The sequence below is a fragment of the Klebsiella sp. GN_Kp190 genome (assembly GCF_040061795.1).
GTDB classification, from domain to species: domain Bacteria; phylum Pseudomonadota; class Gammaproteobacteria; order Enterobacterales; family Enterobacteriaceae; genus Klebsiella; species Klebsiella michiganensis.
This window is the reverse complement of record NZ_JBEAFN010000013.1, coordinates 1-55001: the sequence shown is the minus strand read 5'-3', so window position 1 is coordinate 55001 and position 55001 is coordinate 1. Positions and strand designations below refer to the sequence as shown.

At 58.3% G+C, this 55001-nt stretch carries 59 protein-coding genes and 2 pseudogenes (1 of these 61 running past the window's edge); 37 read left to right on the top strand and 24 right to left on the bottom strand.

All coding sequences use genetic code 11. The annotated features are described in order from the left end of the window. A protein-coding gene (locus tag ABLU67_RS10920) for a zinc-binding alcohol dehydrogenase family protein (RefSeq protein ID WP_025106885.1) crosses the window boundary here: on the bottom strand, positions 1–654 show its 5' portion. It extends 369 nt beyond the left edge of the window; 654 of the gene's 1023 nt are visible here — the first part of the coding sequence; it begins with the start codon at positions 652–654; its stop codon lies beyond the left edge, outside the window. Positions 655–793: 139 nt separating this feature from the next. On the opposite strand from ABLU67_RS10920, the gene ABLU67_RS10915 reads away from it, so the two are divergent. Continuing rightward, the gene (locus tag ABLU67_RS10915) at positions 794–1708 is read left to right on the top strand and encodes a GntR family transcriptional regulator (protein ID WP_032747809.1); all 915 of its coding nucleotides are present in this window, start codon (positions 794–796) and stop codon (positions 1706–1708) included. A 179-nt stretch (positions 1709–1887) separates the two neighbouring features. Beyond that, complete coding sequence (locus ABLU67_RS10910; RefSeq protein ID WP_025106887.1) at positions 1888–3249, top strand: MFS transporter; 1362 nt, start codon at positions 1888–1890, stop codon at positions 3247–3249. 3 nt (positions 3250–3252) lie between these two features. Here the strand turns inward: ABLU67_RS10910 and ABLU67_RS10905 are convergent, their stop codons facing one another. After that, positions 3253–4089, bottom strand: coding sequence for a GNAT family N-acetyltransferase (locus ABLU67_RS10905; RefSeq protein ID WP_348852295.1), 837 nt, complete (start codon positions 4087–4089; stop codon positions 3253–3255). 32 nt (positions 4090–4121) lie between these two features. Between ABLU67_RS10905 and ABLU67_RS10900 the strand changes: the two genes are divergently transcribed. Continuing rightward, entirely contained in the window at positions 4122–4655 is a 534-nt protein-coding gene (locus ABLU67_RS10900; RefSeq protein ID WP_029946908.1) for a GNAT family N-acetyltransferase, read from the top strand. A 70-nt stretch (positions 4656–4725) separates the two neighbouring features. Next, positions 4726–5589: a MurR/RpiR family transcriptional regulator gene (locus ABLU67_RS10895; RefSeq protein ID WP_014227796.1), complete on the top strand. Its 864-nt coding sequence runs from the start codon at positions 4726–4728 to the stop codon at positions 5587–5589. Here the strand turns inward: ABLU67_RS10895 and ABLU67_RS10890 are convergent. The 5 genes from ABLU67_RS10890 to ABLU67_RS10870 all read right to left on the bottom strand — a co-directional run bounded on the left by ABLU67_RS10890 (position 5586) and on the right by ABLU67_RS10870 (position 10474). After that, positions 5586–6188: a 2-dehydro-3-deoxy-6-phosphogalactonate aldolase gene (locus ABLU67_RS10890; protein ID WP_032747798.1), complete on the bottom strand. Its 603-nt coding sequence runs from the start codon at positions 6186–6188 to the stop codon at positions 5586–5588. The two genes, ABLU67_RS10895 and ABLU67_RS10890, sit on opposite strands and share 4 nt — an antisense overlap. Next, positions 6175–7047, bottom strand: coding sequence for a 2-dehydro-3-deoxygalactonokinase (locus ABLU67_RS10885; RefSeq protein ID WP_128696661.1), 873 nt, complete (start codon positions 7045–7047; stop codon positions 6175–6177). Before ABLU67_RS10885 ends, ABLU67_RS10890 begins: the two co-directional genes overlap by 14 nt. Further along, positions 7044–8528: a sodium:solute symporter family protein gene (locus tag ABLU67_RS10880; RefSeq protein WP_128696660.1), complete on the bottom strand. Its 1485-nt coding sequence runs from the start codon at positions 8526–8528 to the stop codon at positions 7044–7046. The genes ABLU67_RS10885 and ABLU67_RS10880 overlap by 4 nt, the downstream gene beginning before the upstream one ends. 103 nt (positions 8529–8631) lie before the next feature. Beyond that, the gene (locus ABLU67_RS10875; protein WP_004098320.1) at positions 8632–9024 is read right to left on the bottom strand and encodes a RidA family protein; all 393 of its coding nucleotides are present in this window, start codon (positions 9022–9024) and stop codon (positions 8632–8634) included. A gap of 10 nt (positions 9025–9034) precedes the next feature. Further along, positions 9035–10474: a D-aminoacylase gene (locus ABLU67_RS10870; protein WP_057173121.1), complete on the bottom strand. Its 1440-nt coding sequence runs from the start codon at positions 10472–10474 to the stop codon at positions 9035–9037. Here ABLU67_RS10870 and ABLU67_RS10865 point away from each other — a divergent pair. Continuing rightward, positions 10452–10578: pseudogene (locus ABLU67_RS10865) on the top strand (hypothetical protein); the annotation flags it as partial. The gene ABLU67_RS10870 and the pseudogene ABLU67_RS10865 overlap by 23 nt on opposite strands. Before the next feature lie 97 nt (positions 10579–10675). Next, a complete protein-coding gene (locus tag ABLU67_RS10860; RefSeq protein WP_348852294.1) occupies positions 10676–11890 on the top strand; it encodes an amino acid deaminase in 1215 nt (404 codons plus the stop codon). A 121-nt stretch (positions 11891–12011) separates the two neighbouring features. Here the strand turns inward: ABLU67_RS10860 and hpaR are convergent, their stop codons facing one another. Then, complete coding sequence (gene hpaR / locus ABLU67_RS10855) at positions 12012–12449, bottom strand: homoprotocatechuate degradation operon regulator HpaR (protein ID WP_014227790.1); 438 nt, start codon at positions 12447–12449, stop codon at positions 12012–12014. 285 nt (positions 12450–12734) lie between these two features. Here hpaR and ABLU67_RS10850 point away from each other — a divergent pair, with 285 nt between their 5' ends. The 16 genes from ABLU67_RS10850 to ABLU67_RS10775 all read left to right on the top strand — a co-directional run bounded on the left by ABLU67_RS10850 (position 12735) and on the right by ABLU67_RS10775 (position 28268). Then, positions 12735–13367 (top strand): fumarylacetoacetate hydrolase family protein, encoded by a 633-nt coding sequence (locus ABLU67_RS10850; RefSeq protein WP_048262622.1) that lies wholly within the window; start codon positions 12735–12737, stop codon positions 13365–13367. Further along, complete coding sequence (locus ABLU67_RS10845) at positions 13364–14128, top strand: fumarylacetoacetate hydrolase family protein (RefSeq protein WP_046877829.1); 765 nt, start codon at positions 13364–13366, stop codon at positions 14126–14128. Before ABLU67_RS10850 ends, ABLU67_RS10845 begins: the two co-directional genes overlap by 4 nt. Continuing rightward, a complete protein-coding gene (hpaE, locus tag ABLU67_RS10840; RefSeq protein WP_014227787.1) occupies positions 14125–15591 on the top strand; it encodes a 5-carboxymethyl-2-hydroxymuconate semialdehyde dehydrogenase in 1467 nt (488 codons plus the stop codon). The genes ABLU67_RS10845 and hpaE overlap by 4 nt, the downstream gene beginning before the upstream one ends. Before the next feature lies 1 nt (position 15592). Continuing rightward, positions 15593–16450, top strand: coding sequence for a 3,4-dihydroxyphenylacetate 2,3-dioxygenase (hpaD, locus tag ABLU67_RS10835; RefSeq protein WP_128696658.1), 858 nt, complete (start codon positions 15593–15595; stop codon positions 16448–16450). A gap of 12 nt (positions 16451–16462) precedes the next feature. Beyond that, entirely contained in the window at positions 16463–16843 is a 381-nt protein-coding gene (locus ABLU67_RS10830; RefSeq protein ID WP_004098305.1) for a 5-carboxymethyl-2-hydroxymuconate Delta-isomerase, read from the top strand. 99 nt (positions 16844–16942) lie between these two features. Beyond that, the gene (gene hpaH, locus ABLU67_RS10825) at positions 16943–17746 is read left to right on the top strand and encodes a 2-oxo-hept-4-ene-1,7-dioate hydratase (protein ID WP_348852293.1); all 804 of its coding nucleotides are present in this window, start codon (positions 16943–16945) and stop codon (positions 17744–17746) included. A 10-nt stretch (positions 17747–17756) separates the two neighbouring features. Next, positions 17757–18548, top strand: coding sequence for a 4-hydroxy-2-oxoheptanedioate aldolase (gene hpaI, locus ABLU67_RS10820; RefSeq protein WP_004098302.1), 792 nt, complete (start codon positions 17757–17759; stop codon positions 18546–18548). A 43-nt stretch (positions 18549–18591) separates the two neighbouring features. Then, on the top strand, positions 18592–19968 hold the full coding sequence (gene hpaX, locus ABLU67_RS10815) for a 4-hydroxyphenylacetate permease (protein WP_014227785.1): 1377 nt from the start codon (positions 18592–18594) through the stop codon (positions 19966–19968). A 9-nt stretch (positions 19969–19977) separates the two neighbouring features. Beyond that, positions 19978–20868, top strand: a complete 891-nt coding sequence (hpaA, locus tag ABLU67_RS10810; RefSeq protein ID WP_009652862.1) for a 4-hydroxyphenylacetate catabolism regulatory protein HpaA — start codon at positions 19978–19980, stop codon at positions 20866–20868. A 363-nt stretch (positions 20869–21231) separates the two neighbouring features. Beyond that, on the top strand, positions 21232–22794 hold the full coding sequence (hpaB, locus tag ABLU67_RS10805) for a 4-hydroxyphenylacetate 3-monooxygenase, oxygenase component (RefSeq protein WP_049082901.1): 1563 nt from the start codon (positions 21232–21234) through the stop codon (positions 22792–22794). 19 nt (positions 22795–22813) lie between these two features. Further along, positions 22814–23326: a 4-hydroxyphenylacetate 3-monooxygenase reductase subunit gene (locus tag ABLU67_RS10800; RefSeq protein ID WP_047724590.1), complete on the top strand. Its 513-nt coding sequence runs from the start codon at positions 22814–22816 to the stop codon at positions 23324–23326. Positions 23327–23623: 297 nt separating this feature from the next. Next, positions 23624–25774, top strand: a complete 2151-nt coding sequence (btsT, locus tag ABLU67_RS10795) for a pyruvate/proton symporter BtsT (protein ID WP_064358761.1) — start codon at positions 23624–23626, stop codon at positions 25772–25774. Between the two features lie 109 nt (positions 25775–25883). Beyond that, positions 25884–26087, top strand: a complete 204-nt coding sequence (locus ABLU67_RS10790; RefSeq protein ID WP_004098292.1) for a YbdD/YjiX family protein — start codon at positions 25884–25886, stop codon at positions 26085–26087. Between the two features lie 11 nt (positions 26088–26098). Next, positions 26099–27055, top strand: a complete 957-nt coding sequence (gene yjiA / locus ABLU67_RS10785) for a GTPase (protein WP_014227783.1) — start codon at positions 26099–26101, stop codon at positions 27053–27055. Positions 27056–27402: 347 nt separating this feature from the next. Next, positions 27403–27948 carry a YfaZ family outer membrane protein gene (locus ABLU67_RS10780; RefSeq protein WP_004098290.1) on the top strand — a complete coding sequence of 182 codons (546 nt, stop codon included), beginning with the start codon at positions 27403–27405 and terminating at the stop codon, positions 27946–27948. Continuing rightward, positions 27948–28268 (top strand): hypothetical protein, encoded by a 321-nt coding sequence (locus ABLU67_RS10775; protein WP_047724594.1) that lies wholly within the window; start codon positions 27948–27950, stop codon positions 28266–28268. The genes ABLU67_RS10780 and ABLU67_RS10775 overlap by 1 nt, the downstream gene beginning before the upstream one ends. A 46-nt stretch (positions 28269–28314) precedes the next feature. Here ABLU67_RS10775 and ABLU67_RS10770 read toward each other — a convergent pair whose 3' ends face one another. Together ABLU67_RS10770 and ABLU67_RS10765 are read right to left on the bottom strand one after the other, a co-directional pair. Beyond that, positions 28315–29685 carry an NAD-dependent succinate-semialdehyde dehydrogenase gene (locus ABLU67_RS10770; protein WP_348852292.1) on the bottom strand — a complete coding sequence of 457 codons (1371 nt, stop codon included), beginning with the start codon at positions 29683–29685 and terminating at the stop codon, positions 28315–28317. Positions 29686–29863: 178 nt separating this feature from the next. Beyond that, the gene (locus ABLU67_RS10765) at positions 29864–30790 is read right to left on the bottom strand and encodes an Rpn family recombination-promoting nuclease/putative transposase (RefSeq protein WP_049082909.1); all 927 of its coding nucleotides are present in this window, start codon (positions 30788–30790) and stop codon (positions 29864–29866) included. A 208-nt stretch (positions 30791–30998) separates the two neighbouring features. Here ABLU67_RS10765 and ABLU67_RS10760 point away from each other — a divergent pair, with 208 nt between their 5' ends. Then, positions 30999–31814, top strand: a complete 816-nt coding sequence (locus tag ABLU67_RS10760; RefSeq protein ID WP_064358759.1) for an AraC family transcriptional regulator — start codon at positions 30999–31001, stop codon at positions 31812–31814. Between the two features lie 46 nt (positions 31815–31860). Beyond that, positions 31861–32502, top strand: coding sequence for a LysE family translocator (locus tag ABLU67_RS10755; protein ID WP_064358758.1), 642 nt, complete (start codon positions 31861–31863; stop codon positions 32500–32502). An 89-nt stretch (positions 32503–32591) separates the two neighbouring features. Here ABLU67_RS10755 and ABLU67_RS10750 read toward each other — a convergent pair whose 3' ends face one another. Beyond that, positions 32592–33026, bottom strand: a complete 435-nt coding sequence (locus ABLU67_RS10750; RefSeq protein WP_046877824.1) for a hypothetical protein — start codon at positions 33024–33026, stop codon at positions 32592–32594. Positions 33027–33326: 300 nt separating this feature from the next. Here ABLU67_RS10750 and ABLU67_RS10745 point away from each other — a divergent pair, with 300 nt between their 5' ends. Then, a complete protein-coding gene (locus ABLU67_RS10745) occupies positions 33327–34616 on the top strand; it encodes a DUF445 domain-containing protein (RefSeq protein ID WP_014227777.1) in 1290 nt (429 codons plus the stop codon). Between the two features lie 163 nt (positions 34617–34779). Continuing rightward, positions 34780–36021 carry a multidrug efflux MFS transporter MdtM gene (mdtM, locus tag ABLU67_RS10740; protein ID WP_025108166.1) on the top strand — a complete coding sequence of 414 codons (1242 nt, stop codon included), beginning with the start codon at positions 34780–34782 and terminating at the stop codon, positions 36019–36021. A 10-nt stretch (positions 36022–36031) separates the two neighbouring features. Here the strand turns inward: mdtM and ABLU67_RS10735 are convergent, their stop codons facing one another. Both ABLU67_RS10735 and ABLU67_RS10730 read right to left on the bottom strand, forming a co-directional pair. Beyond that, on the bottom strand, positions 36032–36658 hold the full coding sequence (locus tag ABLU67_RS10735; RefSeq protein WP_014227775.1) for a ParB/RepB/Spo0J family partition protein: 627 nt from the start codon (positions 36656–36658) through the stop codon (positions 36032–36034). Beyond that, positions 36658–37869: a DUF3440 domain-containing protein gene (locus tag ABLU67_RS10730; RefSeq protein WP_032693014.1), complete on the bottom strand. Its 1212-nt coding sequence runs from the start codon at positions 37867–37869 to the stop codon at positions 36658–36660. Before ABLU67_RS10730 ends, ABLU67_RS10735 begins: the two co-directional genes overlap by 1 nt. A gap of 374 nt (positions 37870–38243) precedes the next feature. On the opposite strand from ABLU67_RS10730, the gene ABLU67_RS10725 reads away from it, so the two are divergent. The 4 genes from ABLU67_RS10725 to ABLU67_RS10710 all read left to right on the top strand — a co-directional run bounded on the left by ABLU67_RS10725 (position 38244) and on the right by ABLU67_RS10710 (position 40744). Continuing rightward, positions 38244–38483 (top strand): DUF2164 domain-containing protein, encoded by a 240-nt coding sequence (locus ABLU67_RS10725; RefSeq protein ID WP_009652824.1) that lies wholly within the window; start codon positions 38244–38246, stop codon positions 38481–38483. A gap of 82 nt (positions 38484–38565) precedes the next feature. Then, a complete protein-coding gene (locus tag ABLU67_RS10720) occupies positions 38566–39717 on the top strand; it encodes a double-cubane-cluster-containing anaerobic reductase (protein ID WP_064358757.1) in 1152 nt (383 codons plus the stop codon). Positions 39718–39725: 8 nt separating this feature from the next. Further along, on the top strand, positions 39726–40493 hold the full coding sequence (yjiL, locus tag ABLU67_RS10715) for a putative 2-hydroxyacyl-CoA dehydratase activator YjiL (protein WP_014837323.1): 768 nt from the start codon (positions 39726–39728) through the stop codon (positions 40491–40493). Further along, positions 40490–40744, top strand: coding sequence for a DUF3343 domain-containing protein (locus ABLU67_RS10710; RefSeq protein WP_014227770.1), 255 nt, complete (start codon positions 40490–40492; stop codon positions 40742–40744). Before yjiL ends, ABLU67_RS10710 begins: the two co-directional genes overlap by 4 nt. A 59-nt stretch (positions 40745–40803) precedes the next feature. Here the strand turns inward: ABLU67_RS10710 and ABLU67_RS10705 are convergent, their stop codons facing one another. Genes ABLU67_RS10705 through ABLU67_RS10695 form a run of 3 tightly spaced genes read right to left on the bottom strand, consistent with a single transcriptional unit; the run spans position 40804 to position 43071 of the window. Beyond that, a complete protein-coding gene (locus tag ABLU67_RS10705) occupies positions 40804–41907 on the bottom strand; it encodes a M20 peptidase aminoacylase family protein (RefSeq protein ID WP_025108162.1) in 1104 nt (367 codons plus the stop codon). A gap of 20 nt (positions 41908–41927) precedes the next feature. After that, positions 41928–42395, bottom strand: a complete 468-nt coding sequence (locus tag ABLU67_RS10700; protein ID WP_004128539.1) for a YjiG family protein — start codon at positions 42393–42395, stop codon at positions 41928–41930. Continuing rightward, positions 42388–43071 carry a nucleoside recognition domain-containing protein gene (locus ABLU67_RS10695; protein ID WP_014227768.1) on the bottom strand — a complete coding sequence of 228 codons (684 nt, stop codon included), beginning with the start codon at positions 43069–43071 and terminating at the stop codon, positions 42388–42390. Before ABLU67_RS10695 ends, ABLU67_RS10700 begins: the two co-directional genes overlap by 8 nt. Positions 43072–43383: 312 nt before the next feature. Between ABLU67_RS10695 and ABLU67_RS10690 the strand changes: the two genes are divergently transcribed. Continuing rightward, the gene (locus tag ABLU67_RS10690; RefSeq protein ID WP_049102130.1) at positions 43384–44298 is read left to right on the top strand and encodes a LysR substrate-binding domain-containing protein; all 915 of its coding nucleotides are present in this window, start codon (positions 43384–43386) and stop codon (positions 44296–44298) included. 2 nt (positions 44299–44300) lie between these two features. Here ABLU67_RS10690 and ABLU67_RS10685 read toward each other — a convergent pair whose 3' ends face one another. From ABLU67_RS10685 to ABLU67_RS10670, 4 genes are all read right to left on the bottom strand, one after another. Then, positions 44301–45365, bottom strand: coding sequence for a DUF2955 domain-containing protein (locus tag ABLU67_RS10685; RefSeq protein WP_004098265.1), 1065 nt, complete (start codon positions 45363–45365; stop codon positions 44301–44303). Beyond that, entirely contained in the window at positions 45355–46422 is a 1068-nt protein-coding gene (locus ABLU67_RS10680) for an HlyD family secretion protein (RefSeq protein ID WP_032693019.1), read from the bottom strand. Before ABLU67_RS10680 ends, ABLU67_RS10685 begins: the two co-directional genes overlap by 11 nt. 6 nt (positions 46423–46428) lie before the next feature. Beyond that, positions 46429–46893, bottom strand: a complete 465-nt coding sequence (locus ABLU67_RS10675) for a MarR family transcriptional regulator (protein WP_014227766.1) — start codon at positions 46891–46893, stop codon at positions 46429–46431. A 390-nt stretch (positions 46894–47283) separates the two neighbouring features. Then, positions 47284–47448, bottom strand: a complete 165-nt coding sequence (locus ABLU67_RS10670) for a DUF1127 domain-containing protein (RefSeq protein WP_004098259.1) — start codon at positions 47446–47448, stop codon at positions 47284–47286. Positions 47449–47625: 177 nt separating this feature from the next. Here ABLU67_RS10670 and ABLU67_RS10665 point away from each other — a divergent pair, with 177 nt between their 5' ends. Beyond that, positions 47626–49050, top strand: a complete 1425-nt coding sequence (locus tag ABLU67_RS10665; protein ID WP_064358756.1) for a PLP-dependent aminotransferase family protein — start codon at positions 47626–47628, stop codon at positions 49048–49050. Positions 49051–49148: 98 nt separating this feature from the next. On the opposite strand, the gene ABLU67_RS10660 is transcribed toward ABLU67_RS10665, so the two are convergent. The 4 genes and pseudogenes from ABLU67_RS10660 to ABLU67_RS10645 all read right to left on the bottom strand — a co-directional run bounded on the left by ABLU67_RS10660 (position 49149) and on the right by ABLU67_RS10645 (position 51323). Further along, positions 49149–49451, bottom strand: coding sequence for a BrnA antitoxin family protein (locus ABLU67_RS10660; protein ID WP_014227757.1), 303 nt, complete (start codon positions 49449–49451; stop codon positions 49149–49151). Then, a pseudogene (locus ABLU67_RS10655) lies at positions 49438–49726 on the bottom strand (BrnT family toxin). The gene ABLU67_RS10660 and the pseudogene ABLU67_RS10655 overlap by 14 nt, the downstream one beginning before the upstream one ends. Before the next feature lie 251 nt (positions 49727–49977). After that, complete coding sequence (locus tag ABLU67_RS10650) at positions 49978–50421, bottom strand: FosA family fosfomycin resistance glutathione transferase (RefSeq protein ID WP_064358755.1); 444 nt, start codon at positions 50419–50421, stop codon at positions 49978–49980. Further along, the gene (locus ABLU67_RS10645; RefSeq protein ID WP_064358754.1) at positions 50415–51323 is read right to left on the bottom strand and encodes a LysR family transcriptional regulator; all 909 of its coding nucleotides are present in this window, start codon (positions 51321–51323) and stop codon (positions 50415–50417) included. The genes ABLU67_RS10650 and ABLU67_RS10645 overlap by 7 nt, the downstream gene beginning before the upstream one ends. An 87-nt stretch (positions 51324–51410) precedes the next feature. Between ABLU67_RS10645 and ABLU67_RS10640 the strand changes: the two genes are divergently transcribed. The 5 genes from ABLU67_RS10640 to ABLU67_RS10620 all read left to right on the top strand — a co-directional run. Further along, positions 51411–52193 (top strand): NAD(P)H-dependent oxidoreductase, encoded by a 783-nt coding sequence (locus ABLU67_RS10640; RefSeq protein WP_064358753.1) that lies wholly within the window; start codon positions 51411–51413, stop codon positions 52191–52193. A 147-nt stretch (positions 52194–52340) separates the two neighbouring features. Then, entirely contained in the window at positions 52341–52925 is a 585-nt protein-coding gene (locus tag ABLU67_RS10635) for a TetR/AcrR family transcriptional regulator (RefSeq protein WP_004098242.1), read from the top strand. Between the two features lie 145 nt (positions 52926–53070). Continuing rightward, entirely contained in the window at positions 53071–53871 is an 801-nt protein-coding gene (locus ABLU67_RS10630) for a winged helix-turn-helix domain-containing protein (protein WP_014227752.1), read from the top strand. After that, entirely contained in the window at positions 53868–54386 is a 519-nt protein-coding gene (locus ABLU67_RS10625) for a FidL-like protein (RefSeq protein ID WP_004098240.1), read from the top strand. Before ABLU67_RS10630 ends, ABLU67_RS10625 begins: the two co-directional genes overlap by 4 nt. Before the next feature lie 404 nt (positions 54387–54790). Further along, positions 54791–55001, top strand: a 211-nt coding sequence (locus tag ABLU67_RS10620; protein ID WP_319610931.1) for a BMC domain-containing protein, incomplete at its 3' end; no start/stop codon positions are given.

Here is a 55001-nt window from a genome sequence, read left to right as displayed (position 1 = left end):
GAACTGCGGGTCGGAAGGGTCGAGCGTGGCCAGACCAAGGTGCTGCGCCACGTGGTCGCGCCGCGCCGGGCTGGTATCCGCCACCACCACCTGCGCCCCGTCGGCTTTGGCGATCGCCGCCGCCCCGAGACCAATGGGGCCCGCGCCGACCACCAGCACCTGCTCTCCCGGCTGGATAGCGGCGCGACGCACCGCGTGGGCGCTGATAGCAAAAGGCTCAATCAGCGCCGCGGCTTCCGGCTCGACGTCATCCACCACCAGCAGATTTTTTACCGGCACGCAGAGGTACTCGCTAAACCCGCCGTCCCGATGTACGCCGATCACGGAAATTTTCTCGCAGCAGTTTGTCCGGCCGCTCAGGCAGGCCGGACACTGACCGCAGGCGACGTAGGGTATGACGGCAACCTGCTGTCCGCTTTTCAGATTAAGAATATTTTTACCCAGACCGATAATCTCACCGCATATTTCATGACCTAGTACGCGCGGATAGCTAAAAAAAGGTTGATTCCCTCCCCAGGCATGAATATCCGTACCACAAATCCCCACCGTTTTTATTTTAATAAGCACTTCATCATCGCCGGGAATGGGAATCTGGCGTTTTTCCCAGCGCAATATTTTGGGTTCCTGACACACTAATGTATTCATCGACGTCATAATAATTTCCTCCGTATTTGTTTGTTTAGATATCGATGAAAAACAGAGGTGAGAATAAATTCATTGCAAAAATTGTGAAATCTCACGCACAAAACTGTTTTAAATCCGGCTTTAATAGCTAAAAAAATGGAGATGCATAATGAGCCGCTCGCAAAACCTTCGTCACAACGTCATTAACCAGGTCATTAACGATATGGCGCGCGGCTTTCTTCCGTCGCCGCTGCCCTCACAAAGCGCGCTGGCGGAGATGTACAACATCAGCCGCACCACCGTGCGCCATATCCTCAGCCACCTGTGCGAGCGCGGCGTGCTGCGCCAGCGCGGTCAGGACTACCAGATCCTTCGCCAGCCGGAGATGCAGGACGGCTTCGATGGCTCCAGCGCCTCGCTGGCCGAACAGAACCGTCTCTTCGAGCAGGCGTTTTACACCATGATTAACCAGCGCCAGCTGCGCGCCGGAGAGATATTTTCCGAGCTACAGCTGGCGCGTGCTGCTGGCGTCAGCCCGGTCGTGGTCAGGGAGTTTTTGTTGAAATTCAGCCGCTACAACCTGATTGAAAGCGAAAAGCGCGGCCAGTGGAATATGAAGAAGTTTGAGCAATCCTGGGCCGAGCAGCTGTTCGAACTGCGGGAAATGCTGGAAACCCACGCGCTACAGCACTTCCTCAACCTCCCGGACAACGACGCCCGCTGGCTGCAGGCGAAAACCCTGCTTGAGCGCCATCGCGCCCTGCGTGACAGCATCGGCGACAGCTTTCGTATGTTTTCCCAGCTCGATCGCGACTTTCATTCTCTGCTCCTGTCCGCGGCTGAGAATATATTTTTTAATCAATCACTTGAGATTATTTCCGTGATTTTTCACTTTCACTATCAGTGGGATGAGAGCGACCTTAAACAGCGCAATATCATCGCCATTGATGAACATATGACTATCCTGAGCGCGCTCATCTGCCGCAGCGATCTGGACGCCAACCTGGCGCTGCGTAACCACCTGAACTCGGCGAAGCAATCAATGATTAACTCGCTCAGGCAGAGCGAATCCCTGGCTTATTAAGTACCGATTAAAAACAGAAAATGATAATCAGCAGCACAGATCTCAAAACATAAACCAGCGCCAGAAAAAAGGTTATTTATGCTGAAAACAAGTCGACTTACTTTACTGTGAAATAGGTGGGTGGGGTTTAAACCATTCGATGTCACTTGTCGTTCAAATAGAATAACCAGGAGTCAGGCGTGGAATCACGAAATATCACTATCGACCCGCAGACAACCTTTGATAAAGGAAAGGCGGAGACGATGACTGTTCCGTTAGATAATACGTTAACGCGTAGTACTCGCATTAAAAAAATTCAGACAACGGCAATGATCCTGTTATTTCTGGCGGCGGTGATTAATTACCTCGACAGAAGTTCATTGTCCGTCGCGAACTTAACGATTCGCGAGGAGCTGGGGCTCAGCGCCACCGAAATCGGGGCGCTGCTGTCCGTTTTCTCGCTGGCCTACGGCATCGCCCAGCTCCCCTGCGGGCCGCTGCTGGACCGTAAAGGTCCGCGCATCATGCTGGGGCTGGGGATGTTTTTCTGGTCGCTGTTTCAGGCGGTCTCGGGGATGGTACACAGCTTTACCCAGTTCGTGCTGGTGCGTATCGGCATGGGGATCGGCGAAGCGCCGATGAACCCCTGCGGCGTCAAGGTGATCAACGACTGGTTTAATATCAAAGAGCGCGGCCGCCCGATGGGCTTCTTTAACGCCGCCTCGACCATTGGCGTCGCGATCAGCCCGCCGATCCTTGCCGCCATGATGCTGATGATGGGCTGGCGCGGGATGTTTATCACCATCGGCGTGCTGGGGATCTTCGTCGCTATCGGCTGGTATATGCTCTATCGCAACCGGGAAGATATCTCTCTCACCGCCGACGAGCAGGCCTACCTTAACGCCGGAAGCGTCAACGTTCGCCGCGACCCGCTGAGCTTTTCCGAATGGCGCAGCCTGTTTAAAAACAAAACCATGTGGGGAATGATGCTGGGCTTCAGCGGCATCAACTATACCGCGTGGCTGTATCTGGCCTGGCTGCCGGGCTACCTGCAAACGGCGTATAGCCTCGATCTGAAAAGTACCGGTTTTATGGCCGCCATTCCGTTCCTGTTCGGCGCCGCCGGTATGCTTATCAACGGCTACGTCACCGACTGGCTGGTTAAAGGCGGCATGGCGCCGATCAAAAGCCGTAAAATTTGCATTATTGCCGGGATGTTCTGCTCCGCCGCGTTTACGTTAATTGTGCCGCAGGCCACTACCTCTATCGCTGCGGTGCTGTTAATCGGTATGGCGCTGTTCTGCATCCACTTTGCCGGCACCTCCTGCTGGGGGTTGATTCACGTCGCGGTGGCCTCGAGAATGACCGCGTCCGTCGGCAGCATCCAGAACTTCGCCAGCTTTATCTGCGCCTCCTTCGCGCCGGTGGTGACCGGGTTTATCGTCGATACCACCCACTCATTCCAGCTGGCGCTGATTATCTGCGGCTGCGTGACCGCCCTCGGCGCGCTGGCCTATATTTTCCTGGTTCGTCAGCCGATTAGCGACCCGCGTAACGGCTGAATCTCAACGCCCTGCTGGCGGCGGGGCGCTCAACGTTGCGCTCATTTCATACTGTTTTAATGCCATGGGCGTATAGCCGGCGGCGTGAAACAGCGGCGTAAAGCGCTCCGGGATGGTCACCGAGGTCCCGAGCCCCGGAAAGCGTTTGGCGAGCGCCATCAGCATTTCCCGTCCCAGCCCGCGCCCGCGGGCGGCGGGATCGACCCATAAAAACTGCAGCTGCGGCCTGCTGGTTAAGGTCGCCAGCACGGCGAAAGCCTGTTGATGTAGGCTCAGCGCCCGGCACGGCAGGGTGCTGAAGGTGAGCGGGTCCATCAGCCACGGCAGCTGGCCGTTAATCTCGGCGCCGGCCCTGCGCGTCAGCGCCAGCACGTCATACTCCTGCAATACGGATGACTCCTCGCTCGCGGCCTGCGCGCTCAGATAGCCGCACAGCCCGTGCCGCACCTCGAAGCCCAGCGATTGATACAGCGCCACCGCGGCGTGGTTGTCGCGGATAACCTCCAGCCATATCCGCCGTACGCCCTGCTCGCGCAGCGCGTCGATAAGCGGCGTCATCAGCCGGCGGCCAACGCCCTTTCCGCGATAGGCAGACCGCACCGCGAACGCCGCCAGCCTGGCTTCATCGCCGCGGCGGGCGACGACCGCCATCGCCGCGGGGACATCTCCATCCAGCCAGACGCAGGAATCCAGCAGGCTCAGCCCTTCGGCGCTAAAACGCTGGACAAAAACCTCTACCGATAGCGTGACGGGAACCAGGTAATCTTCGAAACAGTCGCAAAGGATCGTCGTCAGCTGCGCGACGCTGAACTGGGTGGCGGAAACGGCGGTAAGCTCCATACATTTCTCCCGGAGGCTGCTATGCTGAGGTGATGAAAACTAACACTATAACCGCCGCCGCGACGTTACGCCTGACTGAGGAGAGAGACATCCCTCTTCTGCCCGCCATTGAGCGCTCGGCGGCCCAGGCTTTTCGCCAGATCCCGGCGCTGGCCTGGCTGGCGGAAAGCGAAGTGATAAGCCCCGAGCGCCACCGGCTGTTTCTTGAAACTGACCATAGCCTGCTGGCCGTGGCCGATGACCAACCGATAGGCTTCCTGCTAAGCGAACCGCTGGACGATGCGCTGTTTATCGTGGAGATCGCCGTTCATCAGGCGTGGCAGGGACGAGGCGTTGGCCGCATGATGCTGGAGCAGGTCATTGAGACAGCCCGCCAGGCGGCGTATCCGGCGGTCACGCTCACCACCTTCCGCGACGTGCCGTGGAACGCGCCGTTTTACACGCGCCTGGGGTTTTCAATGTTAAGCGAGCTAAGGCTACCGGCAGGGCTGGCGGCGAAAAGGGAGCTGGAAACGGAACACGGCCTGCCGCCGGAAACGCGCTGCGCCATGCGCTTAGCGCTGTAGCCTCCGGCACTGATTTCAGCGGCGGAATATGGTACAAAGTACCATTCAAAACTTACCCGTTGATACCCGTATGTCCTGGTCAATCGATATCATTTCCTGCATTACCGATCGCTTTGTGGAACTCACGGCGACCGAAAAACGCATCGCGCAGTTTATTCTCGATGATGTCGCGGCGGCGGCGGAGCTGCCCATCGCGGAGATGGCGCGCCTGACCCACACCAGCCAGGCCTCGGTCACCCGCTTTGCCCGGGCGCTCGGCTGCAAAGACGTCCGCGAACTGAAGATGAAGCTCGCGCAATCCCTGGCGGTCGGGCAGCGATTTATCCTCGATGTTCCGGACCTTGAGGGCGTGCAGGGGATCTACGAGTCGATCATCGGCGTGCTGGAAACCAACCGCCGGGCGCTGGACATTGAAGCGCTGAAGCGCGCGGTGAGCTGGCTGAGCGACGCGCGGCAGATCCTGGCCCTCGGGATGGGCGGCGGCTCCACCATCTGCGCCCAGGAGATCCAGTACCGTCTGTTTCGCCTCGGCCTGCCGGTGGTCAGCCAGAACGACGGTCTGCTGGTGCGCATGATGAGCTCGGCGGTCACGCCAAAGGATGTGGTTATCGTGCTGTCCTTAGGCGGCTATACCCAGGAAATCATTGAAAGCGCGGCGATTGCCAGGCAGTACGGCGCAAAGGTCATTGCCATCACCCCCGCCGGAACGCCGCTGGCGGAGCAGGCGGATCTGGTGCTGCCGCTGCTGGTGCGCGAAAACGACTATATCTTCAAGCCCAGCACTTCACGCTATGCGATGCTGGCGATGGTTGACGTGCTGGCCACCGAACTGGCGATGGCCAACAAAACCCAGGCAAAAGGCAGGCTGCGCCGGATTAAGCTGGCGCTCGACAGCCATCGCGGCGGCGTCGACAGGCAGCCGCTGGGCGATTAACCGCTGCGGGCGGCGGCGATAAACCTCTCCGCCTGCTGACGGGTACGCTCCACGGCCTGCCCGGCGCGATACAGATCGCTTCCCAGACCGGCGCCGGCGCATCCCGCCTCGACCCAGCTCGCCAGATTCTCCGGCGTCACGCCGCCGACCGCCAGCACCGGCACCTCCGGCGGCAGCACCGCTTTCAGCGCCCGAATATAGTCCGGGCCGAAGGTGGAAGACGGGAAAATCTTCAGCCACTGCGCCCCGGCGTCCAGCGCGCTAAACGCCTCGGTCGCGGTAGCGCATCCTGCGCAGACCCGCATTCCGCGCGCCACCGCCCGGCGGATGGTCGCCGGCTGAGTATTCGGCGTCACGATAAGCTTCGCCCCGGCATCGGCCAGAAAATCGACCTGCTCCACCTTAAGCACCGTTCCCGCGCCAATCACCGCCTGCTCGCCGAAGCGCGCGGCCATCTGCGGAATGCTCTGCTGCCAGTCCGGTGAATTGAGCGGAATTTCGATATAGCGAAATCCCGCCTTTATCAGCGTCTCAATATGCTCCGCCGCCTCAGCGGGGCGAATACCGCGTAAAATCGCTACCAGTTTAATCTTGTCCATGCATTATCCTCGCCATGCCGCCCAGCAGCGCCTCATCGCCGTTACAGCTGTTAACCGTCATTCCGCGCGCCCTCATCGCCCGGCTGTAGCGGGCATTCAGCGCCGGGTCGCCAACCAGCGTGACGCCGGAGGTACGGTAACGCTGCCCGAGGGTCGCCACCTCCGCGCCAATCAGCAGCCCGGAGAGATAGTCGCTGACCGAGGTTGCCGCCAGCGCCCCGAGTACCCGGGCGGCTCTGGCAACAAACAGTTCGCTAATCAGCGACGGCTGCGCCAGCCCTTTTTCCAGCCCCTGTTCAAAGGCCGCCTCGTCCGCCTGCTGGGCCGGCAGCCCTTTGCCGATAAGCGATTGCGTCATCAGCAGATGGTGCAGTTCGCCGGTCATCGCCGTGGTAAAATGACGCACCATGCCGTCCGTCACCTGTACCCATTTGCAGTGGGTGCCCGGCAGCACGTAGCACTCCGCCGGCGCCAGCTCCATAGCCCCCAGCAGCTGCGTCTCTTCGCCGCGCATCACGTTGAACTCCCCGCCCTGGGCAATCTTGAGCCCGGGAATAATCCACACGCCTTCAGCCACGGCGCATCGCTGCTGCCCCGGCGCGTCGATCGCCGCCGGGCAGGCCACATACGGCACCGCTTGCCAGCCCGCATCGCTGCCGATCATCCCGGCCATCAGCACCGGCAGCATTTCGGCGCCGCGCCAGGGGGCCACATGCTCCGCGAATACGTCGGCGGGCGATCGTCCGTTCAGGCGGGTGATGCCCAGCGGCAGCTGCTTCGTCCCGACGCACTGGCCGTTGCGAATCAGCCAGCCGCGCAGCTGGGTAGAGCCCCAGTCGACGGCAATATAGTCCTTCATGGTGCTTCTCCCGAGGCCTGCACCGCCGTCTTCGCCGGGATCGCCTGCCCTTCCCGCTCTTGCGTAATCATTTCCAGCGCCTGCTGACGGCTGATTTTGCTGGCTGGCGTCATGACGGTGACAAAAATGGCGGAAACGAAGCTGCCGACGACCGACGGTATGCACGGATTGCCCCAGTAAGCCAGCCAGTCGGCTTTCATCAGAACCACAATCGACACCAGCATGCCGCTCAGCAGCGCGGTGAGCGCGCCCTGCCAGTTAAAGCGCAGCCAGAAGCGGCCCAGAATTGAACAGACGAACAGCCCGGACATCAGCATGGAGATCATTTTGGTGATATAGCTGATGATATCGTTCGAGGTCAGGGCGAAGATCATCGCCAGGCCGATAACGAACGCCAGCATCCAGCGGGAGAGCGTTATCGCCTTATGCGCCGGCGGCATTTTTCCGGTAACGAGGGTGTAGACATCGCGCATCATGATGGCCACGGCGGCTATCGCATCGGAGCTGGCCGAAGACATGGTGGCGGAAAGCCCGGCAATCAGCACCACCAGACCCAGTATCGCCGGCAGGAAGCTGGTGGCGAACAGGAAGGCGTAGTTGCTGTTCTCAAGATGGGGGTTCATGGTCCATGCCGCCATGCCGATAATCGCCGGCAGCACCGAGAAAAACAGATACAGCACGCCGGTATAGACAAACGAGCGGCGCACTGAAGAGACATCTTTCCCCGAATAAATACGCTGGCGATAGGAAGGGGTCGCCAGCACGCCGACGCCGATGACCATCGCCAGCGATAGCGCCGGAATGACGCCCAGCTTATCGACCGCGAACAGGCTCATCGCCCTGGGATCCATCGCCTGTACGATGGCATCCCATCCCCCGACGTGAACCACCGCCAGAATCGCCATCAGGATAAAGCCGAAAAAGAGAATTAATGCCTGAATGGTATCCGTCCATACCACCGCAGAATAACCGCCGATGATGACGTAAATCGCAAAGGCCAGGGCAATAATAATTTTGGCCACCGTCAGATTTATCCCCGTCGCCCAGGATAAATACATGCTGCCGCCAAGAATATGCGCCCCCAGCCAGCCAATCGAGGCAACAAATATCATTATGCCAACGATATTTTTAATTAAATGGCTGCCGCCCGTATAATAAGAGAGCTCTTCGCTCATGGTCATAAAGCGCAGTTTACGCACCGGGGCAAACAGCCAGGCCACCAGTAAAATACCGATGGCTCCGCCCACGCCGTAGAGCATTCCGGCCCAGCCGTTGCTGTAGCCGAAGCCTACGGCGCCCATGCTTGAACCGGTCCCCACCATGGTCGCCACGGTGGAGCCCAGCGTCAGGAACAGCGGTAAGGAACGGCCGCCGAGTAAAAAATCTTCACCGCTTTTTTGATTACGCGACACGTACCAGCCAAGCCAAATCATGGCCAACGCGTAAATAATAAAGCCGACTAAAAAGATATGACTATTCATTATTCACATCCTGCCAGTTGAGTATGTAAAAGGTAAAAGGCTACGAAGCGCTGAATGAATTCAGCGCTCAAAAATCCTGTTTATATTTCTGGTTAATAAATTTTTATACGCGAGCCGCGTTATAACAGGTCACATCTACTTCGACTTTACAATCCACCACCAGGTCTGCGACGCAGCAGATACGGGCGGGCGGGTTGTCGCCAAAGAACTCGCGGAACACTTTATTGAAAGACTGGAAATAGCGCGCATCGGTGAGGATCACCTTGACGTGCACCACGTCGGCCAGGGTGTAGCCCGCTTCGGTCATGATATCCACGCAGTTCTGAATCGCCAGACGCGCCTGGTCGACAATCCCGCCTTCCACCACTTCACCGTCCTTCATCGGCGTCTGGCCGGAAACGTACAGCCAGCCCCCCGCCTCCACCGCGCGCGCGAACGGCAGATGCTGCCCGCCGGTGCCGGTACCGCCTTCTACGCCATAACGTTTAATACTCATTTTGCACTCCTTAGTTCATTTGGCGGCGCAGGAAACGCCCCGCGCGCCCGATAATCTTTTTGTCGCTGCCGTAGCTCATCACGCCGTTGACCATCACCGCCTCGATCCCCTCCGCCGGTTGTTTCGGGTCGGAGAAGCTGGCGACATCGCGCACCGTCTGCGGATCGAACAGCACCAGATCGGCAAAGTAGCCCACTTTCACCAACCCACGATCCGCCAGCTGGAAACGCGCCGCCGACAGCCCGGTCATTTTGTGGATAGCGGTGGTCAGCGGAAACAGCCGTTCATCGCGGCTGTAGTGGCCCAGGACCCGCGGGAACGCGCCCCACAGCCGCGGATGCGGCATCGGGTCGTTCGGCAGACCGTCGGAGCCGATCATGGTCACCGGGTAACGCAGCACCCGCCGTACGTCCTGCTCGTCCATGTTGTAGTAGATGGCGCCTGCGGGCATCAGCCGCGCCGCCGCCTCGTGCAGGCTAACCTGCCAGCCGTCGGCAATCTGCCGCAGGGTTTTCCCGGCCTGCTCGGGCTGCGCTTCCGACCAGGTGATGACGATATCGAACTCATCGGTCACCTGCTTCATATCCAGCGTCGATGAGCTGGCGGAGTAGGGATAGCAGTCGCAGGCAATCTCCTGGCGCTGGCGCATCTCATCGAAGAAGGCCAGCGTCTCGCGGGTGCGGCCCCAGTTTTTCGCGCCGGCGCACTTATGATGCGAGACCACCACCGGCACGTTGCCGTGGCGGCCAATGCGGAACGCCTCGTCGAGCGCCTCCAGAATCGGCTCGAACTCAGAACGCAGGTGGGTGGTATAAATTCCCCCCTCCGCCGCCAGCTCCTCGGCCAGCGCCATCACCTCTTCGGTGGTGGACTGAAACGCGCTGGCGTAGGCCAGCCCGCTGCTCAGACCCAGTGCCCCCTGGCGCAGCGCGTCGCGCAGCTGCACCCGCATTCCGGCGATCTCGGTGTCCGTCGCCGGACGGAACAGATCGTCCATATGGTTATTGCGCAGCGCGGTATGGCCAATCAGCGTGCCGACGTTCAATGACGGCTTCGCCGCCTCCACCGCCTGGGCGTAAGCATCAACGGTGGGGTAAACAAAATGCTCCTGCTCGCCCAGCAGGTTCATCGGGTCAGGCACGCCGTCGCGCAGGGTCGCCGTCGCCGCGCTGATCCCGCAGTTGCCGACAATCACCGTCGTCACCCCCTGACTCAGCTTGGGCAAATAGGCTGGCATACGAATGACGTTGATGTCGTCATGGGTATGCACATCGATAAACCCGGGCGCCAGCACGCGCCCCTGCCCGTCAATCACCTGCTCCGCCGGCAGGTTCAGCGCCGGGGCCATATCTACAATCCGATCGCCCTTCACCGCCACGTCGCCGCGAAACTGCGGTCCGCCGCTGCCGTCAATGACCGTGACGTTTTTGAAAAGCCAGTTAACTTTCATCGCAATGACTCCCTTTCAACTCTGTCGACAAGTTAACCATTTACAAGGCGGAAAAACAGTGGAAAACTACGCAAAAACCAGATCAAATTGTGATACTTTTATTCACAAACAATAAAAATCACATATTAAATTTATATTTTTCAATTAATTAAAATTGATACTCAGCTTTATTCCGAGCATAAACCCTAAAAGGATAGTGTTATGAAATACCACTCCGATACGCTTATTCCGCACAAAGCCGCCGTGATGGCCGCTCCGGCAAATCTGCTGGCGGAGGAGGTCTGCCTCCCCGCCGCGCTGCTGAAAAAAACGGCGCTGGAAAATAACATCGCCTGGATGCAGCGCTACGCCGACGCGCGCGGCGTCTCGCTGGCGCCGCACGGTAAAACAACGATGACGCCGTGGATTTTTCAGGCCCAGCAGCGGGCGGGCGCATGGGGAATCGGCGTGGGCAGCGCCTGGCAGGCCAGCGCGGCGATGGCCAGCGGCGTTGAGCGCGTCCTGATGGTCAATCAGCTGGTCGGCAGGGCGAATATGCAGGCGGTATCGCGCCTGAAAGCGCATTACCGGGCGGCGGAGTTTATCTGCTGCATCGATAGCCTCGCCAACGCCCGCGCGCTGTCGGCCTTTTTCAGCGAACGGCGGCAAACGCTGGACGTGCTGATTGAGCTGGGCGTGGCCGGCGGGCGCTGCGGCTGCCGCAGCGTTGAGGATGCGCAGACCCTGGCGGAGGCCGTCGCGGACCTTCCGGGCCTTAAGCTGCGCGGACTTGAGCTGTATGAAGGGGTGTTGCACGGCGACGATCCGCAGCCGCAGGTGGAAGCTCTGCTGCGCCAGGCCGCCGATTTGGCCTGCCGGATGGCGCATCTGGTTGAGGGGGAGTTTGTGCTGACCGGCGCCGGTACCGTCTGGTATGACGTGGTGTGCAATATCTGGCTGGCGGCGAAGAAACCGGCGCGCTGCCGGATCGTTATCCGCCCCGGCTGCTATATCACCCACGATCGGGGGATCTACGATATCGCGCAGAAAGCGCTGGTGGCGCGCGATCCGATCGCCTGCGATCTGGGCGGTGATTTAACCTCGGCGCTGGAACTGATGGCGATGGTCCAGTCGGTGCCGGAAGCGGATCGTGCGGTGGTCAACTTCGGCAAACGCGACTGCGCCTTCGACGCCGGACTGCCGCAGCCGATCGCTCGCTATCGCAACGGCGAGCAGATCTCCGCGGCGGGGATCGAGAGCGTCGGGATCATGGATCAGCACTGTATGCTGCGCCTCGCGCCAGGCAGCGACGTGCAGGTCGGCGATATTCTGGTGTTCGGCACCTCGCATCCGTGCCTGACGTTTGATAAATGGAAAACCCTACTGCTGGTGGACGAGCAGTATAACGTGCTGGAAGAGCTCGATACCCTGTTCTGAGTGGCAGGGAACTCCCCGGATGGCGGCTGGCGCCTTATCCGGGCTACAGGATGGCACCGGCCCGTAGCCCCGGTAAGCACAGCGCGACCGGGGGAATATTTCTAGCTTCACGGAAGGAAAATTACGCTTCTTCCTCTCCACCCACCCCATTCCCCAGGGCGATAAACTCCTCCAGCAGCGCGGTAAGCTGACGCATTTTTTCGACGGTAAATTGGGCTTCTATCTGGCGATAGGCTTCTTCCACCTGGGCCTGGGCGCTTTCATACAGCTTCAGGCCCGCAGGCGTCAGCGAAACGTACAGCTTGCGCTGATCGTTAACCGGTTTTAAACGCAGCACCAGGCCGTCGCGCTCCATGCGGGTCAGAATACCGGTCAGGCTCGGACGTAAAATACAGGCGCGAAAGGCCAGATCGTGAAAATCCATCGACGGATTTTCGGCGAGGATGCGCACGATACGCCACTGCTGCTCGGTCAGATTGTGGCGTTTAACGATGGGCCGAAAGTGGGCCATCGCCGCTTCCCGCGCCTGCAGCAGCGCGATAGTTAACGAATCATGCATCACATACCTCTGAAATAAATCCCCAATCTGTTAATAAGTTAATAATTAGCGCTAATTCCTTCTGAAGGCAACCGGTTTCTGCCCCTGAAAAGTACCAGAAGGTACAAAAAAATTAATTATCTAATTGATTAACAACAAACAAAAAATATAACTGTAAATTTATTGTTAATCCGATCACAAAACATTCACTTCTGTTTGCCAAACCTTTCCGCAAAGCATAAAAGATGATCATTAACATATTAATGAATTAACTAACTTCCTAATTCCGTAGCAGAGGAGTGGTCAATGAAAGGTACCATCTTCGCCGTGGCGCTTAACCACCGCAGCCAGCTCGACGCCTGGCGCGAAGCGTTCCAGCAGGCCCCGTATAAAACCCCGCCGAAGACCGCGGTCTGGTTTATCAAACCGCGCAACACCGTTATCGGCGACGGCGAGAGCATTCCCTATCCGCAAGGCGAAACCGTGCAGAGCGGCGCCACCGTGGCGCTAATCGTCGGTAAAACCGCACGCAAAATCGCCGCGGAAGACGCCGCGGCTTATATCGCCGGGTACGCGCTGGCGAACGACGTCAGCCTGCCGGAAGAGAGCTTCTATCGTCCGGCCATCAAAGCCAAATGCCGCGACGGCTTCTGCCCGCTTGGCGCGCTCGCGCCGCTCAGCAACGTCGATAACCTGACCATCATCACCGAAATCAACGGTCGCGAGGCGGACAGCTGGAATACCGTCGATCTCCAGCGCTCCGCCGCCGAGCTGCTGAGCGCCCTGAGCGAATTCGCCACCCTCAATCCCGGCGATGCGATTCTGATCGGTACGCCCCACTCCCGCGTTACGCTGCGCCCCGGCGATCGCGTACGCATTCTCGCCGAGGGCTTCCCGGCGCTGGAAAACCCGGTGGTTGCTGAAGGAGAACTGGCATGAAACAGGCACGTATTGAGTGGCAGGGGCAACGGCACGATGTCCAGGTTGATGAACGCGGGCAGGTCCAGCTCGCCAACGGCAGGTTACTTCAGGAAGGCGAGTTTCGCTGGCTGCCGCCCGCCGACGGCACCCTGTTCGCGCTGGGCCTGAACTACGCCGATCACGCCAGCGAGCTGGCGTTTACGCCGCCAACCGAACCGCTGGTGTTTATCAAAGCGCCCAACACCTTTATCGGCCATAGGCAAGAGTCGGTGCGCCCGGATAACGTCGAGTACATGCACTACGAGGCTGAACTGGTGGTGGTGATCGGCAAAACCGCGCGTAAGGTCGCCGAAGCTGACGCCATGGCGTACGTAGCCGGGTACACCGTCTGCAACGACTACGCCATCCGCGACTACCTGGAAAACTACTATCGTCCCAACCTGCGGGTCAAAAGCCGCGACACCCTGACGCCGATAGGCCCGTGGATCGTCAGCAAAGAGGCGATCCCCGATCCGCACAACCTGGCGCTGTGCACCTGGGTCAACGGCGAACTGCGCCAGCAGGGCACCACCGCCGATCTGATCTTCAGCATTCCGTTCCTGATCGCTTACCTCAGCGAATTTATGACCCTGCAGCCGGGCGACATGATCGCCACCGGCACGCCGAAGGGGCTGTCGGACGTGGTGCCGGGCGATGAAGTGATCGTCGAAGTGGAAGGCGTCGGCCGCCTGGTCAACCACATCATTAGCCAGCAGGCATATGAGGAGAAGCTGTCATGAAAAAAATTAACCACTGGATCAACGGCAAAAACGTCGCCGCCGCGGAATATTTCCACACCACTAATCCGGCCACCGGCGAAGTGCTGGCGGAAGTCGCCTCCGGCGGCGCCGACGAGGTGAATCAGGCGGTGGCGGCGGCGAAAGAGGCGTTCCCGAAATGGGCCAATCTGCCGATGAAAGAGCGCGCGCGTCTGATGCGCAGGCTGGGGGATCTGATCGACCAGAACGTCCCGGAGATCGCCGCTATGGAGACCGCCGATACCGGCCTGCCGATCCACCAGACCAAAAACGTGCTGATCCCGCGCGCCTCGCACAACTTCGAATTCTTCGCCGAAGTGTGCCAGCAGATGAACGGCAAGACCTACCCGGTTGACGACAAGATGCTCAACTACACCCTCGTGCAGCCGGTCGGCGTCTGCGCGCTGGTGTCGCCGTGGAACGTGCCGTTTATGACCGCCACCTGGAAGGTGGCGCCGTGCCTGGCCTTGGGGAATACCGCGGTGCTGAAGATGTCCGAACTGTCGCCGCTAACCGCCGACCGTCTCGGCGAACTGGCGCTGGAGGCGGGTATTCCGCCGGGGGTGCTGAACGTGGTTCAGGGCTACGGCGCGACGGCGGGCGATGCGCTGGTCCGCCACCATGACGTACGCGCGGTCTCGTTCACCGGCGGTACCGCCACCGGGCGCAACATCATGAAAAACGCCGGGCTGAAAAAGTACTCCATGGAGCTGGGCGGCAAATCGCCGGTGCTGATTTTCGAAGACGCCGATATTGAGCGCGCCCTCGACGCCGCGCTGTTCACCATTTTCTCGATCAACGGCGAACGCTGCACCGCCGGCTCGCGCATCTTCATTCAGCAGAGCATCTACCCCGAGTTCATTAAACGCTTCGCCGAGCGGGCTAACCGCCTGCGCGTCGGCGACCCCACCGACCCGAATACCCAGGTGGGCGCGCTGATTAGCCAGCAGCACTGGGAGAAAGTCTCCGGCTATATCCGCCTCGGCATTGAAGAAGGGGCGACCCTGCTGGCCGGCGGCGCGGATAAACCCGCCGATCTGCCCGCCCATCTGAGAAACGGCAACTTCCTGCGGCCAACGGTGCTGGCGGACGTCGATAACCGCATGCGCGTGGCGCAGGAAGAGATTTTTGGCCCGGTAGCCTGTCTGCTGCCGTTTAAAGACGAGGCGGAAGGTCTGCGCCTGGCCAACGACGTGGAGTACGGCCTCGCCTCTTATATCTGGACCCAGGACGTCAGCAAGGTGCTGCGCCTGGCGCGCGGCATCGAAGCCGGAATGGTGTTCGTCAACACCCAGAACGTCCGCGACCTGCGTCAGCCGTTCGGCGGCGTGAAGGCCTCCGGTACCGGCCGCGAAGGCGGCGAATACAGCTTTGAAGTGTTCGCTGAAATGAAAAACGTCTGCATCTCGATGGGCGACCATCCGATCCCAAAATGGGGAGTCTGATATGGGAAAGTTAGCGTTAGCAGCAAAAATCACTCACGTACCGTCTATGTATCTCTCTGAACTGCCGGGTAAAAACCACGGCTGCCGCCAGGGAGCCATCGATGGGCATAAAGAAATCGGCAAGCGGTGCCGCGAGCTGGGCGTGGATACCATCATCGTCTTTGATACCCACTGGCTGGTTAACAGCGCCTACCACATCAACTGTGCCGACCATTTCCAGGGCGTCTACACCAGCAACGAGCTGCCGCATTTTATTCGCGACATGACCTATGACTACGACGGTAACCCGGCGCTCGGCCACCTGATCGCCGACGAAGCGGTCAAACTCGGGGTCCGCGCCAAAGCGCATAACATTCCAAGCCTGAAGCTGGAGTACGGCACCCTGGTACCGATGCGCTATATGAACAGCGATAAGCATTTCAAAGTGGTCTCTATCTCGGCGTTCTGTACCGTCCATGATTTTGCCGACAGCCGCAAGCTGGGCGAAGCCATTCTTAAGGCTATCGAGAAATATGACGGCACCGTGGCGGTCTTTGCCAGCGGCTCGCTGTCGCACCGTTTTATCGACGACCAGCGCGCCGAAGAGGGGATGAACAGCTATACCCGCGAGTTCGATCACCAGATGGACGAACGGGTCGTGAAGCTGTGGCGCGAAGGCAAATTCAAAGAGTTCTGCACCATGCTGCCGGAGTACGCCGACTACTGCTTCGGCGAAGGCAATATGCACGACACGGTGATGCTGCTGGGCCTGCTGGGCTGGGACAAATACGACGGCAAAGTAGAGTTTATTACCGAGCTGTTCGCCAGCTCCGGCACCGGTCAGGTCAACGCCGTCTTCCCGCTGCCGGAAACGGCGTAAGGAGCACGCAGAATGCCGCATTTTATCGCTGAATGTACCGACAACATCCGCGAGCAGGCTGATTTACCGGGCCTGTTCGGCAAAGTGAACGCCGCGCTGGCGGCCACCGGCATCTTCCCCATCGGCGGCATTCGCAGCCGCGCCATCTGGCTGGATACCTGGCAGATGGCCGACGGCCAGCACGATTACGCCTTTGTGCATATGACGCTGAAAATTGGCGCCGGACGCAGCCTGGAGAGCCGCCAGGACGTGGGCGATATGCTGTTCACGCTGATCAAAGCCCATTTCGCCGCGCTGATGGAGAGCCGCTATCTGGCGCTGTCGTTTGAGATTGATGAACTGCACCCGACGCTGAACTACAAGCAGAACAACGTGCACGCCTTGTTTAAATAGCGTGCGGCCGGTCAGGCCCTCTCCCGCCGGGAGAGGGCGAAACGACGCCGGCTTTTATTTCCGGCACAGCAGCACCGAATGACGTAACAGGAAGCAACTATGCTCGATAAACATACCCATACCCTGATCGCCCAGCGGCTAAACCAGGCGGAAAAACAGCGTGAACAGATCCGCGCTATTTCGCTGGATCACCCGACGATCACTATCGAAGATGCCTACGCGGTACAGCGCGAATGGGTAAATATGAAAATCGCCGAAGGCCGCGTGCTGAAAGGACATAAAATCGGCCTGACCTCAAAAGCAATGCAGGCCAGTTCGCAAATCAGCGAACCGGACTACGGCGCGCTGCTGGACGATATGTTTTTCCACGACGGCGGCGATATCCCTACCGACCGCTTTATCATCCCGCGTATCGAAGTGGAGCTGGCCTTCGTGCTGGCCAAACCGCTGCGCGGCCCCCACTGCACCCTGTTCGACGTCTACAACGCCACCGACTACGTGATCCCGGCGCTGGAGCTGATTGACGCCCGCTGCCACAACATCGACCCGGAAACCCAGCGCCCGCGCAAAGTCTTCGACACCATCTCCGATAACGCCGCCAACGCCGGGGTGATCCTCGGCGGCCGCCCGATTAAACCCGACGAGCTGGATCTGCGCTGGATCGCCGCCCTGCTCTATCGCAACGGCGTGATTGAAGAGACCGGCGTCGCCGCGGGGGTGCTGAATCACCCGGCCAACGGCGTGGCCTGGCTGGCGAACAAGCTGGCGCCGTACGACGTCCAGCTGGAAGCCGGGCAGATTATTCTCGGCGGCTCCTTTACCCGTCCGGTACCGGCGCGCAAGGGCGACACCTTCCACGTCGACTACGGCAACATGGGCGCGATTAGCTGCCGCTTTGTCTAGGAGAAACATGATGCATAACGCCTTTAAAGACGCCTTAAAAGCGGGTCGTCCGCAGATTGGCCTGTGGCTGGGGCTGACCAGCAGCTACAGCGCCGAGCTGCTGGCCGGGGCCGGGTTCGACTGGCTGCTGATCGACGGCGAGCACGCGCCAAACAGCGTGCAGACGATACTGACCCAGCTACAGGCGATCGCCCCCTACCCCAGCCAGCCGGTGGTGCGGCCGTCGTGGAACGACCCGGTGCAGATTAAACAGCTGCTGGATATCGGCGCGCAAACCCTGCTGGTGCCGATGGTGCAGAACGCCGACGAAGCGCGGCTGGCGGTGAAAGCCACCCGCTACCCGCCCGCAGGCATTCGCGGCGTCGGCAGCGCGCTGGCCCGCGCCTCGCGCTGGAACCGCGTCCCGGATTATCTCCATCAGGCCAACGACGCGATGTGCGTGCTGGTGCAGATCGAAACCCGCGAAGCGCTCAACAATCTGCCGCAGATCCTCGATGTCGAGGGCGTGGACGGCGTGTTTATTGGCCCGGCGGATCTGAGCGCCGATATGGGCTTCAGCGGCAACCCGCAGCACCCGGAAGTGCAGGCCGCCATTGAGCGCGCCATCGGGCAAATTCGCGCGGCGGGCAAAGCGCCGGGGATCCTGATGGCCAGCGAGCCGCTGGCGAAGCGTTACCTGGAACTCGGCGCGCTGTTTGTCGCCGTCGGCGTCGATACCACCCTGCTGGCCCGCGGCGCGGAAGCGCTGGCGGCGCGATTTGGCGCGGAAAAAACCGCCCAGGGTTCGTCAGGCGTCTATTAATACCCGCAGTACCCTACAAAATTCCCATTAGAGGAAAATGATAATGAGCGATACATCATCTGCCATCCCGGAAAAGTTCGATCCGGCTAATCAGCACAAGCAGCTGACGGCGCAGCAGCAGTCGGTTATCAACAAGCTCTTTCGCCGCCTGATCGTCTTTTTGTTCGTGCTGTTTATCTTTTCGTTTTTAGATCGCATCAATATCGGTTTTGCCGGGCTGACCATGGGCCAGGATCTGGGCCTTAACGCCACCATGTTTGGTCTTGCCACCACCCTGTTTTACGCCACCTACGTGATATTCGGCATTCCCAGCAACGTGATGCTCAGCATCGTTGGCGCTCGCCGCTGGATCGCCACCATCATGGTGCTGTGGGGCATCGCCTCCACCGCCACCATGTTCGCGACCGGACCGAACAGTCTTTATATCCTGCGCATGCTGGTGGGGATCACCGAGGCCGGTTTTCTGCCCGGCATTCTGCTCTATCTGACCTACTGGTTCCCGGCCTTTTTCCGCGCCCGCGCCAACGCGCTGTTTATGATCGCGATGCCGGTGACCACCGCGCTGGGGTCGATCGTCTCCGGCTATATCCTGTCGATGGACGGCCTGCTGAACCTGCACGGCTGGCAGTGGCTGTTCCTGCTGGAAGGCTTCCCGTCGGTGCTGCTCGGTATTATGGTCTGGTTCTGGCTTGATGATTCGCCGTCGAAGGCGAAATGGCTGACCGCGGATGATAAAAAATGCCTGCAGGAGATGATGGATAACGACCGCCTGACGCTGGTCCAGCCGGAAGGGGCGATCAGCCATCACGCCATGCAGCAGCGCAGCCTGTGGCGGGAAGTGTTCACGCCGATCGTGCTGATGTACACCCTGGCCTACTTCTGCCTGACCAATACGCTCAGCGCGATCAGCATCTGGACGCCGCAGATCCTCAAAAGCTTTAACGAAAGCAGCAGCAATATCACCATCGGCCTGCTGGCGGCGATCCCGCAGATTTGTACCATTCTGGGAATGATCTACTGGAGCCGCCACTCCGATAAACATCAGGAGCGTAAGCACCACACCGCCCTGCCGTTCCTGTTCGCCGCCGCGGGCTGGCTGCTGGCATCGGCCACCGATCACAACCTGATCCAGCTGCTCGGGATCGTGATGGCCTCCACCGGATCGTTTAGCGCAATGGCCATTTTCTGGACCACGCCGGATCAGTCGATCAGCCTGCGCGCCAGAGCGATCGGCATCGCGGTGATCAACGCGACGGGTAATATCGGATCGGCGCTCAGCCCCTTTATGATCGGCTGGCTGAAGGATATTACCGGCAGCTTCAGCAGCGGCCTGTGGTTCGTCGCCGCCCTGCTGGTCATCGGCGCGATGATTATCTGGGTGATTCCGATGAAAGGAACGCGTCCGCGCGCGACGCCGTAAGGAGCCGCCATGTGCCAGAGCCCGATAGCCAATATCGATATTAATAAAGAGTACGATGAGAGCCTGGGGACGGAAGATGTGCATTATCAATCGTTTGCCAGGATGGCGGAGTTCTTTGGCCGCGATATGCAGGCGCACCGTCACGACCAGTATTTTCAGATGCACTTTCTCGATACCGGGCAGATTGAGCTGCAGCTCGACGATCATCGCTATTCGGTGCAGGCGCCGCTGTTTGTCCTGACGCCGCCCTCGGTGCCGCACGCTTTTATCACCGAGTCCGATAGCGACGGTCACGTGCTGACGGTGCGCGAGGATCTGGTCTGGCCGCTGCTGGAGGTGCTCTATCCCGGCACGCGGGAGGCTTTCGGTCTGCCGGGCATCTGCCTGTCGCTGGCCGACAGGCCCGAGGAGCTGGCGGCGCTGGCGCACTACTGGCGGCTGATTGAACGGGAATCGACGTCGCAGCTGCCGGGGCGGGAACATACCCTGACGCTGCTGGCGCAGGCGGTGTTCACCCTGCTGCTGCGCAACGCGAAGCTTGACGATCACGCGGCCAGCGGGATACGCGGCGAGCTCAAGCTGTTCCAGCGGTTTAACCAGCTGATCGACGGCCACTACCATCAGCACTGGACGGTGCCGGATTACGCCAGCGAGCTGCATCTGACCGAATCCCGGTTAACCGATATCTGCCGCCGCTTCGCCAACCGGCCGCCCAAACGGCTGATTTTCGACAGGCAGCTGCGCGAAGCCAAGAGGCTACTGCTCTTTTCCGACAGCGCGGTCAACGAGATAGCCTGGCAGCTGGGCTTTAAGGATCCGGCCTATTTTGCCCGCTTTTTTAACCGCTTAGTCGGCTGCTCGCCGAGCGCGTTCAGAACGCAAAAAGTACCGGTATCATAAGAGCTTGCCGGGGACGGCGCGGCGAGTTCGCAGCCGTCTGAGAGGCGGTATCCCGGGCAAGGCGCATCAAGCGCCGCCCCCCCGGAGCAGAGTGCAGAATCGCTGCATTTCCCGGAGGCGATGCTGCGCATCTGTCCGGCCTACACATTCAAAACCCGCCCTGGCTTGTCGTCGGATCACCGGGGAGCCAGGCCGGAAAATAGAAAAACCAACCCCCGATCACATAACCCAACCCCGCCTGAAAAGTACCGACCGTTGACCTAAAAGTCTCTTCACGAAAGCCGCGTTAACCGCTTCAATTGAACAACAAAAACAAAACATAAATTTAACATCGCATTCCGATTAATACTGAAGAGGTCACCTATGAAACCTGAAAATTTCCGTGCCGACGCTAAACGCCCGTTAACCGGTGAAGAGTACCTGAAGAGCCTGCAGGACGGCCGCGAAATCTATATCTACGGCGAACGCGTTAAGGACGTGACCACCCACCCGGCGTTCCGCAACGCCGCCGCCTCCGTCGCCCAGATGTACGACGCGCTGCATAAACCCGAGCTGCAGGATACCCTGTGCTGGGGGACCGATACCGGCAGCGGCGGCTATACCCACAAGTTCTTCCGCGTCGCGAAAAGCGCCGACGATCTGCGCCAGCAGCGCGACGCTATCGCCGAATGGTCGCGCCTGAGCTACGGCTGGATGGGACGTACCCCGGACTACAAAGCCGCGTTCGGCTGCGCGCTCGGCGCAAACCCGGCGTTTTATGGTCAGTTTGAACAGAACGCCCGCAGCTGGTACACCCGCATCCAGGAAACAGGCCTCTACTTTAACCACGCCATCGTCAACCCGCCCATCGACCGCCATAAGCCAGCCGACGAAGTGAAAGACGTCTATATCAAGCTGGAAAAAGAGACCGATGCCGGGATCATCGTCAGCGGCGCGAAAGTGGTAGCCACCAACTCGGCGCTCACCCACTACAACATGATTGGCTTCGGCTCGGCGCAGGTGATGGGCGAAAACCCGGACTTCGCGCTGATGTTCGTCGCGCCGATGGACGCCGAAGGGGTCAAGCTTATCTCCCGCGCCTCCTATGAGCTGGTCGCCGGAGCAACCGGATCGCCCTACGATTATCCGCTCTCCAGCCGCTTCGACGAAAACGATGCGATCCTGGTGATGGATAATGTGCTGATCCCATGGGAAAACGTGCTGATCTATCGCGACTTCGATCGCTGCCGCCGCTGGACGATGGAGGGCGGTTTCGCCCGCATGTATCCGCTACAGGCCTGCGTGCGTCTGGCCGTGAAGCTCGATTTCATCACCGCCCTGCTCAAGCGCTCGCTGGAGTGTACCGGAACCCTGGAGTTCCGCGGCGTGCAGGCGGATCTCGGCGAAGTGGTGGCCTGGCGCAATATGTTCTGGGCGCTGAGCGATTCGATGTGCGCCGAAGCCACGCCGTGGGTTAACGGCGCGTATCTGCCGGATCACGCCGCGCTGCAAACCTATCGCGTGATGGCGCCGATGGCCTACGCCAAAATCAAAAACATTATTGAACGCAACGTCACCAGCGGCCTGATCTATCTGCCGTCCAGCGCCCGCGATCTCAATAATCCGCAGATCAACGAATACCTGGCGAAATACGTGCGCGGATCGAACGGCATGGATCACGTCGAGCGCATCAAGATCCTCAAACTGATGTGGGACGCCATCGGCAGCGAGTTTGGCGGCCGTCATGAACTGTACGAAATCAACTACTCCGGTAGCCAGGATGAGATTCGCCTGCAGTGCCTGCGTCAGGCGCAGAGCTCCGGCAACATGGACAAAATGATGGCGATGGTGGATCGCTGCCTGTCCGAGTACGACCAGAACGGCTGGACGGTGCCGCATCTGCACAACAATACCGATATCAACATGCTGGATAAGCTGCTGAAGTAACCGGCAGCGGGAGGTCACAATGCAATTAGATGAACAACGTCTGCGTTTTCGCGATGCCATGGCCAGTCTGTCGGCCGCCGTTAACGTCATCACCACCGAAGGCGAGGCGGGCCGCTGCGGTATCACCGCCACCGCGGTCTGTTCGGTGACCGATACGCCGCCGTCGGTAATGGTCTGCATCAACGCTAACAGCGCGATGAATCCGGTGTTCCAGGGCAACGGCAAGCTGTGCATCAACGTGCTGAACCACGAGCAAGAGGAGATGGCCCGCCACTTCGCCGGCATGACCGGGATGACGATGGATGACCGTTTCGGCCTCAGCGGCTGGCAAAAAGGCGCGCTGGGCCAGCCGGTGCTGAAAGGCGCGCTGGCGAGCCTTGAGGGCGAGATTAGCCAGGTGCAGACCATCGGTAGCCACCTGGTCTATCTGGTGGAAATCAGCAACATTACCCTGAGCCAGCAGGGCCACGGGCTGATCTACTTTAAGCGCCGCTTCCATCCGGTGATGATGGAGATGGACGTCGTGGCGTAGTTTTGCCTTCCCCTCTCTCGCGGGAGAGGGGATTACCTCGCTTCCCCCCATCGTCACGGCGGGAATATTCCTGTGATCTCAATCACATATTTACGGACACCCGTTCTTATCCCCAACCGCTTACCCCTGCAAGTGACCGCTTAACCCCGAATATAACCACTCACAGATTTACCCAACTTTACGCGCGCGACGTTCTGGCAAGATGGTCCCCAGCATAGCTAATCAATGCCTCCTCAAACCCTAACTAAACCCAGACGGCTTCGGCCCATTATTCATCTTATTAAGCCAGGTTTTACTATGGATACTAAAAAGTTATTCAAGCACATACCCTGGGTGATTCTTGGAATCATCGGGGCATTTTGCCTCTCGGTCGTCGCTCTGCGCCGCGGCGAGCACGTCAGTGCGCTGTGGATCGTGGTGGCCTCGGTTTCCGTCTACCTCGTCGCCTACCGTTATTACAGCCTGTACATTGCGCAAAAGGTCATGAAGCTCGACCCTACGCGCTCCACGCCTGCGGTGATTAATAACGATGGCCTGAACTACGTTCCGACCAACCGCTACGTGCTGTTCGGCCACCACTTTGCCGCGATTGCCGGCGCCGGTCCGCTGGTGGGCCCGGTGCTCGCCGCGCAGATGGGCTACCTGCCGGGTACCCTGTGGCTGCTGGCGGGCGTCGTGCTGGCAGGGGCGGTGCAGGACTTTATGGTGCTGTTCATCTCCTCGCGCCGTAACGGTGCCTCGCTGGGGGAAATGATCAAGCAGGAGATGGGTCCGGTGCCGGGTTCCATCGCGCTGTTCGGCTGCTTCCTGATAATGATCATCATCCTTGCGGTGCTGGCGTTAATCGTGGTGAAAGCGCTGGCGGAAAGCCCGTGGGGCGTCTTCACCGTCTGCTCGACCGTGCCGATCGCCCTGTTTATGGGGATCTACATGCGCTTCCTGCGCCCGGGCCGCGTAGGCGAAGTATCGGTGATTGGTATCGTCCTGCTGGTAGCGTCGATTTACTTCGGCGGCGTGATTGCCCACGACCCGTACTGGGGCCCGGCGCTGACCTTTAAAGACACCACCATTACCTTTACCCTGATTGGCTACGCGTTTATCTCGGCGCTGCTGCCGGTCTGGCTGATTCTGGCGCCGCGCGACTACCTGGCGACCTTCCTGAAAATTGGCGTTATCGTCGGCCTGGCGCTGGGCATTGTTATCCTCAACCCGGACCTGAAAATGCCGGCGGTGACCCAGTACATTGACGGTACCGGTCCGCTGTGGAAAGGCGCGCTGTTCCCGTTCCTGTTTATCACTATCGCCTGCGGCGCGGTCTCCGGCTTCCACGCCCTGATCGCCTCCGGCACCACGCCGAAGCTGCTGGCTAACGAAACCGACGCCCGCTTTATCGGCTACGGCGCGATGCTGATGGAGTCCTTCGTGGCGGTGATGGCGCTGGTAGCGGCCTCAATTATCGAACCGGGCCTCTACTTCGCGATGAACACCCCGCCGGCGGGTCTGGGCATCACCATGCCGAACCTGCACGAAATGGGCGGTGAGAACGCCGCGCTGATTGCCGCGCAGCTGAGGGATGTCACCGCACACGCGGCGGCGACCGTCAGCTCCTGGGGCTTCGTGATCTCACCTGAGCAAATCCTGCAAACCGCGAAAGATATCGGCGAACCGTCGGTACTGAACCGCGCGGGCGGCGCGCCGACGCTGGCCGTGGGTATCGCTCACGTGTTCCACAAAATCATCCCGATGGCGGATATGGGCTTCTGGTACCACTTCGGTATTCTGTTTGAAGCGCTGTTTATCCTTACCGCGCTGGATGCCGGTACCCGTGCAGGCCGCTTTATGCTGCAGGATCTGCTGGGCAACTTCGTGCCGTTCCTCAAGAAAACCGACTCGCTGGTGGCCGGTGTTATCGGTACCGCGGGCTGCGTCGGCCTGTGGGGCTACCTGCTGTATCAGGGCGTGGTCGACCCGCTGGGCGGCGTGAAGAGCCTGTGGCCGCTGTTCGGTATCTCTAACCAGATGCTGGCCGCCGTGGCGCTGGTGCTCGGCACCGTGGTGCTGGTCAAAATGCAGCGCACCAAATATATCTGGGTCACCGTGATCCCGGCCGCATGGCTGCTGCTGTGCACCACCTGGGCGCTGGGCCTGAAACTGTTCAGCACCAACCCGCAGATGGAAGGCTTCTTCTTCATGGCGCAGCAGTATAAAGAGAAGATCGCCGCCGGCGGCGAACTGACCGCGCAGCAGATTGCCAACATGAACCATATCGTGGTGAACAACTACACCAACGCGGGTCTGAGCATTCTGTTCCTGGTGGTGGTCTACAGCATCATCTTCTACGGCATCAAAACCTGGCTCAACGTGCGCAACAATAAAATGCGTACCGACAAAGAGACCCCGTACGTGCCGGTACCGGAAGGCGGCGTGAAGACCTCTTCGCATCACTAAACCTTAATGCCGGATGGCGCTACGCTTATCCGGTCTACACAAACGAATGTTTGTAGGCCGGATGAGGCGCTAGCCGCCATCCGGCTTTATTCGTTCTCTGGGACTCACAATGTTTGGTAACTTAGGTCAGGCAAAAAAATACCTCGGTCAGGCAGCGAAAATGCTGATTGGCATTCCGGATTACGATAATTACGTCGAGCATATGCAGACTAACCATCCGGACAAGCCGTACATGACCTACGATGAATTCTTTCGCGAACGCCAGCAGGCCCGCTACGGCGGCGACGGCAAAGGCGGCGTACGCTGCTGCTAATGGAGGCAAACATGGCACCGATTGCAGTCACCCTGCTCACCGGTTTTCTTGGCGCGGGTAAAACCACCCTGCTGCGCCATATCCTGAACGAACGGCACGGCTTTAAAATTGCCGTTATCGAAAACGAATTTGGCGAAGTCGCCGTCGATGACCAGCTTATCGGCGATCGCGCCACGCAGATTAAAACCCTGACCAACGGCTGCATCTGCTGTACCCGTTCCAACGAACTGGAAGACGCCCTGCTCGATCTGCTCGACAGCCGCGATCGCGGAGAAATTGATTTTGACCGGCTGGTGATCGAATGCACAGGCATGGCCGACCCCGGCCCGATTATCCAGACCTTTTTCTCTCACGATGTGCTGTGTGAACGCTATCTGCTGGATGGCGTGATTGCGCTGGTTGACGCGGTGCATGCCGACCAGCAGATGAATCAGTTCACCATTGCCCAGTCGCAGGTGGGCTACGCCGATCGTATCCTGCTCACCAAAACTGACGTGGCGGGCGACAGCGACAAGCTCCGCGAACGGCTGATGCGTATTAACGCCCGCGCGCCGATTTACAACGTCACCCACGGCGATATCGACCTGAATCTGCTGTTTAACACCAGCGGCTTTATGCTGGAAGAGAACGTGGTCAGCAGCAAACCGCGCTTCCACTTTATGGCCGATAAGCAGAACGACGTGTCGTCTATCGTGGTGGAGCTGGATTATCCGGTGGATATCAGCGACGTCTCGCGGGTGATGGAAAACCTGCTGCTCACCTTTGCTGAACAGCTGATGCGCTATAAAGGGATGCTGTGGATCGACGGCGAGCCCAACCGCCTGCTGTTCCAGGGCGTTCAACGGCTATACAGCGCCGACTGGGACCGGCCGTGGGGCGATGAGCGGCCGCACAGTACCCTGGTGTTTATTGGAATACAGCTTCCGGAAGATGAGATTCGCACCGCATTTGCGAGCCTGCGCAAGTAGTCATGTCGCATTCCCCCTCTTCTGGAGGGGGAATGCGCGGCTGAAATGTAAAATTCCGTTCTTATATGTAACAGTAGAAATGTTTTTGGAAATAATTAGAAAGCCAATTATTGCGTCCACAACCGCTTTTTCGCGCCTGTTCAGCGAATATTTAGCCAAAAGATTCAACTCACGCTCAACGGCTAAAGATTACCCATTGACTCCACAGTAAAAACAACTAACAAACAACACAAATAAATATATCTAATAACAAAATTAGCATAAAACAGCCATCACTCGCTGATTTGCAGTCATAAAAATCGATTGTTAAGGTGCCCTCCGCGTAATGTAATGATGAGGCATAAAACATGAAAAAGCTGAATATCCTTCTTCTCTCGGCGTTGACTGCCGTCTCGGGATCCGCACTCGCGATGGGCGGCACCGTTGAGCAGGGCAAGAACTTCACCAACCTGAATCTGGAAATGGGGAAATCCTCCTCTGGCCTGTATGTGGAAAGCAACTGGCTCAAAAATACCGATGACGGTACCCAGACAGGCGGCGTAGGCGCGGGTTATAACCTGGAACTCGGCCCGGTAATGTTCAATGCCGGCGCGAAAGCCATCTACCTCGGTCCTAAAAAAGGCGATAACGGCGTGGCCTTCCCCATCGGCGGCGGCGTCAACGTGGCCCTGACCGACAGCATCCATCTCTATGGTGAGGGCTATGCCGCACCGGAGGGCCTGAACAATAGCGTCAAAAACTACGTTGAAGCCAACGGCGGCGTAAGCTGGACGCCAATCACCCCGGTCACGCTGAAAGTGGGCTATCGCCATGTCAGCGTCGACGGCAAAGATGGCCGCCCGGGCCACACGCTGATTGACGGCGCCTATGTCGGCGGCGGGGTTACCTTCTGATGAACGGCCGCTTCGCCGCGCTTTGCGTTCTGAGCTTCACCGTGCTGCTGTCAGGCTGCGTCCAGTACAAATGGGTGAAGCCGGGAGTCAGCGATACGGAGATGAGTAAAAAGCTCACGGAGTGCGAAGCGCAGGCGCTGATCGATCTCCCCCCGGATAACGTCGTCACCGGTTCAAGCTCGGAAAAAACGGACAAAAAGAACAAGAAAAAGGATATTTCCACCAGCTATACGGTTGAGGACGCCAATGAGGGGCGCAGGGATACGCTTGTCGACAGCTGCATGTTTAAGAGCGGCTGGGATAAGATTGAAGTTCAGTGAACGCCAAAAAAAACCTGCCAGATGGCAGGTTTTTGTCTTCACGCCGTTATTTATGCACGACCACCAGCTTCTGATTCACAAACTCTTTAATCCCGAGATCGGAAAGCTCGCGGCCAAACCCGGAGCGCTTAACGCCGCCAAACGGCAGCTCCGGAGCGGTATCGGTTAGCCAGTTGATATAGACCATACCGGTTTCAATCCGCGACGCCATGCGTTTCGCCCTTTCGATATCCTGGCTGAATACGGCTCCGCCAAGGCCGTAGTGCGAATCGTTGGCCAGCTTCATCGCCTCATCGTCATCTTTCACCACGTAGATTTGCGCGACCGGGCCGAAGAACTCTTCAAAATAAGCCGGATTATCGCGGGTAATGCCGGTCAGTATAGTGGGCTCGAAAAAGCTGCCTTCCCGCTGCGCGGGTTTGCCGCCCAGATGCAGTTTCGCGCCGTTTTTCACCGCCTCGTCAACCTGTTTGGTCAACGTTTCCAGCGCGTCTTTTGAAGAGAGCGGCCCCAGCGTGGTACTTTCGTCCAGCGGATCACCGATTTTCACCTGACGGAAGGCCTCGGTAAACTGGCTCAGGAACGAGTCGGCAATTTTTTCATGCAGGATAAAGCGCTTCGCCGCGGTGCACACCTGGCCTGCGTTGTTGAGCCGCGCCTGCACGCCGATCTTCACCGCCTTCTCCAGATCGGCGTCGTCCAGGACCACAAAGACATCGTTGCCGCCCAGTTCAAGCGTCGCTTTCTTGATGTGTTTAGCCGCCTGCGCCGCCACCACGCTACCGGCTTTTTCCGAGCCGGTCAGGGCCGCACCCTGTACGCGATCGTCGGCGATAATCTTCGCCACCTGATCCTGAGAAATAAACAGGTTAGTCCACGCGCCCTCCGGCGCACCGGCTTCGCGTACCAGATGGGCGAAGGTTTCCGCGCAGTGCGGGACGATGCTGGCATGTTTGGCGATAACCGGGTTCCCCGCCGCCAGGTTCGGTGCCAGCACGCGCATAAGCTGATAATAAGGGAAGTTCCACGGTTCTACCGCCATCAGTACGCCGATGGGATGGTGTTCGACCCAGGCTTCACCCAGCTCGGACGGATACTTTACCGGCGCCAAAAACTGTTTGGCGTTGTCGGCGTAGTAGCGGGCAATTTGCGCGCACAGCTTCACTTCACCGCGGCTTTGCTCAATGAGTTTGCCCATTTCCTGGCTGGCGATTTTCGCCAGCTCGTCAACCCGGCCGTCGATCAGATCCGCCAGCTTGTGCAGCACCGATAGCCGCTGCGCTATATCGCCTTTCGACCACGACGAATGATATAGCGCATCCGCCTTCTGCAGAGCCGCTTCCACGTCCGCGTCGCTGTGTGCCGGGTACGCTTTGATAAGCTGATTGTTTGCAGGATTCACCGTCTGATAAGCCATATCGCATGTCTCCTTGTTATCGCTGTTAACGCAGTCATAAATACCGCACAGGATATTAAGGGTAGTCGAGATAACTGAGGATGCGGCCAAACTCAGAGAGATACGGAATTTTCCCGAAATGGAACGGAGCGCGCTATCGGCATAAATCGCCCATAAATAACAGCTCAATATCAATAAGTTAATGAGTAACAGCCCGGATATCCGCCTCCGACAAACCGGTAATTCTCAGCACCGTTTCCAGGGCCATACCTTCGGCGAGCATCGTTTGAGCAATACGCCGCGCTTCGGCGCGCTGCCCCTCCTCAACGCCCTCCAGTCGACCTTCCCGCTTCCCCTGCCTGCGCCCCACTTCACGTAACCTTTCGGCGATAGTCATGAGCTTCTCCTTATGCTGCGGAACACGCTGAGCCACTTCGCGGATAAATTTCCCCAACCGAAGCGCTTTGCCCGAGTGAATCAGGTAATTAAACAGCGTTTTTAGCTGCCTGTCATTAGCGTATCCGCTAAGCAAAATGGCCGTCAGATGTTCCACAATGCCCAGCAAATCGCGCTGACGAATATGTTTTTGCATCAGCTCCAGTAAGGCGACTCTTCGATGCTGGACAATTTCGTCATCAGGCACGACGGTAATATCCACCAGCGGAAACGGCATGGTATAAAGCTGCTTAGCCAGAGCAGGGTCGGCAAACTTGTCGAGCCAGGATAACGACCAGGGATAAGGCGTGGCGACGCCATGATAGAACAGTATCGGTACAACCAGCGGCAGCGTTTTATGTCCGTTATCCAGATGGCGCTGCATCGCAGCAATGGCGTAACGCATCATTCTGAAGGCCATATACGCATCCGGAGAGCTTTGATGCTCGATGACAACATAGATATAGCCTTCTCCCGCCGCGGTTTTCAGTGCCCAAAGAACATCGGAGTAGTATGCCCGCAGGTTCTCCTCAATAAAGCTCCCGGATTCAAGCGTCAGCGAATCCAGGTCGCAAAGCTGTCTGAGCGCCGGAGGAAGATGGATATCCAAAAAGTCGCGCGCGGTATCAGCTTGACGTAAAAACTGTTTGAAGACCGCATCGTGCGGCGTTGACGTAGTACCCTTTTCCATGGCTATCCGCCTGCGTAAAAAAATCCTGCCGCCACTCTACTGCGCCATTTTTCTCATCACACACACTGTTGCTGACCTTTACGAGCCGCGACGAAAGATATCTTCCTTCGGCTGCAAGCGAGACATTTTTGTTGAACGCGACTCGCGGTTCTCCCGCAGGATGAAGGCATGTTATAAACAGCTATCCCCCTCAGCTAAGGAGCCCACCGTGAGCCATACGCGCGATATTCAGCAAACCTTCTGGCGCGACGAACAGCTGCCCTGGCTGGAGCTGCGCAGCACCTGGCAAAGCCGTCAGGCCTATAAACGTCACCGCCATCCGCAGCTCTCCGTGGGGGCGATTATCGAGGGGGAAACGCGCTGTATCTGCAACGGGCAGGAGTATCTGCTGCGGCCGGGCGATCTGATTATTATCCCCGCCCAGGCGCCCCACAGCTGCAATCCGCGCGACGGCCAGCCGCGCAGCTACCATATGCTCTATCTCGAGCTAAGCTGGTGCTGGCGGCAGCTGGCAAACGATGCGCATCACGAGCGGCTGATAACCTCCCAGCCGGTGATTCGCGATGCCGGGCTCTTTGCCCGGTATCTGCAGATCGTGGCGTTGATGACTCAGCAAAACACCGCCGCGCTACCCGCCAGCGTCGCCCGGTTCCTGCGCGACCTGCCGCTGCGCCCGCTCGCGCCTGTGGCGCTTAGCCCGACCAGCGCGCGTTTGTTCAGTCGTCTGGCAACCAATCTGCAGGCGCCGCCGACGCTGGATAGCCTCGCCGATGAGTTTGCGCTGCGCAAAGAGACGCTGATCCGCGCCTTCAAGCAGGATACCGGCCTGACGCCCGCCAGCTTTATCAATATCGCGCGGATTGAGTTCGCCAAAACGCGCCTGCGGGCCGGGGATAATATCGCCGATGTCGGCTACCAGGCCGGGTTTGCCGACCAGAGCCACTTTCATAAAACCTTTGTCAGCTATACCGCCGCCACGCCGCGCCAGTATGCGCAGTCCCGATCAATAACAGACAATAATTAGCGTTTACGCTGGCGTAAGGTGACCTCAGATTAATACTGAGGTTGCTATGGACATACTCGCTACGCTCTTTCCCTCCGCCTTCCCCGCGCTGGCGCTCTCCCATTTTGTCGCCCTGCTAAGTCCCGGGCCGGATTTTTTTCTGCTGGTGGGCTACGCCATCCGCTATCGCCTGCGCGGCAGCGTCGGCCTGTGTATCGGCATTACCGCCGGAAACGGTCTGTATATTCTTCTGGCCATTATCGGCTGGGGGATCCTGCGCCAGGCGCCGCTGCTGTTTACGGTGATTGAGCTGCTGGGCGCGGCGTATTTACTGTGGATTGGCAGCCTGCTGCTCAGAAGCCGTCCGACCACGCTGGCGCTGCACGGCGCCTCGGCTTCGCGCCCGCCGCTGGTGAAACAGCTTTTTCTCGGGCTGGGTTCTTCGCTGCTCAATCCGAAAAACGCGCTGTTCTACCTCGCGCTGATGACCTCCCTGCTGGGCCCGAACGTCACGCTGGTGCAGCAGGCCGTCAGCGGAGCCTGGATGACCAGCGTGGTGTTGATATGGGATCTGTTGCTGGTCACGCTGATTGCGCTACCGTCGGTGCAGCGCCGCCTTTCCGCCGTCGTCTGGCGAGTCGAGCGCACGGCCGGCGGCGTATTGATGGCTTTTGGTTGTTGGATTGTGTGGCAGTTTATTTTTAATTAATATTACCAATCATCAAATAAGGACAAAGCCTCGCCGTTCCCCAGCAGGGAATAAACGAGGCTTCACTCTATCGCCATCTTACACAATAATTATTCCGGACTATTTGCCGTCAACATATCCATCGGTACAAATACCCACTGCTGTGCTTCCGAGCCGTTAAATTCGAAAAGAATAATCGGATTCCCCTGGTTCGTGCCGCGGTTGTAGCTGTCCATAACAAAGCTCGGGTTTTGTTTGCTTTTAATAAAGCGACGTGAGCTGACTAAATCCCACCGCTGCGTCGCTTTATTCCCGCGAACCTGGAGCTCAATCGCTGCGCCTGAGCCCATACGATCCCCGCAAATGCCCAGCAGCAGCTCCTCGCTGGCGGCCAGGACGATCTCGCCGGTCCTGTCATCAACCGACCACAGAATTTTATTTAACGGTGAGGACGTCGGTAAGATAACAGCCTTAGCCCCGGCTTGCTGATCGCTAATACCTAATACCATGTCTTTTTTTGCTGCATATTTAAATATACCAATCATGAAAAACTCCTTTTATAAAAGACCAGTAGCAAGAGAAATTGATTAACGTTTTCCCTGAAATAAACAATGCCTTATTTAACCTTGAATATAATGTGATTAAGATCACTTATTAATAATTAACTTAAGAAAAAACCCATGTGGGATATATATTATGAATGCATTTAAGTTTAATTATTTAAAAATAGAATTTAAGCTACGTAAATTAAATTAACCCTCATCGTCTCTCTCGTCGGAAAAAGAGGAATCCGAATGACCAGGGCGTCAAATGGCGAAGATTTTACGCATTAGCCGTCAGGCTATATGCTTAAGCTTATGGAAAAACTCGCTGAACTGAAACGCGCCAAGCTGCTGGCGCTCTCGCTGCTGCTGATTGCAGCCGCCATTTTTATCACTACCCTCGTGCTGCCGCCAACGCCATGGGTCGGTGCGCTAAAGGCTATTTCCGAAGCGGCAATGGTCGGCGCGCTGGCGGACTGGTTTGCGGTCGTGGCGCTGTTTCGCCGTATTCCGCTGCCGTTCGTTGCGCGGCATACGGCGATTATTCCGCGTAATAAGGACCGGATTGCCGATAATCTCGGCTATTTCGTGCAGGAAAAATTTCTCGATACGCCCTCTCTGGTCGCGCTGATCCGGCGCTATGAACCGGCGCTGATGCTCGGTAACTGGTTCAGCCAGCCGGAAAACGCGCGTCGGGTCGGCCAGCATCTGCTGCAGGTGATGAGCGGCTTTCTGGAGCTAACCGATGACGCGCGCATTCAGCGCCTGCTGCGTCGGGCGGTACATAAAGCGATTGATAAGGTCGATTTAACCCAAACCAGCGCTATGATGCTGGAAGGGCTGACGCGCGATAACCGCCACCAGAAGCTGCTGGATTCGCTGATTAGCCAGCTGATCGCCCTGCTCCAGCGCGACAGCTCGCGGGCGTTTATTGCCCGCGGCATCGTGCACTGGCTGGAGACCGAGCATCCGCTTAAAGCCAGGCTGCTGCCTACCGAATGGCTCGGCGAGCACAGCGCTGAAATGGTTACCGATGCGGTTAACACGCTGCTCGACGAAGTGAGTCAGGATCGCGCCCATCAGATCCGCCAGGCCTTCGATCGCGCGGCGCTGAAGCTGATCGACAACCTGAAGTCCGATCCGCTGATGGCGGAAAAAGCGGACAATATCAAAGCGTATCTGAAAAACGATGAGACCTTTAACCGCTATCTGGGCGAGGTATGGGCCGATCTGCGCGGCTGGGTTAAAAACGATGTTAATAGCGACGATTCACGCATTAAGCAGCGCATTGCCGAAGCCGGTCAGTGGTTTGGCGAAACGCTGCTCCACGATGAGGCGCTGCGCGAATCCCTGAACGAACATCTTGAGCAGGCGGCGCACCGGGTGGCCCCGGAGTTTGCCGCCTTCCTGACGCGCCATATCAGCGATACGGTCAAAAGCTGGGACTCCCGCGATATGTCGCGACAAATCGAGCTGAACATTGGTAAGGATCTGCAGTTTATCCGCATCAACGGCACGCTGGTTGGCGGCACTATCGGTCTGCTGCTGTGGCTGTTTTCACAGATTCCGTCGCTGTTGCATTTACATATTTAATTCAACTTTTTGTTTTTAATGTATTTCTTACATGAATACATATTAACCGTTAAAAACACATGGATATTTAGGTTGACCCTAAATTTATTGCAGTGTGAAGTGCTGAAATAGTGCGCGCATAAACGGCTATTTATGGCGTAGAGACTCAACAAGGAGCCCACCGATGTTGCAATGGATGACCCGTTTTTTCGCCCGCCATTCCGCCACGCTTTTCTTCCCGGCGGCGCTGATCCTGTATGACTTTGCCGCCTATCTGACCACCGATCTTATCCAGCCGGGGATTATTCACGTGGTGCGCGACTTTGACGCCGACGTGGCGCTGGCTCCCGCCTCGGTCAGCCTGTATATGGCCGGCGGCATGGCGCTACAGTGGCTGCTCGGGCCGCTCTCCGATCGTATCGGCCGCCGTCCGGTGCTGCTCACCGGCGCGCTGATCTTTACCCTGGCCTGCTTCGCGACCCTGTTCACCACCTCAATGGAGCAGTTCCTCGCCGCGCGCTTTGTTCAGGGCACCAGCATCTGTTTTATCGCTACGGTTGGCTACGTCACCGTGCAGGAGGCGTTCGGCCAGACAAAAGCCATTAAGCTGATGGCGATTATTACCTCGATCGTGCTGATCGCGCCAATAATTGGCCCGCTCTCCGGCGCGGCGCTGATGCACTTCGTGCACTGGAAAGTGCTGTTCGGGATTATTGCCGTCATGGGGTTTATCGCCTGGCTGGGGCTACTGCTGAATATGCCGGAGACCGTCCGGCGCGGCGACGTCCCCTTCAGCGCCAGCGGCGTGCTGCGCGATTTCCGCGATGTTTTCCGCAACCGCGTTTTTCTGTTCGGCGCCGCCACGCTCTCGCTCAGCTATATTCCACTGATGAGCTGGGTTGCGGTCTCGCCGGTTATCCTGATTGACGACGGCGGGCTGACCACCGCCGAGTTCGCCTGGACCCAGGTGCCGGTCTTCAGCGCGGTGATTATTGCCAACCTGTCGGTGGCGCGCTGGGTAAAAGACCCGACGCGTCCGCGCTTTATCTGGCGCGCGGTGCCCATCCAGATGACCGGGCTGGCGATCCTGATCCTCGGCAACCTGCTGTGGCCGCACGTCTGGCTGTGGTCGGTGATCGGCACCTGCTTCTACGCCTTCGGCATCGGGCTGATCTTCCCGACGCTGTTCCGCTTTACCCTGTTTTCAAACGATCTGCCAAAGGGCACCGTTTCCGCTTCGCTGAATATCGTGATCCTTAGCGTCAGCGCGCTCTCTATCGAAGCGGCGCGCTGGCTGTGGTTTAACGGCGGCAGGCTGCCTTTTCATCTGCTGGGGGTGGCGGCGGGGATTGCGGCCGCGTGCTGTCTGGCGGGTTTATTAAGCCGGATACGCCAGCAGCCGGAAGCCGCGCTGGCGCAGGAGTAGCGCACATTGGCTACTCCACGGTCCAGGCTTCACTAAAGCTCTCGTCGGCGAACAGCTCCGTCAGGCCGCTGATCTGTTTCAGGCGCAGCACCTCGTCCGCATCCATACCGAGCTCTTCGCCGATGCGCCGATCGTCCCAGCCCTGGCGATGTAAATCGCGGACGATGTCGGACATCGCCGCGATCTGATGTTTGCCCCTGGCGCGATTATGGCGAATGGTGGCGGCGATGCGCTCTTTCTGCCCTTCGCGTTCGGCATTGATGAGCGTCACCGGAAGATAACCATGCAGGCGCCGGTTCAGCTCCGGGCGACTCTTACCAATCAGGTGGCGATGAAAACCGTCCACGACCAGGTGCCGTCGCTGCTGGCGAGCCACCACTACCGGTTGGGTAAAACCATCCAGTTCGATAGAGCGTTCCAGCAGTTTTTTTTCCACCGTCGCCATCACGTTGGGGTTGTAGTCATTCGCCTCAACCGTTTTGGCCTCGACCCACAGCACGCAGTCCACCGGCTCGCGGCAGAAGGGACTGTGCTGGTGGATCAGGCTCTTCAGCTCGTTAATCGCTTTGATTTTCAGGTCAACATCATCAAACGACTCGAGATATTCAATCACTGTCTTAGCCACATCCGGCGACATCAAAGCGTCCTCCACTCTTTACGTTTGTTACTCACCAGCCGACAGTAGCGCTCATAGTGCTTTGGCTGCGTCGGGCTGAACGACAGCATCCGGCACCAGAAATCGTTTTTCAGCAGCGTCTTGCAGATGCGGCGCCATGAGGGAACATCGCGATAGCCGAGATCTTTTTCCTGCTCGTCGGGAATATCGACAGGGAAACCGCGGGTCTGGTACCAGTGCAGATAAATAGCGATTTTATTACGGTAATGCTCGGCGGTTTTTGCCGGCATGCTGTCGAGCAGAAAGAGCGCATACTCGCGCCAGCTAAAATGCGCCGGTTTGCGGATTTTGGTCTTCAGCGCAAAGTAGTCGCCGCTGGCGTTGGCGTAAATCGCGCCGCTGTGCGCGCCGCATACCCGACGGCACATCCGCTCCCAGGTCTCCGGCTCAAGAATGTGATAGAGCCACAGCCCGCGCCGCTGCTCGGGGCCGAAGGGCTCGCAGACGCGCATATTTTTCAGCGGTACGCCGGCGCGGTGCATCAGGTCATAGAGCGGGTTGTAGGGAAGGCGCGACTTATGATTAAAGATCCAGATGTCGCGGGTCCGCCAGTCATAGAGGGGATAGCAGGTATAGCTGAACCCTTCCGGCGAGGCGGTGGTCCAGGGTTTATCTTCCTCAAAGCGCAGTTTGGTCGGCGAGGTGAGCGCCATATAGCGATGCAGCGACTCGTCGGTGCGGATGCCGATCAGCGAAGCGAGACTGCGCCCCGCAGCCAGCCAGTGGGAAAAGGCCGGTATAAACGCTTCAAAGGTCATTTCCGGCTGATAAAAAGGGAAAAAACCGGCATCGGTGATGGCGTCATCCGGCGGTTGCCTCACCCATTCTTCCCCGGCCCGCCAGGCGACCCATTCCGGCTCATGCTGCGATACGCCGCTCACCGTGGTCATCGGCAGCGCCACCCAGTAAAAGCGGCTTACCACGTCCTGATAGCGCTCTTTCATATTTTGTACGTGCTGGATGGTTAATAAATACTGCGCTTCCCAGTCCACGAACAATACCGCAAACTTTTTCCCTTTTTTACGCGCAACGGCTGCCGCCAGATGAAATAATACCGTCGAGTCTTTACCACCCGAAAAAGATAAACAGACCTGCTCGAAAGTATCAAATACCCAATCCAGGCGCATCAGAGCAGCGTCAAAAACATTCATATTCAGTTTTACGCGTTTCATCCTTCACCCCTGATAAATGAATCGCCGTCAGAATGTACTTATAGGAAAATTCCGTAAGCCAGATAACCTGAAATCAGGTTCATAGATTATTCATCCAGATACCGAACATGCTGAAAAAAGGCGAGCGTGACTAAATGTTATTCACACCATAAAAATCATGTTATCTCATTTAAATTCATAAAGTTACGAGAATAACTCCTATTATCTTCGTTTTCTCGGGAGTACTGTGATCTCAGTCACAATTCTCCGCCGAGCGAGGTCATCAATATCCTTTATTGCGGCCAAAAACATCACGCCATATCGCAACTGACTCTCCGCAATCGGATATAATCAGCAGCCCCGATCCACCGTAACAATATTGATTAAGGAACGCCATGAGCGATATCGATCTCAGCCCGCCGCAACGCGATCTGCTGCGCGAGAAGCTGTCTAAATACTGCGAAGAGAATTTTGAGCTGGAACTGGAGCAATTTGACGCGGAATTCTTTGTCGACTTTATTGCGAAAGAGCTGGGTCCAATGTTTTATAACGCCGGGATTGATGCGGCCATCGCCACCCACCTTGCGTGGGGCGATCGGATTCAGGAAGAGATGGATCTGAAAAAAGTCTACTAGCGGAAGATCAATAAATACCCACAGTAAACAGGGTTATAATGCGACCTCTTTCATCATCTCCCGTGTACGGGGAAGGAAAACCATGTCGCTTATCACCGATCTACCCGTCATTTTTGACCACTTCTCCGCAGCCCGCCAGCAGGGTTTCCTCACGGTCATGGAGCTTAAAGAGCAAAACATACCGCTGGTTGGCACCTACTGCACCTTTATGCCGCAGGAAATTCCGCTGGCCGCCGGCGCGGTGGTGGTGTCGCTGTGCTCCACCTCCGACGAGACGATTGAAGAGGCGGAAAAGGATCTGCCGCGCAACCTCTGTCCGCTGATAAAAAGCAGCTACGGTTTTGGCAAGACCGACAAATGCCCCTACTTCTACTTTTCCGACCTCGTGGTGGGCGAAACCACCTGCGACGGCAAAAAGAAAATGTACGAATACATGGCCGAATTCAAAGCCGTGCACGTGATGCAGCTGCCGAACAGCGCCAGCGATGATGCCTCGCGAGCGTTGTGGAAAGCGGAAATTTTGCGCCTGCAGAAGGTGGTGGAAGATCGCTTTGGTACGCCGATTACCGAAGCCGCCCTGCGCGAGGCGATTATCCTCAAGAACCGCGAACGGCGGGCGCTGGCGAACTTTTATCGCGTCGGGCAGCTCAACCCGCCCGCGCTCAGCGGCAGCGATATTTTAAAAGTGGTTTACGGCGCGACCTTCCGCTTCGATAAAGCGGCGCTGATCGATGAGCTCAACGACATGGCCGATCGGGTACGCCTGCAGTGGCAAGAGGGCAAACGGCTGGAGGCGCGGCCGCGTATTCTGATCACCGGCTGCCCGATCGGCGGCGCGGCGGAAAAAGTGGTGAAGGCCATTGAGGACAACGGCGGCTGGGTGGTCGGTTTTGAAAACTGCACCGGCGCGAAAGCCACCGAGCGCTGCGTGGAGGAGACGGGTGACGTTTACGACGCCCTGACCGATAAATATCTCGCCATCGGCTGCTCCTGTATTTCGCCGAACGACCAGCGCCTGTCCCTGCTCAGCCAGATGGTGGATGAATATCAGGCGGACGGCGTGGTGGATGTCATTTTGCAGGCCTGCCACACCTACGCGGTGGAATCGCTGGCGATAAAACGCCACGTGCGCCAGCAGCACGACATCCCCTATATCGCCATTGAGACCGACTATTCGACGGCGGATATCGGCCAGCTCAGCACCCGCGTGGCGGCCTTTATCGAGATGCTTTAGGAGCGCGCGTGACCATTACCGTAGGGATTGATTCCGGATCGACCGCCACCAAAGGCATCCTGCTTGAAGACGGCGTGATTCAGCGCCGCTTTCTCTGCCCGACGCCGTTTCGCCCCGCCGACGCCATCGTTGAAGCGTGGGAAACGCTCCGCGCAGGCCTGAGCGAGCGCCCCTTTTTAACCTTAACCGGCTACGGACGCCAGCTGGTGGATTTCGCCGATAAGCAGGTCACCGAGATCTCGTGCCACGGGCTCGGCGCGCGCCTGCTGGCCCCGCAGACCCGCACGGTCATCGACATCGGCGGCCAGGACAGCAAGGTTATCCAGCTGGACGAAGCGGGTAATCTCACCGATTTCCTGATGAACGATAAATGCGCGGCGGGTACCGGGCGCTTCCTGGAGGTGATTTCGCGTACGCTGGGGGCCAGCGTCGAGCAGCTCGACAGCATCACCGACGGTATTGAACCCCATGCGATTACCAGCATGTGCACGGTATTCGCCGAATCCGAGGTCATCAGCCTGCGTTCGGCCGGGGTGCCGCCGGAGGCGATCCTCGCCGGGGTGATCAACGCCATGGCCCGACGCAGCGCCAATTTTATCGGCCGTCTGTCGGCGCAGGGGCCGCTGCTGTTTACCGGCGGCGTCAGCCACTGCGCGGCCTTCGCGCGGAGGCTGGAGGGGCACGTGGGTATGGCGGTGCAGACGCATCCCGACGCGCAGTTTGCCGGGGCGATCGGCGCGGCGCTGATCGGCTTACGTCAGAGGAGCCGCCGGTGACGGAATATCTGTTTTTATTTCACTCAACGGTGGGGGTAGTGCGGATGCGCAAAGCCCTGCAGGCGGCGGGAGCGTCCTTCCGGGTGAAGGACATTCCGCGCCAGCTGCGCGGCGGCTGCGGGCTTTGCATTTATCTGAGCTGTGAGCCGGGCGAAGAACAGAAGTGGATTCTCCCCGGCCAAACGGAAGCCCTGTTTCGCGTCGCCGGGGATGATTATCAGCTGCTGGCTCAGTTTCCGCCGCAGGCGTAACCAGCGCGCGAATCATCGCCCGGCGGCGTACAGTGAGCACAATATCCGGGTTTGTTCCCTCAGCCCAGCAGCTGGCGAACGCAGGATTTAAACACCCGCACGCCATCCGCCAGCGCGGCGCGGTCGAAGTGCATCTCCGGATGATGCAGCCCCGGCAGCAGGTCGCAGCCCAGCCCCCAGAACCCGCCCTTCACCTGTGGACGCAGGCGCAGATAGTGGAAAAAGTCCTCGCTGCCCGGCGTACTCTTCGCCGCCGTTAAGCCGGCTTCGCCAAACGTTTCCCGGATCGCCTGGCTGACGATAGCCGTAGCCTGTTCGTCGATAATCGCGGCGGGCATCTCCTTGACGATCTGGATATCAACGGTGGCGCCGTAAGCCGCCGCGCTGCTCTCTATCGCCCGCACCACCCGCTCTTTCAGCGTCGCCATACCGTCATTTTCCGCACTGCGCAGATCCCAGCACACGTGCGCTTTCGCCGGCACCGAGTTGGTTACCCCCGCATCGCACAGAAAGCGCGTCGCTTTAGCGCTCCAGGTCAGCGAAGGCGCCAGATGAATCCCGTTTACCGCCTGCACCGCGTGCGACGCGGCATCCAGCGCGTTAACGCCCAGGTGAGGCCGGGCGGCATGCGCGGCTTTGCCGTGGAAATCGACCATCACCGTCGCCGAGGCGGAGTAGTACATCGCCGGCACCGCCTTGCCCTTCGGGCACTCCTCCAGCGGCCTGAGGTGGAAGCCGAACAGCATCTCCACGTCGTCCAGCACGCCCGCTTCCGTCAGCGCGATCGCCCCGGTGCCCAGCTCTTCGGCGGGCTGAAAGAGTATTTTCAGCTTCCCGCGCTTCACCAGCCCTTCGGCGAGGATCTCTTCCGCGGCGGTCAACACCACCGAAGAGTGCCCGTCATGACCACAGGTATGGCGAGCCTCTAAGCGGCCATCGATGATATGGCCCAGCGCATCCATATCCGCCCGCAGCGCCACGACCGGCCCCGGCTTACCGCTATCCAGCAGCGCAACAATGCCGGTGGTGCCGCCGACGTTGCGCTGAACCTGAAACCCCGCGGCTTCTAATGCATCGCCGATGTATGCCGACGTTTTGTGCTCCTCAAAGCCCAGTTCAGGGATTTGATGCAGATAGTTGAAATGCTCTAAAGTTCGCGACACGTCTTACTCCTTGCCTTCTATTATGCAATCACGCGCATGACCAGCATGGCGATAACGGCATTGATAATGCTCACCGCCATCAGCAGCGGCCAATATTTTTTCGGGACATCCGCCACACCGAGCAGGCGCCCCATGTACTGAAGCTGCGAACCCATGAGGAAAATCGCCGGGATGAGAATCGTGATATCCGCCACGTTGAGGGTGCCTTTGCTCAACAGGCTCACCGCCACGCCGGTTCCCGCAGAGGCGGAAAGCCAGGAGGTCAGCAATACGGTAATGGCTTCACCCGGCAGGCCAAACAGGCCCATCAGCGGCGCGCAGACGTGGCCGATGATCTGCATCACGCCGAGCAAATTAAGCATTTCAGCGATCACGTAGGCCATTAATACATTCGGCATCAGATTGTTGATGGCGATATTAAATCCTTTGCGCGCGCCGATAACGAAAATATCGAACGGGTTACTGCCGACTTTTGCCGAATTATTCATTTTCAAAATCCCTTTTATAAGCGGTATTCAGAACCAGACGCGTGATTGCCGCGCCGACAAATTTCAGCACAAACATTAAAAGCAGCGGAATAATGATAGGAATGGTTAACGAAGCGAAAAGCGCTGAGCCAATCGAGAAGTAGTTATTAATCAGACCGGCGCCGGAATATTGCCAGGCGCCCATAATAACCAGATCCTTACGATTTATTTTGTCGCTGTCATACAGCTCTTTGGTCAGCGCCGCCCCGGCATCGGTACTCTGTAAGTCGGTAATCAGCGCCAGGCCGGTATAACCCGGGATCCCGAGCAGCGGGCGAAGCAGCGGGGTCAGCAGCTTATGCGCCGCGCGGATCGCGCCGTAGTGGGTAAATATCTCCAGCAGCCCCAGCGCCAGCATCACCGTCGGCACCAGCGACAGGGCAAACAGGAAGCCGGCCTTGGCGCTGATGCCGCCGCTGCCGATAAAGGTGTTGGTTTCCGGCGTTTTCATGGTGCCGAACGCGCCGCCGAGGGTGGTAAAGTCAAACGCCCCCAGCCAGGCCATGCCCTCAACCTTAAACAGCAACCCGGAGAAAACTAACAATACGACGATCAGTGAAATCCAGGCTCCGGGCCCGACTTTCCACTCATTTGTCGTTTCGTCGGAGGAACATTCCAACGTTTTATTTTCACTCATACCCTGTCCTCTCACATAATGAAATGTTAGTGCGATTGTTTGCAATTTGAAATTATGTCAATTTATTGTTATTCGAATTTATTATTTTCACTGATAAGCTTTTCCATATTCCCTTAATCAGCATCATCACCATTTCTTATTCTTCAACTCCCCGAGCCTTGCCGCCTTAATAGCGCGCCGGGAATAAGCGATGAGAATTTTCCTCCCTGTCAGTTTTTGTCCGAATTACGATTATCTATAACTTGCCGGGATGATAAATACCTGTGAAAGGGTGTTATTGTTGACTACAGGTCAACAAAGGAGCGAGAAACGATGTTGCATGAGAGGCCGATGAGCTATCTGTATGAAGTCGGGATTCAGGGAGGCATTCGCCGGGCCGCCGATATGCTGGGCATCAACCCGTCAGTCATCAGCCGCCAGATAGCGCAGCTGGAACGGGCGCTGGAGCTGCCGCTGCTGGAACGCCAGGGACGAAACGTGGTGCTGACCGAAGCCGGACGTCTGCTGGCGGAGGACTACTACGAAAGCCGTCAGCGCCGGGAAAAGCTGGAAAGTCACCTGAAGGATTTACGCCATATGCGCGGCGGGACTATCTCGGTGAGGATTGGCGGCGGGCTGGTCACCACCTTTATTGAATCGGTGATGAGCACCTTTTCTCAGTCCTGGCCTAACGTGTTCGTGGATATTATTGTCGGCAGCATGCAGGAGATGCTCAACGATATCGCCAGCGGCGAAGCGGATATGGCGGTCGCCTTCGGCCCCATCGGCAACCCGGAGCTTAAACGCCACAGCTTTCAGTGGGGCCCTATCTGCGCCGTGGTCTCGCCACAGCATCCCATCGCTGCCCTGCCCGCCGTCACCATCGATGAGCTTACGCAATATCGCCTGATCGCGCTCACCGACAGCTTTGGCCTGCAGCGCCATATGAACGCCATGTTTAAAACCGCCGGACGGCAGTTTCATCCGGCCTATCGCTGCAACCTCTTTTCCACCGCCATGAGCCTGAGCCAGGCGGGATTGGGGATCTCTTTTATGACCGCATACGCCGCCCGGGAAGCAATAGCCCACGGTATTCTGACCGCGGTCCCCATCGATCATCCCATCGCCAGCAGCGCCCAGTGCCACCTGCTACGCAACTCCGACCGCCGCTTTTCCCCGGCGGCGCATCATATGTGGCGGCTGCTGCACAACGCTTTTCGGGACGCGCAGCGGGCGCTGGCGGCCTGAGCTTATTCGGTCACTACGAATCGGGTTGGCGCAAAGCAGTTCAGCAGCCGATGCATAAGGAAGACCATGGTCAGCGTAACGATCAGCGCCACGGTGACGGAAGTGATGCGGTACAGATCGCTGAACACCAGGTCCTGGTCCGGATGCAGGTTCTGGCCGAACATGATGCCGATGGTGGTAATGCTGGCGAAGCCAACGCCGGCCCCCACCTTCTCCATCACGTGCAGGCGGGCGCTAAACGCCAGGCCGAGACCAATCAGCGGCATCATCAGCACCATATGATTGCTGAAGTCGTAGATAATCAGCTGCACCACCAGGATATAAAGGCAGGCCAGCACCACCCCCACCACGCGCCAGATCGAGCTAATCACCGCGCCGCGATAGTGCATCGGGAACAGAATTAAAATCCCCGCCATTAGCGCCGACAGCGAGTCGCTCAGATCGCAGACCTGAAAGATCACAAAGATCATTGTCGCCACGCTGCCGGAGAGCAGCGATTCGTGGCGAATACGGGCAGCATCTTTTTCAATGCGCGGCGGCGGCTTGCGCGGTTCAACGTCCGGGATGAAGTAGTTCAGCAGCGCGCTGAGCGCCACCGCCATCACGCAGGCCTCCATATTGGAGAACATCAGGGTGTGCCAGTTGCTGGTGGGATAGCTCATAAAGTTGAGCATCGTGCTTTGACACACCACGCCCATCGACCCCAGCAGAAACAGCGGCCCCTGGCTCATAAAGCGAAAGCGCATCACGTACAGGCCAAACACCACCAGCGTCATAATCACCGGCCACTGCGACAGATAGCCGACGATTAATACCATTTCGACGCAGTTTACCGCTGCGCTGAACACAAACTGCCGCGCCACGTGACGGTTAAATACCGGCACCAGCGACAGCAGCATCAGCGGATAAACCACGAAAAAGACGCCGTACTGTACGTCGTAGAAGGTCGAAATGCTCAGTGCGATAGTGCCGGCCACGGCGATGCGCAGCGTCTGGCGAAAATCGTTCGCCGTGTAGACGATGTTGCCGTGCGGGGTGAAGACCCGCGCCAGGGTATTAATAGACATAGTGCAGGAAGCTCACCAGATGGATCTGCGCGCCGGCGAAGGTACGGGCGAACGGGCCATCGCTGTTATAGAGCTGTACCGTCGCGCGGGCGCCAGTGGGCAGCGGCTTATCCAGCGGCTCGTCCAGGGCGACGTGAATGCGCATGCGCTGCGCGTCGCGCACCCAGCGGGTGGACTGCTCCGGCTGCGATAGCTGGCCATTGACCTCTTCCTGGCCGGCCAGAATACCGGCATCGCTGCTGGTGACGTGCGCCGGGAAGACTTTCCCCGGCAGCGCATCAAACACCACCGCGGCATCGGTATTGACGCCGGTGTGGCGCAGGCTCTTCTCGCGGAAATCAGCGACGATATCGGTCTGATTGCTCACCAGCGCCAGCAGCGGCGTGGCGGCGGTGGCGTACAGACCGGGGTTAAGCTGCAGGTTGCTCACCATCCCGTCGGTCTCCGCGCGGACCTTCGTCCAGCCGAGGTTAAGCTGCGCCTCTTCCAGCGCATTGCGGTACTTCTGCAGCGTGACGTTGCGCCCATCGTCGCGCTCGCCGCGCTGGATCAGCAGATTCTGGATACTGGCGTTGAGCGCGCTGACCGACTGCTCGCTGGTCTGCCAGGTGGTGCGCACTTTATCCAGATCCGACTGGGAAACGTTCTGCATGGTGCTCAGGCGCTGGTAGCGCTCGAAGGTCACCTTATCGTTGCGCGCGGTGTACTGGGCGGTGCGCAGGTTGGCGCGGGCAGAGGCGATCTGCGCGTCCAGCTGCTGGTTGCTGAGTTTCGCCTGTTCAAGGGCGATCTGCGCCGCTTCCACTTTATTGATAAACGGCGTCGGGTCCAGTTCATAGAGCAGGTCGCCCTTCTTCACCTGGCTGTTGTTGTGCACATAGACATGGGAGACATAGCCGGAGACGCGCGACGAGACCGGCGTGACCACGCGCATCACGGTGGAGTCCGGCGTGAGCGGGATCCAGATATCGGCAACGATAAACCAGGCGAATATGGCCAGGAAGGCGGCAATACTCACCCTTACCCAGCGGGCAAATTTCTGTTCAGGGGTCATCATAGTGTTTTAGATCTTGTTATCTTCTTCGCGGATAGTCCGCAGATTGCAGGCGATTTGATTTAACGTAGCGCTAAAGGCGGCGAGCTGCGCTTCAGGGATAGTTTCGGTGACGCGCTGTTGATAGGTCTCAATCACGCGGTTCAGCTTCTCCAGAATAGCTCGGCCTTCCGCCGTCAGCGTCAGCAGGCGTATGCGTTTGTCATAAGGCGATGTAGAACGCAGCAGATAGCCCTGCTTTTCCAGCTGCGTGAGGGTGCGCATCAGCGGCGGCAGTTCAATGCCCTGCACCTCCGCCAGCTCGCTGACCGAGACGTTATCCCCCAGCTGATGCAGCTGCATCAGCACCGTCCAGCTTGACTGGGTCAGGCCGGTATCGGTAATGGCAGAATCAATAATCGCGCGCCACTGGCGCACCACCATCGCCATGCGCATCCCCATCGGGCGGCGGGCAAACAGGTCGTCTTCGGTCATCTTTTTTTCCTCACTTAACGGTGAGGAAAATAATACTTATCACGGTAAGTATCAAGAAACGAAGAGTGGATAAGCATGAATTGATAAATTCTGTGAATGTATTATCCCCGGTCGCGCTCACGCTTACCGGGGCTACAGCTCTGCGCGGTATGGTCGCCCGGACAGGCGCGTCAAGCGCCGCCTCCGGGGAAATCCCCGGTCGCGCTCACGCTTACCGGGGCTACAGTTCTGCACGGTCTGGTAGCCCGGACAGGCGCGTCAAGCGCCGCCTCCGGGGAAACCCCGGTCGCGCTCACGCTTACCGGGGCTACGGCTCTGCGCGGTCTGGTCGCCCGGACAGGCGCGTCAAGCGCCGCCTCCGGGAAAATGCCGGGTAACAAATCGCACTTTTTAATTGATCTGATCCCGACGCAGCCCGACATCTTTTAGCTGTTCGTCGCTCATACGCTGCAATGTTCTGCGCGTTTGTTCGCGAAGCCACCATTTTTTGATTATCCGCGCCAGAAACACGAAGCCGATAAACGGCTGTCTTGCCCGATTCTCGTGAAATTCCATCCTCTACCTCCTCACCTTGCCAGAGGCTTTATCTTCACGGATCCGCGGCCAAACAATACAGATTCACAAAATACTTTTCTTTAACATACAGATTCGCTAAAACGTACAGCAGACCTCATTTTTACCGCCAATCTGTACTGGTTTATTGATCTGTATGGCGACGATCAAGGATACAGCATGACCCGCTATCAACATCTGGCCAGCCTGCTGGCAGAACGCATCGAACAGGGGCTGTATCGCCCCGGCGAAAAGCTGCCGTCGGTACGCAGCCTGAGCCAGCAACACGGCGTCAGCATCAGCACCGTTCAGCAGGCCTACCAGACGCTGGAACAGCAGCAGTTGATCGTGCCGCAGCCGCGATCCGGCTATTTCGTGGCCCCGCGTAAAGCCCAGCCGCCGGTACCGCCGATGTCGCGTCCGGTCCAGCGTCCCGTCGAGATCACCCAGTGGGATCAGGTGCTGACCATGCTCGACGCCCGCCACGATAAATCGATTATCCCCTTCGGCGGCGGCTCGCCGGACGTCACTCAGCCGAGCCTGAAGCCTATCTGGCGCGAGCTGAGCCGGGCAATTCAGCACAACCTGAGCGAAGTGCTGAACTACGACGAGCTGGCCGGGCGTCGCGAACTGCGCGAACAGATCGCCCGCCTGATGCTCGACGGCGGATCGGTGGTCACCGCCAACGACCTGGTGCTCACCAGCGGCTGCCACAGCGCGCTGTCGCTGGCGCTGCTGTCGGTGTGCCAGCCCGGTGATATCGTCGCCGTCGAATCCCCTTGCTACTACGGCACCATGCAGATGCTGCGCGGATTAGGGCTAAAAACCATCGAGATCCCCACCGATCCGGAAACCGGGATCAGCATCGAGGCGTTAGAGCTGGCGCTCGATCAATGGCCGATCAAAGGGGTGATCCTGGTCCCCAACTGCAATAATCCGCTGGGATTTATCATGCCGGATGCCCGCAAGCGAGCGGCGCTGTGCCTCGCCCAGCGCCACGATATCGTTATCTTTGAGGATGATATCTACGGTGAGCTGGCGACCGAATACCCGCGCCCGCGCACCATCCATTCCTGGGATATCGACGGCCGGGTGATGCTCTGCAGTTCGTTTACCAAAACCATCGCTCCCGGCCTGCGCATCGGCTGGATTGCCCCCGGCCGTTATTACGATCGTCTGCTGCAGATGAAGTATGCCGCCAGCGGCACCAACGTTCCCTCCACCCAGCTGGCGGCCTGTAACTTTATTCGCGAAGGCCACTATCACCGCCACGTGCGGCGGATGCGGCAGATCTATCAGCGTAATATGGAAATTTACACCTGCTGGCTGCGGGAGTTTTTCCCCTGCGGGATCTGCGTTACCCGCCCGAAAGGCGGCTTTATGCTGTGGGTCGAGCTGCCGGAGCAGGTGGATATGGTCTGCGTCGCGAAGCAGCTGTGCCGGCTGAAGATCCAGGTCGCGCCGGGATCGCTGTTTTCAGCATCCGGGAAATATCGCAACTGCTTAAGGATCAACTGCGCCCTGCCGCCGACAGATAAACATAAAGAGGTGATGGTGCAGCTGGGAATGGCGGTGAAGGTGGCGATGGAGTGGGCGCCGGGGTGAGTCTGCGCTGGCCGGTGCTACCGGTTCCCCGCCGTCTGCGGGCCCGTAGCCCGGACAAGGCGCGTCAAGCGCCGCCTCCGGGGTAATCATGAGGCAGGCTATTTCTTGTTAAGATCGCGAATCATCGCTTCTCTTAAGATCGCATTCAGTCGCGTTTGATAACCTTTCCCGGGACGTTTAAGCCACTCCATAATATCGGCATCAATACGGACAGAAGCCTGAGTTTTTAGCGGTCGGTAAAATTTACCGCGTACGGCATCTGACCACTGTGCGTCGTCTGTGGCGGGAATATCGCTATAATCGATTTCATCATCCGTTTTGTTGGCCAGCGCTTTAAGCTCATCGTCTCGCTTAGCCGTAAGCGTATCCGGATTGTCACGTTTATGTTTAACCATGTTCATAACGATTTCTCTCTTTGCTGTCCGCCTTCCGGGCGCTGATAATACGAATGACCTCTGTTCCACTTTCAAAACGGACCGAATGCGCAACCATGATAACAATGATCCCATGAACGAGGCCGAGAGTTTGCCAGCGATATTCACCATTCTCATAACGATCCTGTCGGGAAAAGATGCCGGGGATCGTCAAAGACGAGCACCGCTTCTTCAAACCGGATTCCATGTTTTCTTAGATTACTTATTGCCTTGTTCGCATCCCATTCAAACTCCATTGGCATCATATTCATCCTGATTGTATATACAAAAAAGTATAGACAATTATCCAGGGATAATACTCTCAACGTTGGAAAAAACTTCACATTTTTAAAGCAGGAATTGTAAAAGATGTTCCCGGCTCGCGCTGCGTTTAGCCGGGCTACCCGAGCGCACGGGCCGGTAGCCCGGACAAGGCGCGTCAAGCGCCGCCTCCGGGGAAACAACGCGCAATGCAGCCTCCACTTTTCCCCGGCTCGCGCTGCGCTTAGCCGGGCTACGGGTTCCCGGCCGCCTGTTCGTCCTCGCCAAAAAACACCATACCTTTATAGGGCTGCTTCCGGCACGCCGCCAGGCGCTGGGCGAGATTGCCAACGTGCAGCTCCAGCTTGTGGCCGTCCGGGTCGAGGAAATAGTGCGACGCGCCTTCGCTTTTATTGGTTTTCCAAACAGGAACGCCAGCCGCATTCAGACGCCCGACAACAAGCGCGAAATCCGCCTCCGCAATGCTGAACGCGTAGTGGGTGTAGTCGCTCTCCTCCGGCGAAATAACGCGCCGCTGCGGGTCCAGCGACAGGCACAGCCAGAGGTCGCCGCAGGAGAAATACGCGCCGTTATCCCAGCGGGCGCGCAGCGTCATCCCCGGAAGCTGCTGATAAAACGCCACGCTAGGCGCCAGCTGGCTGACCGCCAGGGTCAGATGATTTAATCCGCTTAACATGGCTTTTCCTCTAATGACGTTACGATTTGCTGGCGCAGCCACCGGTGCGCCGGATCGCGGTGCCAGCGCTCGTGCCACAGCATCAGCATCTCAAACCCGGCGACCGCCAGCGGCGGTTCAACCACCGTCAGGCCGCCAGCGCCACGCACCAACCGCTCCGGAAGCACCGCCACCAGCTCGCTGTTGCGCAGCGTCTCCAGCATAAACAGGAAATGTGGCACGGAAAGGACAACCCGCCGCGCCAGCCCGAGATTCGCCAGCGCGCTATCGGTCGCGGCGCTGAATCCTCCGCCGTCCGGCGAGACAATCACCTGCTCCAGCTGGCAGAACTGCGCCAGGCTTAATGGCGACCGCAGCGCCGGATGCCCGGCCCTGCCCGCCAGCACGTAGCGTTCGCGGAACAGCAAACGCTGATGCAGCCCGGGCGGCGCGCCGTCTCGCGTGTGAAAAAACAGATCCACTTCGTCGCGATCCGCCTGCTGTACCAGCCGCGCGGGCTGTAGCTCAAACAGCGCCAGGCGGCTGGCCGGAGAGGAGATGCGCAGGGTATTGAGCACCGGCAGCAAAATCGCCGACGCCATATAGTCCGTCGCCGCCACCCGCCAGGTCTGCGCCGCCGTGGCCGGGTCGAAAGGCTGAACCGGCGCTACCGCTAGCTCCAGCGCCAGCAGCGCATCGCGCAGCGGCCCGCGCAGTTCATCGGCGCGGGCGGTGGGCTGCATTCCGCGCGGCCCCGGCAGCAGCAGCGGGTCGGCGAAAATCTCGCGCAGTCGCGCCAGCTGCACGCTGACCGAAGGCTGCGACAGGTTGAGGCGCTGCGCCGCGCGGGTGACGTTATTTTCGCTGAGCAGAACGTTCAGCGTGCGCAGCAAATTGAGATCCAGCCCCTGGAGATTAATCATCACTATACCTGTCATTGAAGCAATTCATTTCTACTATAGCGTCGCCGACTCTACTCTGCAGCTCTCCATTGCTCAGAGGTGATTTCAATGAAAATACTACTGGTTTACGCCCATCCTGAACCGCATTCGCTTAACGGCGCGCTGAAAGATTTTACCGTGCAGCATCTGCAAAACGCCGGTCATGACGTGCAGGTGTCCGATCTCTACGCCATGCGCTGGAAGGCGGGATTTGATGCCGACGACAGCAGCGCCCCGCCGGTCGGTGCAAGCTGGCGGGCTACGCGGGATTCGCAGTACGCCTTCGCTAACGGCACGCAAAGCGCGGATATCGTGGGCGAACAGGAGAAGCTGCTGTGGGCCGATACGGTGATTTTTCAGTTCCCGCTGTGGTGGTTTTCGCTGCCCGCCATCATGAAGGGCTGGATTGATCGGGTCTACGCTTACGGCTTTGCCTACGGCGTCGGCGAGCACAGCGAAACCCACTGGGGCGATCGCTACGGCGAAGGCACGTTCGCGGGGAAACGGGCGATGCTGGTCGTTACCGCCGGCGGATGGGCGGAACACTACGCGCCGCGCGGAATTAACGGGTCTATCGACGACATCCTGTTCCCCATTCAGCACGGGATGCTGTTCTATCCCGGCTTTGATGTGCTGCCGCCGGTGGTGTTCTACCGCACCGACAAACTCGATGAACAGCGCTTCGCCGCGCTGCGCGAGGCGCTGGCCCGGCGGCTGGATACCCTCTCCGAAACGCCGCCCATTCCCTTCCGTCGGCAGAATCACGGCGACTATCTGATCCCCTCTCTGAACCTGCGTCCGGAGCTGGCGCCGGGCGAAAACGGCCTCGCTATCCACGTGAAGCCTGTGTGAATCTCGGTGGGTGATATTCGCGGCGCGGCGAATATCGCCACAATTCATAAGGTGAACTGTGAGCCTCCACGCAATAACGTCATCCCGCCCCGCTGCGCCCCTTCGCATATTGATAGCGATCAAGAATAATCATACCGTCTGGTCGGTATGATTCGGGCCATGAATATGGAAGCCCAACATCGTAAAAAAGATCCCGTCCGCCTGCATAAGCAACTGCTGGAATCCGCCGCCACCATCGCCGGCCGGGACGGTATCGCCTCGCTGTCGCTGAACGCCGTCGCGCGCGAAGCGGGCGTCAGCAAAGGCGGTTTACTGCACCATTTCCCCAACAAGCAGGCGCTGATTTTCGCCCTCTTTGCCCGCCTGCTGGCGATTATGGAAGAGGCGATTGCAGAACTTATGGCCGCGGATAACGTCTCTTATGGCCGCTTTACCCGCGCCTATCTGCGCTATCTGTCGGCGCCGGAACTCACGGATACCCAGGAGAGCCGCCAGCTAATGGTGCTGTCGCTGGCCATGCCGGATGAACCGGTGCTGCGAAAATGCTGGCGCGACTGGATGCTGGACCATCTGGCGAAAGGCGATGAACTGGACAATAGCCATACCGGCACGCTGGTGCGCTATGCGGCGGACGGCATCTGGCTATCGGAATTAACCGAGGGGCGCACCATGAGCCCCGGGCACCGGCAGTCGCTGGTCAGCGATCTGACGAAGATGACGCTTCCTGCGTGAAGCATATATACACTAAATAATTCGCGTTGCAGGAAGGCGGCAAGGGAGCGAATCCCTGGGAGCATAGATAACTATGTGACCAAGGTGAGCGAACGCAGCCAACGCACCAGCAACGTGAAGTATGACGTGATAGATTGAGGCCACGATGCGCTATAACATCCATGGCCGTCTTATTTATGATGCAATGGACGGCACGCTAACGTTACCGGGAAGCGATGAAGCGGACAGCCAGCTGTCCATCACCGCCAACGCGCTGCTGTGGTTCTTCCTGCGCCACACCGAGGTGGTCAGCCGCGATGAGGTGCTTAAAAAAGTCTGGGATGACAACGGGTTAACCTCATCCAACAGCAATCTCAATCAGTACCTGAGCATGCTGCGCAAAACCTTCCGCCACTACGATATCGACAACATTATCGTCACCGTGTCGCGCGGACTGCTGCAGCTCAATCCGGATCTCACCATCGAGAGGCTCGACGCCAGCCCGGAGCCGGAGCCGCCGCCCGCGGCAGAAGCCGAGCCAGACCCGGCCGCGGTCCCGGAAGAACAAAAGACCGTTTCCAGCCGCCACGCGCGCGGTACCTGCTGGTATCTCGCCGGCGGCTGCCTGCTCACCATCGCCCTGCTGCTGGTGGTCTGCAGTTTTCTCGGCGGCAGCACATCGCACCCCATCACCCTGACGCAAATGCGCCACAGCCAGTGCGAGCTGCTGGCCAGCGATGAGATGCTGCGCTCCGTTGCCGGAACCGCCTACGGCAAGAATTTTGATGCCGTGCGCCAGCGCCTGAAGCTGGAATGCAAGCCCGGCGAACGCTTCGTCTTCTTCTATGGCGACCGGCTGGAAACCAACGGCCTGGGCCGGGTATTCCTGGCCCACTGCGCGATGCATGAAGATAACCCGTTCAGCTACTGCGATAACTATTTTTACTATTCATGGAAACCGCAATGAGACTCGCCCCGCGCCCCTTTTTCGCCCTCTCCAGCCTGGTGTTTATTGCCGCCGCCGGGTTCTGCGCCTGGAAGCTGCTGCCGGTCGAAAACGGCGGGGTGATGAGCTGCTCGACCAAAGCGATTATGCGCTTTGAGAACATGGAGAAAGAGAACGTCAACGGCAATATCCATTTCAACTTTGCCGCCAACGGCAAAGGGTCGATGGTCGTCGAGGGCTACACCGATTCCGCCGCCGGCTGGCTTTATCTCCAGCGCTACGTCAAATTTAGCTACACCAGCAAACGCATCTCCACCACCGAGCGCCACTATCGCATCAGCAAGTGGGAATCCAGCGCCTCGTCCATCGATGAGTCGCCTGACGTGATCTTCGACTACTTTATGCGCGAGATGTCCGACAGCCACGATGGCCTGTTTCTCAACGCGCAGAAGCTCAATGAGAAAGCCATTCTTCTCAGTTCTATCAACTCCCCGCTCTACGTCTGCACGCTGAAGTCCGGCAGCAAGCTTGACTAAGCTCACACCCGCTTTTCCTTCCTCGCTTTCCCGTTAGTAAAACCGCACGTTTTGCATTTAGCCTGCCGAAGAAAACGCGATCCTCCCCACACTTCATACATCGTCAAATTACCCCCGATCTGCAATAAATTAGCAACTTATTAACATCAATCCGCCTCCGGCTAAATGGTGAAAAAATCGCCACAATCGTCACTCAATTCGCCCCGCCATCGCAGAACAAATGCATAAATCACCCGCTTATAAAATCTAATTCATAGAGCAAAAAACTAAAAATTCACCTTGAGAAGATTTAAATTTCACTTCACTCGCCATTCCCTATAGTGAACCCCGAACGCCGCATCCGCGTCCTGACGCCGTTACGCGGTCGGTTTTCCGAATCACAAAACTGTTCTGGAGGAGAAACCATGGGTGATGCATTAGGGCTTATCGAAACCAAAGGTCTGGTGGCCTGCATTGAAGCCGCGGATGCGATGTGTAAAGCCGCCAACGTCGAGCTGATTAGCTATGAAAACATCGGCTCGGGGCTGGTGACCGTGATGGTGAAGGGCGACGTCGGCGCAGTGAAAGCGGCGGTGGATTCCGGCGTCGAATCCGCGCAGCGCATCGGTGAAGTGG

Bases quoted from the DNA above. Each gene is read 5' to 3' on its own strand.
- ABLU67_RS10915 (WP_032747809.1), top strand. From the start codon at position 794: ATGAGCCGCTCGCAAAACCTTCGTCACAACGTCATTAACCAGGTCATT.
- ABLU67_RS10905 (WP_348852295.1), bottom strand. From the start codon at position 4,089: ATGGAGCTTACCGCCGTTTCCGCCACCCAGTTCAGCGTCGCGCAGCTG.
- ABLU67_RS10900 (WP_029946908.1), top strand. From the start codon at position 4,122: ATGAAAACTAACACTATAACCGCCGCCGCGACGTTACGCCTGACTGAG.
- ABLU67_RS10895 (WP_014227796.1), top strand. From the start codon at position 4,726: ATGTCCTGGTCAATCGATATCATTTCCTGCATTACCGATCGCTTTGTG.
- ABLU67_RS10890 (WP_032747798.1), bottom strand. From the start codon at position 6,188: ATGGACAAGATTAAACTGGTAGCGATTTTACGCGGTATTCGCCCCGCT.
- ABLU67_RS10885 (WP_128696661.1), bottom strand. From the start codon at position 7,047: ATGAAGGACTATATTGCCGTCGACTGGGGCTCTACCCAGCTGCGCGGC.
- ABLU67_RS10880 (WP_128696660.1), bottom strand. From the start codon at position 8,528: ATGAATAGTCATATCTTTTTAGTCGGCTTTATTATTTACGCGTTGGCC.
- ABLU67_RS10875 (WP_004098320.1), bottom strand. From the start codon at position 9,024: ATGAGTATTAAACGTTATGGCGTAGAAGGCGGTACCGGCACCGGCGGG.
- ABLU67_RS10870 (WP_057173121.1), bottom strand. From the start codon at position 10,474: ATGAAAGTTAACTGGCTTTTCAAAAACGTCACGGTCATTGACGGCAGC.
- ABLU67_RS10860 (WP_348852294.1), top strand. From the start codon at position 10,676: ATGAAATACCACTCCGATACGCTTATTCCGCACAAAGCCGCCGTGATG.
- hpaR (WP_014227790.1), bottom strand. From the start codon at position 12,449: ATGCATGATTCGTTAACTATCGCGCTGCTGCAGGCGCGGGAAGCGGCG.
- ABLU67_RS10850 (WP_048262622.1), top strand. From the start codon at position 12,735: ATGAAAGGTACCATCTTCGCCGTGGCGCTTAACCACCGCAGCCAGCTC.
- ABLU67_RS10845 (WP_046877829.1), top strand. From the start codon at position 13,364: ATGAAACAGGCACGTATTGAGTGGCAGGGGCAACGGCACGATGTCCAG.
- hpaE (WP_014227787.1), top strand. From the start codon at position 14,125: ATGAAAAAAATTAACCACTGGATCAACGGCAAAAACGTCGCCGCCGCG.
- hpaD (WP_128696658.1), top strand. From the start codon at position 15,593: ATGGGAAAGTTAGCGTTAGCAGCAAAAATCACTCACGTACCGTCTATG.
- ABLU67_RS10830 (WP_004098305.1), top strand. From the start codon at position 16,463: ATGCCGCATTTTATCGCTGAATGTACCGACAACATCCGCGAGCAGGCT.
- hpaH (WP_348852293.1), top strand. From the start codon at position 16,943: ATGCTCGATAAACATACCCATACCCTGATCGCCCAGCGGCTAAACCAG.
- hpaI (WP_004098302.1), top strand. From the start codon at position 17,757: ATGCATAACGCCTTTAAAGACGCCTTAAAAGCGGGTCGTCCGCAGATT.
- hpaX (WP_014227785.1), top strand. From the start codon at position 18,592: ATGAGCGATACATCATCTGCCATCCCGGAAAAGTTCGATCCGGCTAAT.
- hpaA (WP_009652862.1), top strand. From the start codon at position 19,978: ATGTGCCAGAGCCCGATAGCCAATATCGATATTAATAAAGAGTACGAT.
- hpaB (WP_049082901.1), top strand. From the start codon at position 21,232: ATGAAACCTGAAAATTTCCGTGCCGACGCTAAACGCCCGTTAACCGGT.
- ABLU67_RS10800 (WP_047724590.1), top strand. From the start codon at position 22,814: ATGCAATTAGATGAACAACGTCTGCGTTTTCGCGATGCCATGGCCAGT.
- btsT (WP_064358761.1), top strand. From the start codon at position 23,624: ATGGATACTAAAAAGTTATTCAAGCACATACCCTGGGTGATTCTTGGA.
- ABLU67_RS10790 (WP_004098292.1), top strand. From the start codon at position 25,884: ATGTTTGGTAACTTAGGTCAGGCAAAAAAATACCTCGGTCAGGCAGCG.
- yjiA (WP_014227783.1), top strand. From the start codon at position 26,099: ATGGCACCGATTGCAGTCACCCTGCTCACCGGTTTTCTTGGCGCGGGT.
- ABLU67_RS10780 (WP_004098290.1), top strand. From the start codon at position 27,403: ATGAAAAAGCTGAATATCCTTCTTCTCTCGGCGTTGACTGCCGTCTCG.
- ABLU67_RS10775 (WP_047724594.1), top strand. From the start codon at position 27,948: ATGAACGGCCGCTTCGCCGCGCTTTGCGTTCTGAGCTTCACCGTGCTG.
- ABLU67_RS10770 (WP_348852292.1), bottom strand. From the start codon at position 29,685: ATGGCTTATCAGACGGTGAATCCTGCAAACAATCAGCTTATCAAAGCG.
- ABLU67_RS10765 (WP_049082909.1), bottom strand. From the start codon at position 30,790: ATGGAAAAGGGTACTACGTCAACGCCGCACGATGCGGTCTTCAAACAG.
- ABLU67_RS10755 (WP_064358758.1), top strand. From the start codon at position 31,861: ATGGACATACTCGCTACGCTCTTTCCCTCCGCCTTCCCCGCGCTGGCG.
- ABLU67_RS10750 (WP_046877824.1), bottom strand. From the start codon at position 33,026: ATGATTGGTATATTTAAATATGCAGCAAAAAAAGACATGGTATTAGGT.
- ABLU67_RS10745 (WP_014227777.1), top strand. From the start codon at position 33,327: ATGCTTAAGCTTATGGAAAAACTCGCTGAACTGAAACGCGCCAAGCTG.
- mdtM (WP_025108166.1), top strand. From the start codon at position 34,780: ATGTTGCAATGGATGACCCGTTTTTTCGCCCGCCATTCCGCCACGCTT.
- ABLU67_RS10735 (WP_014227775.1), bottom strand. From the start codon at position 36,658: ATGTCGCCGGATGTGGCTAAGACAGTGATTGAATATCTCGAGTCGTTT.
- ABLU67_RS10730 (WP_032693014.1), bottom strand. From the start codon at position 37,869: ATGAAACGCGTAAAACTGAATATGAATGTTTTTGACGCTGCTCTGATG.
- ABLU67_RS10725 (WP_009652824.1), top strand. From the start codon at position 38,244: ATGAGCGATATCGATCTCAGCCCGCCGCAACGCGATCTGCTGCGCGAG.
- ABLU67_RS10720 (WP_064358757.1), top strand. From the start codon at position 38,566: ATGTCGCTTATCACCGATCTACCCGTCATTTTTGACCACTTCTCCGCA.
- ABLU67_RS10700 (WP_004128539.1), bottom strand. From the start codon at position 42,395: ATGAATAATTCGGCAAAAGTCGGCAGTAACCCGTTCGATATTTTCGTT.
- ABLU67_RS10695 (WP_014227768.1), bottom strand. From the start codon at position 43,071: ATGAGTGAAAATAAAACGTTGGAATGTTCCTCCGACGAAACGACAAAT.
- ABLU67_RS10690 (WP_049102130.1), top strand. From the start codon at position 43,384: ATGTTGCATGAGAGGCCGATGAGCTATCTGTATGAAGTCGGGATTCAG.
- ABLU67_RS10685 (WP_004098265.1), bottom strand. From the start codon at position 45,365: ATGTCTATTAATACCCTGGCGCGGGTCTTCACCCCGCACGGCAACATC.
- ABLU67_RS10680 (WP_032693019.1), bottom strand. From the start codon at position 46,422: ATGATGACCCCTGAACAGAAATTTGCCCGCTGGGTAAGGGTGAGTATT.
- ABLU67_RS10675 (WP_014227766.1), bottom strand. From the start codon at position 46,893: ATGACCGAAGACGACCTGTTTGCCCGCCGCCCGATGGGGATGCGCATG.
- ABLU67_RS10670 (WP_004098259.1), bottom strand. From the start codon at position 47,448: ATGGAATTTCACGAGAATCGGGCAAGACAGCCGTTTATCGGCTTCGTG.
- ABLU67_RS10665 (WP_064358756.1), top strand. From the start codon at position 47,626: ATGACCCGCTATCAACATCTGGCCAGCCTGCTGGCAGAACGCATCGAA.
- ABLU67_RS10660 (WP_014227757.1), bottom strand. From the start codon at position 49,451: ATGAACATGGTTAAACATAAACGTGACAATCCGGATACGCTTACGGCT.
- ABLU67_RS10650 (WP_064358755.1), bottom strand. From the start codon at position 50,421: ATGTTAAGCGGATTAAATCATCTGACCCTGGCGGTCAGCCAGCTGGCG.
- ABLU67_RS10645 (WP_064358754.1), bottom strand. From the start codon at position 51,323: ATGATTAATCTCCAGGGGCTGGATCTCAATTTGCTGCGCACGCTGAAC.
- ABLU67_RS10640 (WP_064358753.1), top strand. From the start codon at position 51,411: ATGAAAATACTACTGGTTTACGCCCATCCTGAACCGCATTCGCTTAAC.
- ABLU67_RS10635 (WP_004098242.1), top strand. From the start codon at position 52,341: ATGATTCGGGCCATGAATATGGAAGCCCAACATCGTAAAAAAGATCCC.
- ABLU67_RS10630 (WP_014227752.1), top strand. From the start codon at position 53,071: ATGCGCTATAACATCCATGGCCGTCTTATTTATGATGCAATGGACGGC.
- ABLU67_RS10625 (WP_004098240.1), top strand. From the start codon at position 53,868: ATGAGACTCGCCCCGCGCCCCTTTTTCGCCCTCTCCAGCCTGGTGTTT.